Source organism: Kineosporia sp. A_224, from assembly GCF_002198655.1.
GTDB lineage: Bacteria > Actinomycetota > Actinomycetes > Actinomycetales > Kineosporiaceae > R-H-3.
The window spans coordinates 1-45,689 of the sequence record NZ_MWLN01000173.1; the positions used below are offsets into that span (position 1 = coordinate 1).

40 protein-coding genes and 2 pseudogenes are annotated in these 45,689 nt (G+C 75.0%); 20 read left to right on the plus strand and 22 right to left on the minus strand.

The window, feature by feature from the left end; genetic code table 11:
- The 3 genes from EDJALFJO_RS16760 to EDJALFJO_RS16770 form a co-directional block, all read right to left on the minus strand.
- Window positions 1-606, minus strand: a 606-nt coding sequence (locus EDJALFJO_RS16760) for an adenosylcobinamide-GDP ribazoletransferase (RefSeq protein WP_143448622.1), incomplete at its 3' end; no start/stop codon positions are given.
- A gap of 40 nt (window positions 607-646) precedes the next feature.
- On the minus strand, window positions 647-1,522 hold the full coding sequence (locus tag EDJALFJO_RS16765) for a nicotinate-nucleotide--dimethylbenzimidazole phosphoribosyltransferase (protein WP_088287298.1): 876 nt from the start codon (window positions 1,520-1,522) through the stop codon (window positions 647-649).
- Window positions 1,519-2,811, minus strand: a complete 1,293-nt coding sequence (locus tag EDJALFJO_RS16770) for a bifunctional adenosylcobinamide kinase/adenosylcobinamide-phosphate guanylyltransferase (RefSeq protein WP_088287300.1) — start codon at window positions 2,809-2,811, stop codon at window positions 1,519-1,521. Before EDJALFJO_RS16770 ends, EDJALFJO_RS16765 begins: the two co-directional genes overlap by 4 nt.
- Window positions 2,812-2,894: 83 nt before the next feature.
- Here EDJALFJO_RS16770 and EDJALFJO_RS16775 point away from each other — a divergent pair, with 83 nt between their 5' ends.
- Window positions 2,895-3,107, plus strand: a complete 213-nt coding sequence (locus EDJALFJO_RS16775) for a hypothetical protein (protein WP_088287374.1) — start codon at window positions 2,895-2,897, stop codon at window positions 3,105-3,107.
- Window positions 3,108-3,123: 16 nt separating this feature from the next.
- Here EDJALFJO_RS16775 and EDJALFJO_RS16780 read toward each other — a convergent pair whose 3' ends face one another.
- The 3 genes from EDJALFJO_RS16780 to EDJALFJO_RS16790 form a co-directional block, all read right to left on the minus strand.
- Window positions 3,124-6,552, minus strand: a complete 3,429-nt coding sequence (locus EDJALFJO_RS16780; RefSeq protein ID WP_198950380.1) for a S41 family peptidase — start codon at window positions 6,550-6,552, stop codon at window positions 3,124-3,126.
- 109 nt (window positions 6,553-6,661) lie between these two features.
- Window positions 6,662-7,672 (minus strand): aldo/keto reductase family protein, encoded by a 1,011-nt coding sequence (locus EDJALFJO_RS16785; protein WP_088287304.1) that lies wholly within the window; start codon window positions 7,670-7,672, stop codon window positions 6,662-6,664.
- A gap of 45 nt (window positions 7,673-7,717) precedes the next feature.
- Window positions 7,718-8,341, minus strand: a complete 624-nt coding sequence (locus EDJALFJO_RS16790) for a DUF3043 domain-containing protein (protein WP_198950381.1) — start codon at window positions 8,339-8,341, stop codon at window positions 7,718-7,720.
- 43 nt (window positions 8,342-8,384) lie between these two features.
- Here EDJALFJO_RS16790 and EDJALFJO_RS16795 point away from each other — a divergent pair, with 43 nt between their 5' ends.
- Window positions 8,385-9,800, plus strand: a complete 1,416-nt coding sequence (locus EDJALFJO_RS16795) for a dipeptidase (RefSeq protein WP_088287308.1) — start codon at window positions 8,385-8,387, stop codon at window positions 9,798-9,800.
- Window positions 9,801-9,836: 36 nt separating this feature from the next.
- Here EDJALFJO_RS16795 and EDJALFJO_RS16800 read toward each other — a convergent pair whose 3' ends face one another.
- Window positions 9,837-11,309, minus strand: a complete 1,473-nt coding sequence (locus tag EDJALFJO_RS16800; protein WP_143448619.1) for a bifunctional diguanylate cyclase/phosphodiesterase — start codon at window positions 11,307-11,309, stop codon at window positions 9,837-9,839.
- Window positions 11,306-12,382, minus strand: coding sequence for a hypothetical protein (locus tag EDJALFJO_RS16805; RefSeq protein ID WP_088287312.1), 1,077 nt, complete (start codon window positions 12,380-12,382; stop codon window positions 11,306-11,308). Before EDJALFJO_RS16805 ends, EDJALFJO_RS16800 begins: the two co-directional genes overlap by 4 nt.
- Window positions 12,383-12,611: 229 nt before the next feature.
- On the opposite strand from EDJALFJO_RS16805, the gene EDJALFJO_RS16810 reads away from it, so the two are divergent.
- The 4 genes from EDJALFJO_RS16810 to EDJALFJO_RS16825 all read left to right on the plus strand — a co-directional run bounded on the left by EDJALFJO_RS16810 (window position 12,612) and on the right by EDJALFJO_RS16825 (window position 16,388).
- Window positions 12,612-13,781 (plus strand): glycerate kinase, encoded by a 1,170-nt coding sequence (locus tag EDJALFJO_RS16810; RefSeq protein WP_088287314.1) that lies wholly within the window; start codon window positions 12,612-12,614, stop codon window positions 13,779-13,781.
- A gap of 127 nt (window positions 13,782-13,908) precedes the next feature.
- Window positions 13,909-14,454, plus strand: coding sequence for a SigE family RNA polymerase sigma factor (locus EDJALFJO_RS16815; RefSeq protein ID WP_088287316.1), 546 nt, complete (start codon window positions 13,909-13,911; stop codon window positions 14,452-14,454).
- Entirely contained in the window at window positions 14,451-15,872 is a 1,422-nt protein-coding gene (locus EDJALFJO_RS16820; RefSeq protein ID WP_088287318.1) for a hypothetical protein, read from the plus strand. Before EDJALFJO_RS16815 ends, EDJALFJO_RS16820 begins: the two co-directional genes overlap by 4 nt.
- A 141-nt stretch (window positions 15,873-16,013) precedes the next feature.
- Window positions 16,014-16,388 carry an iron-sulfur cluster assembly accessory protein gene (locus EDJALFJO_RS16825; RefSeq protein ID WP_088287320.1) on the plus strand — a complete coding sequence of 125 codons (375 nt, stop codon included), beginning with the start codon at window positions 16,014-16,016 and terminating at the stop codon, window positions 16,386-16,388.
- A gap of 80 nt (window positions 16,389-16,468) precedes the next feature.
- Here EDJALFJO_RS16825 and EDJALFJO_RS16830 read toward each other — a convergent pair whose 3' ends face one another.
- Window positions 16,469-16,993, minus strand: a complete 525-nt coding sequence (locus EDJALFJO_RS16830) for a GNAT family N-acetyltransferase (protein ID WP_088287322.1) — start codon at window positions 16,991-16,993, stop codon at window positions 16,469-16,471.
- A gap of 50 nt (window positions 16,994-17,043) precedes the next feature.
- Between EDJALFJO_RS16830 and EDJALFJO_RS16835 the strand changes: the two genes are divergently transcribed.
- From EDJALFJO_RS16835 to EDJALFJO_RS16860, 6 genes are all read left to right on the plus strand, one after another.
- Complete coding sequence (locus EDJALFJO_RS16835) at window positions 17,044-18,027, plus strand: carbohydrate kinase family protein (RefSeq protein ID WP_088287323.1); 984 nt, start codon at window positions 17,044-17,046, stop codon at window positions 18,025-18,027.
- A gap of 3 nt (window positions 18,028-18,030) precedes the next feature.
- Complete coding sequence (aat, locus tag EDJALFJO_RS16840; RefSeq protein ID WP_088287325.1) at window positions 18,031-18,753, plus strand: leucyl/phenylalanyl-tRNA--protein transferase; 723 nt, start codon at window positions 18,031-18,033, stop codon at window positions 18,751-18,753.
- 277 nt (window positions 18,754-19,030) lie between these two features.
- Window positions 19,031-19,849, plus strand: a complete 819-nt coding sequence (gene coxB / locus EDJALFJO_RS16845; protein WP_233149899.1) for a cytochrome c oxidase subunit II — start codon at window positions 19,031-19,033, stop codon at window positions 19,847-19,849.
- On the plus strand, window positions 19,846-21,570 hold the full coding sequence (gene ctaD, locus EDJALFJO_RS16850) for a cytochrome c oxidase subunit I (protein ID WP_088287329.1): 1,725 nt from the start codon (window positions 19,846-19,848) through the stop codon (window positions 21,568-21,570). Before coxB ends, ctaD begins: the two co-directional genes overlap by 4 nt.
- A 13-nt stretch (window positions 21,571-21,583) precedes the next feature.
- Window positions 21,584-21,985: a cytochrome c oxidase subunit 4 gene (locus tag EDJALFJO_RS16855; protein WP_088287331.1), complete on the plus strand. Its 402-nt coding sequence runs from the start codon at window positions 21,584-21,586 to the stop codon at window positions 21,983-21,985.
- Window positions 21,986-22,157: 172 nt separating this feature from the next.
- The gene (locus EDJALFJO_RS16860) at window positions 22,158-23,354 is read left to right on the plus strand and encodes an Ig-like domain-containing protein (RefSeq protein WP_233149900.1); all 1,197 of its coding nucleotides are present in this window, start codon (window positions 22,158-22,160) and stop codon (window positions 23,352-23,354) included.
- A gap of 27 nt (window positions 23,355-23,381) precedes the next feature.
- On the opposite strand, the gene EDJALFJO_RS16865 is transcribed toward EDJALFJO_RS16860, so the two are convergent.
- The 5 genes from EDJALFJO_RS16865 to EDJALFJO_RS16885 all read right to left on the minus strand — a co-directional run bounded on the left by EDJALFJO_RS16865 (window position 23,382) and on the right by EDJALFJO_RS16885 (window position 28,456).
- Window positions 23,382-24,137 (minus strand): 50S ribosomal protein L11 methyltransferase, encoded by a 756-nt coding sequence (locus tag EDJALFJO_RS16865; protein ID WP_088287335.1) that lies wholly within the window; start codon window positions 24,135-24,137, stop codon window positions 23,382-23,384.
- Between the two features lie 10 nt (window positions 24,138-24,147).
- Window positions 24,148-25,815 (minus strand): ubiquinol-cytochrome c reductase cytochrome b subunit, encoded by a 1,668-nt coding sequence (locus EDJALFJO_RS16870; RefSeq protein ID WP_088287338.1) that lies wholly within the window; start codon window positions 25,813-25,815, stop codon window positions 24,148-24,150.
- On the minus strand, window positions 25,812-26,876 hold the full coding sequence (locus EDJALFJO_RS16875; RefSeq protein ID WP_088287340.1) for a ubiquinol-cytochrome c reductase iron-sulfur subunit: 1,065 nt from the start codon (window positions 26,874-26,876) through the stop codon (window positions 25,812-25,814). The genes EDJALFJO_RS16870 and EDJALFJO_RS16875 overlap by 4 nt, the downstream gene beginning before the upstream one ends.
- A 76-nt stretch (window positions 26,877-26,952) precedes the next feature.
- Window positions 26,953-27,735: a c-type cytochrome gene (locus EDJALFJO_RS16880; RefSeq protein ID WP_088287342.1), complete on the minus strand. Its 783-nt coding sequence runs from the start codon at window positions 27,733-27,735 to the stop codon at window positions 26,953-26,955.
- A 76-nt stretch (window positions 27,736-27,811) separates the two neighbouring features.
- Window positions 27,812-28,456 carry a heme-copper oxidase subunit III gene (locus EDJALFJO_RS16885; RefSeq protein ID WP_255392568.1) on the minus strand — a complete coding sequence of 215 codons (645 nt, stop codon included), beginning with the start codon at window positions 28,454-28,456 and terminating at the stop codon, window positions 27,812-27,814.
- Window positions 28,457-28,772: 316 nt separating this feature from the next.
- Between EDJALFJO_RS16885 and EDJALFJO_RS16890 the strand changes: the two genes are divergently transcribed.
- Together EDJALFJO_RS16890 and trpD are read left to right on the plus strand one after the other, a co-directional pair.
- Window positions 28,773-29,204 (plus strand): hypothetical protein, encoded by a 432-nt coding sequence (locus EDJALFJO_RS16890; protein WP_088287347.1) that lies wholly within the window; start codon window positions 28,773-28,775, stop codon window positions 29,202-29,204.
- The gene (gene trpD, locus EDJALFJO_RS16895) at window positions 29,201-30,280 is read left to right on the plus strand and encodes an anthranilate phosphoribosyltransferase (RefSeq protein ID WP_369812546.1); all 1,080 of its coding nucleotides are present in this window, start codon (window positions 29,201-29,203) and stop codon (window positions 30,278-30,280) included. The genes EDJALFJO_RS16890 and trpD overlap by 4 nt, the downstream gene beginning before the upstream one ends.
- Before the next feature lie 19 nt (window positions 30,281-30,299).
- Here trpD and EDJALFJO_RS16900 read toward each other — a convergent pair whose 3' ends face one another.
- Together EDJALFJO_RS16900 and EDJALFJO_RS16905 are read right to left on the minus strand one after the other, a co-directional pair.
- Window positions 30,300-30,581 (minus strand): Lrp/AsnC family transcriptional regulator, encoded by a 282-nt coding sequence (locus EDJALFJO_RS16900; protein ID WP_088287351.1) that lies wholly within the window; start codon window positions 30,579-30,581, stop codon window positions 30,300-30,302.
- Window positions 30,578-32,428 carry a DEDD exonuclease domain-containing protein gene (locus EDJALFJO_RS16905; protein WP_088287353.1) on the minus strand — a complete coding sequence of 617 codons (1,851 nt, stop codon included), beginning with the start codon at window positions 32,426-32,428 and terminating at the stop codon, window positions 30,578-30,580. Before EDJALFJO_RS16905 ends, EDJALFJO_RS16900 begins: the two co-directional genes overlap by 4 nt.
- Before the next feature lie 98 nt (window positions 32,429-32,526).
- Between EDJALFJO_RS16905 and EDJALFJO_RS16910 the strand changes: the two are divergent.
- From EDJALFJO_RS16910 to EDJALFJO_RS16935, 6 genes and pseudogenes are all read left to right on the plus strand, one after another.
- Window positions 32,527-32,748, plus strand: a pseudogene (locus EDJALFJO_RS16910) (hypothetical protein); the annotation flags it as partial.
- A gap of 113 nt (window positions 32,749-32,861) precedes the next feature.
- Window positions 32,862-34,199 carry an NYN domain-containing protein gene (locus EDJALFJO_RS16915; RefSeq protein WP_088287355.1) on the plus strand — a complete coding sequence of 446 codons (1,338 nt, stop codon included), beginning with the start codon at window positions 32,862-32,864 and terminating at the stop codon, window positions 34,197-34,199.
- A 168-nt stretch (window positions 34,200-34,367) separates the two neighbouring features.
- Window positions 34,368-34,685 carry a hypothetical protein gene (locus EDJALFJO_RS16920; protein ID WP_198950383.1) on the plus strand — a complete coding sequence of 106 codons (318 nt, stop codon included), beginning with the start codon at window positions 34,368-34,370 and terminating at the stop codon, window positions 34,683-34,685.
- Between the two features lie 416 nt (window positions 34,686-35,101).
- Entirely contained in the window at window positions 35,102-36,148 is a 1,047-nt protein-coding gene (locus EDJALFJO_RS16925; RefSeq protein ID WP_143448621.1) for a C40 family peptidase, read from the plus strand.
- Between the two features lie 80 nt (window positions 36,149-36,228).
- The gene (locus EDJALFJO_RS16930) at window positions 36,229-37,791 is read left to right on the plus strand and encodes a hypothetical protein (RefSeq protein ID WP_088287359.1); all 1,563 of its coding nucleotides are present in this window, start codon (window positions 36,229-36,231) and stop codon (window positions 37,789-37,791) included.
- Window positions 37,791-38,933, plus strand: coding sequence for a glycosyltransferase family 4 protein (locus tag EDJALFJO_RS16935; RefSeq protein ID WP_088287361.1), 1,143 nt, complete (start codon window positions 37,791-37,793; stop codon window positions 38,931-38,933). The genes EDJALFJO_RS16930 and EDJALFJO_RS16935 overlap by 1 nt, the downstream gene beginning before the upstream one ends.
- Here the strand turns inward: EDJALFJO_RS16935 and EDJALFJO_RS16940 are convergent.
- The 6 genes and pseudogenes from EDJALFJO_RS16940 to EDJALFJO_RS34405 form a co-directional block, all read right to left on the minus strand.
- Window positions 38,897-40,306 (minus strand): glycosyltransferase 87 family protein, encoded by a 1,410-nt coding sequence (locus EDJALFJO_RS16940; protein WP_088287363.1) that lies wholly within the window; start codon window positions 40,304-40,306, stop codon window positions 38,897-38,899. The genes EDJALFJO_RS16935 and EDJALFJO_RS16940 overlap by 37 nt on opposite strands.
- A 71-nt stretch (window positions 40,307-40,377) precedes the next feature.
- Complete coding sequence (locus EDJALFJO_RS16945; protein ID WP_088287365.1) at window positions 40,378-40,557, minus strand: Flp family type IVb pilin; 180 nt, start codon at window positions 40,555-40,557, stop codon at window positions 40,378-40,380.
- A 5-nt stretch (window positions 40,558-40,562) separates the two neighbouring features.
- Entirely contained in the window at window positions 40,563-40,787 is a 225-nt protein-coding gene (locus EDJALFJO_RS16950; RefSeq protein ID WP_088287367.1) for a Flp family type IVb pilin, read from the minus strand.
- A gap of 470 nt (window positions 40,788-41,257) precedes the next feature.
- On the minus strand, window positions 41,258-41,914 hold the full coding sequence (locus tag EDJALFJO_RS16955) for a response regulator transcription factor (protein ID WP_088287369.1): 657 nt from the start codon (window positions 41,912-41,914) through the stop codon (window positions 41,258-41,260).
- Window positions 41,904-43,652: a sensor histidine kinase gene (locus tag EDJALFJO_RS16960; protein WP_088287371.1), complete on the minus strand. Its 1,749-nt coding sequence runs from the start codon at window positions 43,650-43,652 to the stop codon at window positions 41,904-41,906. Before EDJALFJO_RS16960 ends, EDJALFJO_RS16955 begins: the two co-directional genes overlap by 11 nt.
- Before the next feature lie 103 nt (window positions 43,653-43,755).
- Window positions 43,756-45,689 (minus strand): annotated as a pseudogene (locus EDJALFJO_RS34405) (hypothetical protein); the annotation flags it as partial.

The window sequence follows — 45,689 nt, forward strand, 5'->3', positions numbered from 1 at the left end:
GACGAGGACCGTGCCGGGCACCGGGACGCTGCCCGCGACGGCGGCACCGAGCCCGCCCGGCCGGGCCGCCCGCACGCCCCGGCTGCAGGCGAGCGGCAGGGTGACCCGGCCGGCGCCGAGCCCGACGAGGACGACGACCCCGAGCGCGACGGCGGCCCTGACCGTGCCCGGTCCGCCCGCGTGCGCGACGACCTGGGCGGCGGCCTGGGCGAGTGCGGCGGCCTGGACACCGACGACGAGCACGAGCGTCACCGCGCCGGCCGGGCCGACGTCGCCGCGGCGCATGACGTCGAGCGCCTTCGTCCGGTCGTAGGCGGCGGCCAGGCCGTCGGCGGTGTCGGCCAGGCCGTCGAGGTGCAGGCCGCGGGTGAGCAGGGCGGCCGCGCCCAGCGCCAGCAGGGCGGCGACGAGCAGGGAGATCCCGAGGGCCTGCACCGCCGCGACGACGACCGCCGCGCCGGTGGCCGGGAGCAGACCGGCGAGCGGGGCGAGCAGCATCGCGGTCCGGGCCGAGCGGGCGTCGACGACGCCGGGGGCCGGGACCCGGAGCACGGTGAGCGTGCCGACCGCGAGCCGGGCACCGTCGAACCGGCCGCGCTGCGGCAGCGGCGTCGGCTGCACCGGCCGCGACGGCGGCCCGGCCGGGTCAGTCACGGGCGAGCAGCGTCGCCGCGATCCCGAGCAGCCCGAGCGCCCCGGCGGACGCCGTGCCGTCCTCGACGCGCAGGCCGAGCCGGGTCACGGCGGTGAGGTTGAGCGAGCCGAGGCTGCGCTCGTGCAGGGGCGCGTCGCCGACCTCGGCGGGCAGCCACCAGCGCGACGCGAGCCGGGAGCAGCGGGCGGCGAGCAGCGCGGTCGTCACCGCGCCCGGGCCGTCGAGGACGACCGGGGTGCGCCGGACGGCGCTGCGCAGGAGGAACGCGGTCGCGGCGGCGAGCCGGGGGTCGGCGAGCACCCGGACCATGGCGATCGGCCGCCCGCGCAGCCCGCGCAGCGCCCACTGGGTGTCGCGGACGAGGGCCACCTCGTCCATCCAGCGCTCGTCGTCGAGGTCGGTGGTCTGCCACCCGTTCGTCTCGACCGGGTCCAGCCCCATGAGGTAGCCGGTGAGCGCCCGCCCCGCGATGCCGAGCTCGAGCGGCAGCAGCACGAGGTCGGTGCCTGCGTCGGCGAGCTCGTCGGCGAGGGCGGTGCCCCGGGCGACGGCCGCGTCGACGGCGGTCGGGACGCCGTCCGGTGCGGGGTCGAGGGCGCGGCGGGTGACGGTCGGCGGCAGCGGTGCGTCGTCGCCGGCGCCGAGCGCGACGACCCGGGCCGGTGCACCGGCCCGGGCGTCGCCGCGGACCTCGGCCCACCACACCGCGAGCGCCGCGAGCCGGCCGAGCGCCTCGTCGGCCCCGGACGCCGCGAACCGCTCCCGGACCTCGTCGCCGGGCTCGATCGCCGGTGCGACGACCTCCGTGCCGATCGCCTCGAGGGGGTCGTCGTCGGTGTCGTCGAAGTCGAGCGGTGCGGCGCTCATCGGGGGCCTCCTGCGGCGGGGTCCGGGGACACAGCGGGTTCGGCGGGCGCGTCGAGGTCGACGACACGGCCCGCGACGACGAGGAGCGTGCGCTCGGTCTGGTCGGCGAGGCGCCGGGAGAGGTCGCCGAGGGTCTCGGCGAAGAGCCGGCCCGACCGGGTCGCCGGGACGACGCCCCAGCCGACCTCCTCACCGACGGCGACGACGACGCGGCGGGTGCCGCGCCACGCGTCGAGGAGGTCGGCGACCTCGGCGTCGGCGGCGGCACGCCAGTCGTGCGGGTCGCCGTCCGGGCCGTCCGTCGCGTCGTCCGTCGCGTCCCAGGCGCCGGCGCGGCCGAGGACGGCCGCGACCCAGGTGCCGAGGCTGTCGAGGAGCACGGGCGGTCCGGGGGAGCGCAGCAGCGCCGCGAGCGCACCGGGCCCCGAGGCCTCGACCGTCGTCCAGCCGCGCGGCCGGCGGGCGCGGTGCGCGGCGACCTTCGCGGTCCAGTCGGCGTCGGTGGCGTCCGGCTCCGGGCCGGTCGCCGCGTACTCGACGGCGGGCTCCGCCGCGAGCAGGTCCTCGGCGGCGGCCGACTTGCCGGAGGAGGCCGGCCCGAGGACGAGTGTGCGGCGGTCCGGCGGGACGGCGCCGGGCAGCGGCAGCGCGGCGGGCCGGTCGCCGGCCGCTGCGAGCGTCACGCCGTGCCGGGCGAGGCCGGCCCGGACCCGGTGCGCCGCGGGGCCGGTGTGGTCGAGGCCGACCGCGACGACCCGGGCCTGCGGCCCGAGCGCGCCGCTGCGGCGCAGGTCCGCGAGCCGGTGCGCCGCGGAGGTCGCCGACGCGGTGCCGGTCGTGTCGCGGACGTCGACGACGGCGACCGCGAGGCCGGCGTCGCCGAGGACGTCGAGGGTCTCGTCGGGCAGCGGCCCGCAGCCGGGCGACCAGAGCAGCGTCGACGTCCCGTCGGAGACGACGACCGCGACGGCCCCGGGCGAGCCGACCGGGCCGGGCAGCGCGACGGCGCGGACCGGGCCGGCGACGACCTGGTCGCCGACCTCGAGGGGGCGCGCGGTGGCCGCCGGTGCGCCGAGGGCGCCGCTCGCGAGGTGCACCGCGCCCTCCGGCGCAGGCGGGCCGCCGTCCAGCACGAGGGACCGGCCGAGGGCCAGACCGAGCAGGTCACCGGCGGCGTCCGGCCCGGCCGCGCAGGTGACGCAGCCGCAGCCGTCGACGGGCCAGGCCGCGGCCGCACCGCCGAGCAGCGCGGCTCCGGCGAGCAGCGGGCCGGGCGTCGCGGGGGTCACCGGGCGAGGGTATCGGCGCGTCCCGTGCGCGGCGGGAGGGCTCGGCGGCGGGCGTCGTCCGGGGGCGTGTGTACGGTGACGCCATGAGCGGGTGGACCTGGCGGTACGAGGCGGTCGACGGCAGCGTCATGCAGGGCGAGGGGCTGGCCGACACGGCGTTCCCGAGCCAGGCGGACGCCGAGACCTGGGTCGGCGAGGCCTGGCGCGACCTGCTCGCCGCCGGGGTGGAGAGCGTCTCCCTCCTCGAGGACGGCCGGCCGGTCTACGAGCACATGAGCCTGCGCCCGGTCGAGTAGCCGGTCGAGTAGCCGGTCAGCCCGCGGGCCGCGGCGGCAGGGCGGGCGCCGACCGGTCGGGCCGGGTCGCCGGGTCCGGCTCCGGCACCGGGGCGGCGGCCGCGAGCGCCTCGAGGGCGAGCCGCACGCCGGTGTCGAGCTGCGGGTCCTCGCCGCGGCCCCAGGCGTCCGGCGGGATCGCCACCTCGACGTCCGGGTCGACGCCGTGGTTCTCGATGCCCCAGCCCTCCTCGAGCATCCAGAAGGCGTACCGCGGCTGGGTGACGCCCGTCCCGTCGACGAGCGAGTAGCGGCCGTCGATGCCGATGACCCCGCCCCAGGTCCGGGTGCCCACGACGGGCCCGAGCCCCAGGGCACGGAACATCGACGTGCCGATGTCGCCGTCCGAGCCGGCCCACTGGTTCGTCAGCGCGACGAGCGGCCCGCGGGGCGCCGCGTTCGGCCACGTCTCCGCCGGGGCGTGCCGGTTCACCGAGGTGGCCCGGATCCGCCGGGCGAGCTTCTCCAGGACGAGTTCGGACAGGTGCCCGCCGCCGTTCTGCCGCAGGTCGACGACGAGCGCGTCCCGGGCGAGCTCCGCGTGCAGGTCGCGGTGCAGCTGGGCCCAGCCGCTGGCCATCATGTCGGGCACGTGCAGGTAGCCGACCCGGCCGCCGGACGCGGCGTGGGTCGCGGCCCGCCGGCCGGCGACCCAGTCGTGGTACCTCAGCGCCCGCTCGTCGCGCAGCGGGACGACGGTGACCCGGCGCGGCGGCGCGTCCGCGGCGGCCCCCACGGGGCGCACGGTGAGCTCGACCGGCCGGCCCGCCGTCCCGACGAGCAGCGGCCACGGACCGGCCACCGGGTCGACGGGGCGGCCGTCGACGGCGAGGAGCGCGTCCCCGGCACCGATCCCGACCCCCGGCGCGAGCAACGGGGACCGGGCCGCGAGCACGCTCGGCTCGCCCGGCACGACCCGGGCGACGACCCAGGAGCCGTCGTCGGCGCGGTCGAGGTCGGCGCCGAGGTGCCCGACCCGCAGCGCCGCGTCGACCGGGCGTCGCGGCGGCACCTCGTAGGCGTGCGAGCTGCCGAGCTCGCCGACGACCTCCCAGATCACCTCGGAGAGGTCGTCCCGGGAGCCGACGCGGTCGACGAGCGGCGCGTACTTCGCGAGCGCGGCGTCCCAGTCGACGCCGCCCATGTCCTCGATCCAGAAGTGGTCGCGCATGAGGCGGCCCTGCTCGGCGTACATCTGCCGCCACATCGCGCCGGGGTCGACGACGACCCGGACCCGGTCGAGGTCGACGTGCACCGCGTCGCCGGCGTCGTCGTCCTCGTCGACCTTGCGGTCGGCCGGGACGACGCGCAGCCCGTCGTCGTCGCGCAGCACGAGACGGCGGGCGTCGCCGCTCGGCCACACGTCCTGGACGCCGGTGGCGAGCGTCGTCGCGCGGCGGCGGCGCAGGTCGAAGCGGCGCAGCGTCGCGGCCGGCTCGTCGTCCCCGGCCCGCGCGTCGCCGAGCTCGCCGGTCAGCGGGACGTCGAGCCACAGCAGCGCGCCCTTCGCGGCGAGCAGGCTGCGGAAGCGGCCGGCCGGCACCGGGACGGCGACCGCGCGGGCGTCGAGGCCCTCGGCGTCGACGACGACCGCGGGCGGGTGGTCCTTGTCCTTGGCCTCGTGGTCCTTGCCGTCCGCGTCGGCGGCGTCGTCCGCCGGGGCGTCGTGGTCTCCGTGGTCGTGCCCGCCGTGCCCGTCGTCGTCCTTGTCGTCGTCCGCCTCGACGGGCCGGCCGTCGTTCTCCGGCGCGAACGGGGACGGCGTCGCCGCGGCGAGCGGCAGCAGGTACGGCCGCTGGGCCGCGAGGAACGACAGGTCGAAGACCTGGGCGTCGTAGACCGGGTCGAAGGTGCGGACCGAGAGGAAGGCGAGGTACCTGCCGTCCGGGGTGAAGACGGGGTCGCTGTCCTGGAAGCGCAGCGGGGTCGCGTCGAGGACCAGCGGCCCGGCGGCCGGGCCCGACGCGCCGTCGCCGGGGCGCAGGTCGGCGAGCCGGATGTTCCGCAGCGGCGGCAGCCCCGGGTGCGACCACGCGAGCCAGCGCGAGTCGGGGGAGAAGACCGGCCCGGTGACGTCGCCCGGGGCGTCGTCGACGACGGTCGTCACGGGGTCGGCGTCGTCCCCCGCGGCGAGGTCGACGACGAGGAGCCGGCCGTCGTGCGTCGCGACGGCGGCGAGCCGCCCGTCCGGGGAGCCGACGAGCTCGAGCACCCGCCCGAGCCGGCCGCCCGCGAGGCGACGGGGCGGCGTGGCCCCGTCGGCGGGCCCGACCTCGAGCGCGTCGTCGCCGTCCGCGTCGGTGACCCGCAGGACCACCGGGCGGGCGGGGTCGCCGGCGCTGCCGGGGGCACCCGCCGCCGGGACGACCCGCGGCAGCCGGGCCCGCACCCCGGGGGTCTCGGCGAGCGCCCGCGCGGGGCCGTCGGCGTGGGTGAGCCAGTGCACGGTGCCGCGGACCTCGACGGCGCTGGCCCGGCCGGTCCGGTCCGGGGCGAGGTCGGCGAGGGCGTCCTCGGCGTCGACCGGGGCCGGGCGGCGGGCCGAGCGCGGGCCGCCGAGGGTGACGTCGAGGCGCCGCGGCGTGCTGCCGGCGGTCACGTCGTCGAGCAGGTAGAGGTCGCCGAGGCACTGGTAGACGAGGCGTGCGCCGTCCCCGGACAGGGCCCGGGCGTAGGCGTCGCCGTGGTCGGTGTGCCGGCGCAGGTCGACGGGCGCGGCGAGCGAGGCCGGGTCGGCGTCCCGCGGCAGCAGCACCGAGTAGACGTTGCCCCAGCCCTCGTGGTCGGACAGGAGCACGAGCCGGTCGCCGACCCACGTCGGGTCCTCGAGCTGGCCGCCGAGGGCGGTGAGCAGCGGGGCGAACGTGCCGGTGCCGGCCGGGTCGGCCCACAGCTTGCCGCCGTCGCCGCCCCGGTACCGCTTCCAGGACGCGGCGCCGCGGCGGCTCTGGTCGGCGCCCAGGACGAGCGCGCCGTCCGGGCCGGGGGCGAAACCCGTCACCGGCCCGTAGGGCAGCCGCTCGGGGACGCCGCCGTCGACGGGCACGACCCAGGCCCAGGTCATCGCCCGGTCGGCCGCGCGGACCGCGGAGACGGCGACGACCCGGGAGTCGTCGAGCCAGCCGAGGACCCGGGTCGTGTCCTCGCCCCAGAAGGTGAGCCGGCGCGCCCCGCCGCCGTCGAGATCGGCGACGCAGGCCTCGGGCGGCCCGTCGCGGCGGCTCGTGAAGGCGACCCGGCCGCCGTCGGGCGACAGCCGCACGTGCGCGACGGGGGCGTCGTCCGCCGTGATCCGCCAGGCCCGGCCGCCGTCCGCGGGGGCGAGCCAGACGTCGTCCTCGGCGGCGAAGGCGACCTGCGTGCCGCGGATCGACGGGAACCTCAGGTACGCGCTCGATGCACTCATCGCGAGCGACTCTAGGACCATTCCCGTGATCCGTCCTCTGGCGGGTCCAGCACCTCAAGAACACGTTTTGGGGTGCGTGAGCCGCCAGAGGACGGGCCCGGGAGCAGGGTCAGACCGCGCGACCCGCGGGGGCGGAGCGTGCCGTCATGCCCGGGTCGGTGACCGGGACGTCGCCGAGGACCTCGTCGATCCGCTTCATGAGCTCGGCCGGGATCTTCACGCCCGCGGCCCTGACGTTCTCCGTGACCTGCTCCGGCCGGGACGCGCCGACGAGCGCGGCCGCCACGTTGTCGTTCTGGAGCACCCACGCCACGGCGAGCTGGGCGAGGGTGAGCCCGAGCTCGTCGGCGACGGGCCGCAGGTTCTGGACCCGCTCGAGGATCTCGTCGGTCATGAGCCGCTTGATGAAGGTCGCGCCGCCCTTCTCGTCGGTCGCGCGCGAGCCGGCGGGCGGCGCCTGACCGGGCAGGTACTTGCCGGTGAGCACGCCCTGGGCGATCGGCGACCAGACGATCTGGCTGATCCCGAGCTCCTGGCACGTCGGCACGACCTCGCCCTCGATGACCCGCCACAGCATCGAGTACTGCGGCTGGCTCGAGACGAACGGGATCCGCAGCTCCTGGGCGAGCGCGTGCCCCGCGCGGATCTGGTCGGCGGTCCACTCGCTGACGCCGATGTAGAGCGCCTTGCCCTGCCGGACGATGTCGGCGAACGCGACCATCGTCTCCTCGAGCGGCGTCTCGGTGTCGTACCGGTGCGCCTGGTAGAGGTCGACGTAGTCGGTCCTCAGCCGCCTCAGCGAACCGTTGACCGACTCCATGATGTGCTTGCGCGACAGGCCCGTGTCGTTAGGGCCGCCGGGGCCGGTCGGCCAGTAGACCTTGGTGAAGATCTCGACGCTCTCGCGTCGCTCACCGGCGAGCGCGTCGCCGAGCACGGTCTCGGCCGCGGTGTTCGCGTAGACGTCGGCCGTGTCGAAGCTCGTGATCCCCGCGTCGAGCGCCGCGCGCACGCACTGCGTCGCGACCTCGTTCTCGACCTGGGAGCCGTGGGTGAGCCAGTTGCCGTAGGTGATCTCCGAGATCTTGAGCCCGGAGTTGCCGAGGTAGCGGAAGTCCATGGGGCCGACCTTACGTGCGCCGTCCCCGCCCTTCAGATGCAGACGTCAGACCGGGAACTCGCCGCGCTTCACCTGCGGCTTGGGCAGCCGGGTCCGGCGGATCTGCAGGGCGCGCATCATGCCGTAGGTCGCGCAGCCGGTCGCCTTGTCGCCGAACCGGTCGACGGTGATCCGGTTGAGCTTGCGGCGCAGCAGGAAGCTGTCGACGATCACCCACAGCACGAGCGCGTAGAGCGCCACGAGCGAGGCCCGGACGACGACCGCGACCGGGATGAGGCTCGACAGCAGGATGACCATGGCGACCGGGATGAACAGCTCGCCCGCGTTGCGGCGGGCGTCGACGTAGTCGCGGGTGAACCGCTTGGCGACGCCCTTGTCCCGCACGGGCAGGTAGCGCTCGTCGCCGGTGACGAGGGCCTGCCGCTGGAGGGCGCGCTCCTCGGCGAAGACCTTGCGCTCGGCCTCGCGTGCGGCCTTCTTCTCCTCCTTCGAGGCGCCCGGGCGGACGGCGGCGGCCCGGGCGGGGGAGCCGAGCGGGCGCCGGTTGCGCTGCTCCGCCTCCCGGCGCTTGGGCGTGGGCCGGCCCTTGGCGCCCTCGCGGACCTCGTGGTCCGTCGTGGCGGCAGCGGTGGTGGAGGTCTTGCCTGAGGTCTTCGTCCGTCCGAACACGGCACCAGGGTACGCAGCCGCGGCCCCGGATACGGTGTCGGCCATGACCGCACCGTCCTTCCGTGCTCCCCAGGTCGACGTCGAAGGGCTCCGGGCCCGGGTGGAGGCCGCCCTGCCGGCGCTGCGGGCCGACCTCGAGGACCTCGTCCGCATCCCGAGCGTCTCGGCCGCGGCCTTCGACCGGGCGCACCTGAGGGCGAGCGCGGCCCGGGTCGCCGACCTGCTGCGCGGGGCCGGGTTCGACGACGTCGAGGTGCTCCGCGTCGACGTGCCGGCCGGTCCCGGCTCCGAGGGGGCCGTCGACGGCGTCGTCCGCGGGGCGCCCGCGGTCGTCGCGCGCCGCCCCGGCCCGGACGGCGCCCCGACCGTCCTGCTCTACGCCCACCACGACGTCCAGCCGCCCGGGGACCCGGCGCTGTGGGACACCCCCGCGTTCGAGCCGGTCGAGCGGGACGGCCGGCTGTACGGCCGCGGCGCCGCCGACGACAAGGCCGGGATCGCCGTCCACCTCGCGGCGCTGCGGGCGCTCGGCGACGACCTGCCCGTCGGGGTCACCGTCTTCGTCGAGGGCGAGGAGGAGATCGGCTCGCCGACCTTCGAGGCGTTCCTCGCCGCCCACCGGGACCGGCTCGCCGCCGACGTCATCGTCGTCGCGGACTCCACCAACTGGCGCGTCGGGGAGCCGGCCCTCACGTCCAGCCTGCGCGGCCTCGTCGACGGCGTCGTCGAGGTCCGCACGCTCGACCACGCGATCCACTCCGGGATGTACGGCGGCGCCGTCGTCGACGCGATGACCGCGACGCTCAGGCTCCTCGCGGGCCTGTGGGACGCCAACGGCGACGTCGCCGTCCCCGGCCTCGTGAGCGGCGAGGCCGACGACCTCGGGTACTCGGACGCCGCCCTGCGCTCCGACGCCGGCGTCCTGGACGGGGTCGCCCTCGTCGGTACCGGCAGCCTCGAGACCCGGCTGTGGACCCGCCCCGCGATCACCGTCACCGGGATCGACGCGCCGTCCGTCGCGACGGCGTCCAACACGCTGCTCCCGGCGGTCCGCGCCAAGTTCACGATGCGGATCGCCCCCGGGCAGGACCCGGCGCAGGCGTTCGCCGCGCTCGAGAAGCACCTGCTGGCCGCCGCGCCCTGGGGCGCCCACGTCACGGTGACGCTCGGGGAGGCCGGCCACCCGTGGGCCGGGGACCTCGGGAACGACGTCTACGACACCGCCCGCTGGGCGCTCGAGCAGGCCTGGGGCCGGGCGCCGGTGCACATGGGCGTCGGCGGCTCGATCCCGTTCATCGCGGCGCTCGGCGAGGTCTACCCGGACGCGACCGTCCTCGTCACCGGCGTCGAGGACCCGGACACGCGGGCGCACGGGACGAACGAGTCCCTGCACCTCGCCGAGTTCGCCCGGGCCTGCGTCGCCGAGACCCTGCTGCTCGCCGCGCTCGGCGGCCGCTGACCGTCGTCCGGGCGGGCGCCGTCCGGGAGAGCGCGGTCAGGGCGTCTCGCGGTCCTCGGCCCGGGACCGCTGCGCCGGCAGCGCGGCCGCGGACGACGGGAGCTCCTTCACGTCGGCGGGCCGGTCGGCGGGCCGGTCGGCGGGCCGGTCAGCAGGCCCCAGCACGCCCCAGCGGAGCATCTCGCTGATCGCGGGCGCGGTCTGCGGCGTCGCCCAGAGGAAGCCCTGGCCCATCCGGCAGCCGGCCGACGCGATCCGGCGGCGCTGCTCGACGGTCTCGACGCCCTCGCAGATGAGCTCGATGCCCAGCCCGGCACCGAGCTCGACGATGCCCTTCATCATGGCCGCGCCGGGGCCGTCGTCCTCGAGGTCCACGACGAACGAGCGGTCGATCTTGAGGATGTCCACCGGCAGCGTCTTGAGGTAGCTCAGCGACGAGTAGCCGGTGCCGAAGTCGTCGAGCGCGAGCCGCACGCCCATCGCCTTGATCTGGCGCAGCCGGCGCAGCGCGGCGTCGAGGTCCTGGACGAGGGCCGACTCGGTGATCTCCAGGACGAGGCGGCCGGGGTCGATCCCCGTCTCGTCGATGAGGGAGAGCACCTCTCCGACGAGCGCCGGGTCCTCGAGCTGCTCGGCGGAGATGTTCACGTCGAGGGTCAGCGGGTAGCCGTCGGGGAACTCCGTGCGCCATGCGGCGAGCTGGCGGACCGCCTCGCCGAGGATCCAGCGGCCCAGCGGCACGATGAGCCCGGTCGCCTCCGCGAGGGGGATGAAGACGACCGGCGAGATCGGCCCGCGGGTCGGGTGCTGCCAGCGGACGAGCGCCTCGACGCCGAGGATGCGGCCCGAGGCGATGTCGACGATCGGCTGGTAGGCCAGCGACATCTGGTCCCCGGCGGTGAGCGCCGTGACGAGGTCGCCGGAGAGCTCGGTGCGCTCCTGGGTCGCCTCGCGCATCGCCGGCTCGAACGCCGTCACGGCCCCCTTGCCCGCGGCCTTCGCGGCGTTGAGGGCGACGTCGACGTCCCGCATGAGCTCGACGACGGTCGCCGTCCCCGGCGCGGCGAGCGCGAACCCGGCGCTCGCGGCGACGTGCAGGTTGCGGCCCCGGATGTCGACGTTGCGGGCCACGTTCGTCATGAGCGCGTCGATCCGCTGCCGGGCCTCGGCCTGGGTGCCGACGTCCTGGAGGAGGACGGCGAACTCGTCGCCGGCGAGCCGGCAGACGACGTCCCCGCGGCCGGCGGCACGGTGCAGCCGGGCACCGACCGTGCGCAGCAGCCGGTCGCCGATCTCGTGGCCGAAGCTGTCGTTGACGTCCTTGAAGCCGTCGAGGTCGACGAGGACGACGGCGAGCGGCGGCTCGCCCTCGGCGAGGGCCTCGGTGAGCTTCTCGATGAACTGCGCCCGGTTGCCCAGGGCGGTCAGCTCGTCGTGGGTCGCCTGGTAGCGCAGCTCCCCGAGCAGGGCGGTGAGCCGGTCCCGGGCGTAGACCATCGCGCTGCTCATCTGGGCGAACTCGTCCGACCCGGTGAGGGGCACCTCTGGTTGAGGGCGCCGGTCGTCACCGTCGAGATGTCCTCGAGGACGGTCCGGACGTCCTGGGACGTCGCCCGCCACAGCGCGCCGAGCAGGTAGACGGTGATCGCGAGGATCCCCAGGGTGAGGAGCACGGGCCGGTTCCGCTCGCCCGCGAGCCGGTCCTGGCGCTGGGCCAGGAGGGTGTCCATGGTCCCGATGAGGGCGCTGGACAGGGCCGTCGACGACGCGGTCACCGAGCCCAGGTCCGCCCGGGTGCCACCGCCGGCCGTGGCCTGGTCACCGACCGCCAGGTACTGCCGGACGGCGATGAACAGAGCGTTGACCTGCGGCGAGACGTTGTCCGAGAAGCCGGTCCACGACGTCGCGGCCTGCGCCGTCCGGACGTCCTCGACGAGCCGGTCGAGCGTCGTCCGCAGGTCCGCCACGGCGAGCTGCCAGCGGATGTCCTCGCGGATGTCGGGCGTGGCGTCGGCCGTGTAGCGCTCCTGCGCCGTGCCTGCGGCGATGAGCAGGCGCGGCAGCCGGTCCGCGAGCGCGATGAGCACGTGGTAGGTGTCGAGCTCGGGGTCGAGGATGAGCTTGCTCGCGTCGGTGACCGAGTCGATGAGGTCGAGCGCCGTCTCCTGGGCCGTCGCGGCGGCGACCGCCTGCTGGGCCGGGGTGAGGCTGCCGTCGGTGATGCGGGTGAGCTGGTCGCGCAGCCGCAGCCACTGCGGGTGGACGTTGAAGACGTCCCCGAGCCGGGCGTCGATCTCCTCGACGTCGCGGCGTGCGGGCAGGTCCGCCGCTGTCGTCGGCCGGCCGGCCGCGGCCTGCTGGCGCACCTCGGACAGCTCGGCGACGATCCGGACGAGCGGCTCGACGTACGTCAGGCCGTCGCGCTCGAGCCCCGCATCGGTGATCTGGCCCGTCGCCCGGGCCCCGCTGAGCGCCAGGCTCACCGTGAGCGGGACGAGCAGCAGCAGGAGGACCGCCGCGAACTTCGTCGCGACCCGCAGCCGACGGATGAGGAGCATGCCGGGCCACAGGAGGGCGTCCATGCCGTCTCCTTCCCGTCGGGCGCGCGCGCCGCCGGGCCGGGCGGGTGCCCGGCCTCCCCGGGTGCGTCGGCGCGACCGCCCGGGACCTTGACCCCCGGCGCGGCGGCCGTGGGCCGACCCGGTGACGCGCTCACCCGGCAGGACGCAGCCGGGAGACCCGGCGTCGCGGTCGGCGCCGCGGCCGCCGGCCCGCCCGGCCGGGCCCGGGCCGGCGTGCCAGGATCGGCGGATGCGTGTCCTCCTCGCCCCCGACTGCTTCACCGGCACGCTGTCCGCGCCGCAGGCCGCTGACGCGCTCGCCGAGGGCTGGCGCCGGCACGCCCCGGACGACGTCCTCGACCTCTGCCCGCTCTCGGACGGCGGCCCCGGCTTCCTCGAGGTGCTCGCCGCGGCGCTGCCCGCCGGCCGGCTCGAGGCGCTCACCGTGGCCGGGCCGCTCGGGGAGCCGGTGCCCGCCGGGCTGCTCGTCGTCCCCGGCGAGGACGGCGCCGTCACCGCCTACGTCGAGTCCGCCCAGGCGTGCGGGCTGCACCTCGTGCCCGCCGACCGCCGCGACCCGGGCCGGACGACGACCCGCGGCGTCGGCGACCTGCTGCGGGCGGCCCGGGACGCCGGGGCCCGCCGCGTCGTCGTGGGCCTCGGCGGCTCGGGGACCAACGACGGCGGCGCCGGGGTGCTCGCGGCGCTCGCCCCGCCGCACGTCGCCGCCGACCCGGTGACCGGCGCCGTCGTCGAGCGGCTCGCCGCCGGCGGGGCGGCGCTGCGCGACCTCACGGCGGCCGACCTCGGCTGGCTCGCCGACGTCCGGACGGACTGGTCGGGCGTCGACCTCGTCGTCGCGAGCGACGTCGACATCGCCCTGCTCGGGTTCCACGGCGCGAGCGCCGGGTTCGCCGCCCAGAAAGGGGCCGGCCCGGAGCAGGCGCAGTCCCTGGAGCGCTGCCTCGGCGACCTCGCGGCCGCCGCGACGACCGCGCTGGGGCTCGACCCGAAGCTCACCGCGACGCCCGGCGCCGGCGCGGCCGGCGGCCTCGGCTTCGGTCTCATGCTCCTCGGCGCGACCCGGGTGCCCGGCTCGACGGCCGTCCTCGACGCGGTCGGCCTGCCGGCGCGGCTGCGCGGCAGCGACCTCGTCGTCACCGGGGAGGGCTGCTTCGACTGGCAGTCGCTGCGCGGCAAGGTCGTCGCCGGGGTCGCCCGGGCGGCGACGGACGTCGGAGTGCCCGTCGTCGTCGTCGCCGGCCAGGTGCTCGTCGGCCGGCGCGAGGCGCAGACGATCGGGGTCGACGCCGCGTACCCGGTCGCGAGCAGCCCGGCCGAGGTCGACGCCGCGATGGCGGACCCGCACGGAACTCTCGCGGCCCGCGCCGAGCGGGTCGCCCGCACCTGGTCGCGCTGACGTCGCCGCCGGTGCGGCAGCGGTGATCGTCGTCCGTCCCGGGTGTCAACCTGGAGGCCCCGCCCCCGCGTAGAAGGGGCATGGGGAACAGCAGCGGCGGCCGGGCGGCCGCCCCGGGGGTGACGACGTGAGCGACGCCGACGACACGTTCCGGGTGTTCGTCGACGCCCGCTGGCCGGCGCTGGTCCGGTTCGCGTGGACGCTCACGGGCGACCGGGGCCATGCGGAGGACGTCGTCCAGAGCGCGCTGGAGAAGACCTGGAGGCGCTGGCGGCACGTCCGCCTCGACGGCGCGGAGGCGTACGTCCGGGCGGCCGTCGTCAACACGGTCATCAGCCGGGCCCGGCGCCGCCGGGTGCGCGAGACGTTCCTGCCGGCCGGGACGCAGGAGGGCGGCGCCCCGGCCGGCGGTGCGTGGGACGTCGACCTCGCCGAGGAGCGGGCGCTCGCCGACGCCGTCTGGGTCGAGCTCGCGCTGCTGCCGGCGCGGATGCGCGCGGTCGTCGTCCTGCGGTTCCTCGAGGACCAGTCCGAGGCGTCGACCGCGCAGCTGCTCGGCTGCTCGGTCGGCACCGTGAAGAGCCAGACCAACCGGGCGATGGCCCGGCTGCGGGAGCGGACGGCGCTGCGTGACCTCGTCGGGGTCCCGGCGGCCGGTGAGGGGGAGCGATGACCGGGAACGGACGACGCGCGGGGTTCGCGGAGCCGGAGCAGGCGTGGAGCGCGGTCGAGGCGGAGACGGTGCGGCGGGCCCTCGCCGCGCGGCAGGACCGGATGGACCCCGGCCCGGCGCCGTGGCCCGCGCTGGTCCGGCGGCGTGCTGCGGCGGTCCGCCGACGGCGGGCCACGTGGACGGCGGGTCTGGTCGCCGGGGCGCTCGCCGTGACCGGCGTCGCGTCCGGGGTGGCCGGTCTGGGCGGTCTGCGCGGCGACCCGGTCGCGGTGCCGGCGGCCCCGGCCTGGGCGCCGCGGCTCGACGGGCCGACGGTCGGCAGCCTCGCCCGCGACGAGGCGTTCCTCGCGGCGGTCCGGGCCCGTGCGGCCGACGAGGACGACCTCGGTGACGTCCGGGGCCCGCGGGTGCTCGTCGCGACGGACGTCGAGGGCAGCCGGCTCGTCCTCGTCGCGTGGTCCCGCTCGCGCGGGGTGCAGTGGCTCGTCGGCCCGGCAGGGGCGCCGGCCGCGGACCTGCGCCTCGCCGACGGCTGCGCCGCCACGGACGTCTGCCTGCAGAGGTACGGGCTGTCCTGGACGGTGAGCTCGGCCGACACCGGCGGGGCCGGTGCCCCGTCCGGGCTCGTCGTGTGGGCCGGTGCGGGGGCGACCACCGTCGTCACGGCCGGCAACGACGTCGCGGCCGACGGCACGGTCCGGCCGCACGAGGTACCGGCCGCCGAGCGCTGGCCCGGGGTCTACGTGGCCCCGCTCGCCTCGGTGGCCGGTCGGCTCGACGTGTCGGTGCGGCCGGCGGACGGGAGCAGGCCGCTGTCGACGGGCTCCTACACGGGCTCGTCGCTCGACGTCGACGCGTGGTGGGCGCAGGCAGCGGCGCCGGACGGGGCGGCGGCGGCCCGCGGGACGGGGATCTCCGACCCAGCAGCGCGCGGCGACCTCGTGACGCTCGCCGCCCGGGTCACCGGGATCGAGCCGGCACCCGGCGACGGCTCCCGGGTCGTCCTCGCGGACACCGCGGGGGACCGGGCGACCGCCGTCCTCGTCCTGCGCGCCCCGGGCGGCGGGTGGGCGCGGGTGGTCGCCGTCCGGGACGGCGGCGGGGCGACGGTGACCGCCTACGCCGTCGAGGCGTTCCCGGCGGAGCTCGACCCTGGCGCGGTCCCCGTGGCGTGGCTGGAGGACGGCGTCGTCCGTGCGGTCGGGGGGACCGGCGCGACGACCGTCGAGGTCGGCACCCGGCAGCGGAACCTCGGGCCCGTCCCGCTCGAGCGGGTGGTCACCGAGGTCGAGGTCGACCAGGACCCGATCTTCGCGCACTTCAGTGACGCCGGGGACCACGAGCGCGGCATGGTCGACGTGGCCCGCCCGTGGCCCGAGTCGCAGATCCTCGCCGGCCCGGTCGCCGGGACCCGATGACCCGGGGCCGGGCCGGGCGGGAGAACCTGCGCCCGCCGACGTACCCTGGTCGGGAATGCAGCGCGGAGAACCTGCGCTGAGTCCACCGACGGGCCCCGCGCCCGAGCCAGCGTGACCTCCCGAACCCATGGAGACGATCAGATGACCGTCCAGGACCCCACGACCCAGACGACCGAGCAGGCCACGAAGGAGCACGGCGTGCTCCTCACCGAGGTCGCGGCCACGAAGGTCAAGAGCCTGCTCGAGCAGGAGGGTCGCGACGACCTGCGCCTGCGGGTCGCCGTCCAGCCCGGTGGCTGCTCGGGGCTCATCTACCAGCTCTACTTCGACGAGCGTCAGCTCGACGGCGACGCCGTCCGTGACTTCGGCGGCGTCGAGGTCATCGTCGACCGGATGAGCACGCCGTACCTCGACGGCGCGACCATCGACTTCGCGGACACGATCGAGAAGCAGGGCTTCACGATCGACAACCCGAACGCCGGCGGGTCCTGCGCCTGCGGCGACAGCTTCCACTGACCGACCGCTCCGGTCCGCCGGAGCCCACGGTCCGCGCGACGGCCGCGGTCACCCCGAGCGGGTGACCGCGGCCGTCGTCGTCACCCGGGCCGACCGGCAGGCCCGCCGGAGGTGGGGGAGAGGTACACCCACAGGTCGAGGACCGTCGTGCCGAGGTCCAGCTCGAGCGGCTCCAACCGGACCCATCCGAGGGCCTCGTAGAACGCGACCGCCCCGGTGAAGCCCTGCACGACGTCGAGCACCACGCGCCGTCCCTCGGCGTCGGCGTGCCGGGTCGCGGTGTCGACGAGCCGGGCACCGACCCCGTCACGGCGTGTCGCGGGCGACACGAAGAGCCGCGCCAGCACCGCCAGCCGGTCGGCGCCCAGGCCGGTCGCCCGGTGCGCCGGGCCGAACGTCGGGTCGCCCTGCGCCTCGTGGAGCGCGACGTGCCCGACGACCCGCCCGTGCTGCTCCGCGACCCAGGCGACGCGCTCGTACGGCGGCGCCACGAACGACGTGACGTCGGCGGGCAGGTGGCCCGGGTAGCCGTCCGTCCGGTGCACCTCGAGGGCCAGCGACACGCACGCGGCGACGTCGTCCGCCGTGCGCGGGCGCACGATCATGGGGTCCTCCGTCCTCGCGCGGGTCCGCCGTACCGGTAGCGTGACGCCCCGTGCGCATCGCTGTGACCGGGTCCATCGCGACGGACCATCTCATGTCGTTCAAGGGCCGGTTCTCGGACAGCCTCGTCGTCGAGCAGCTGCAGAAGATCAGCCTGTCGTTCCTCGTCGAGGACCTCCAGATCCGGCGTGGCGGCGTGGCGGCGAACATCGCCTTCGGCCTCGCCCGGCTCGGGACCGGGCCGCTGCTCGTCGGGGCGGTGGGGGAGGACTTCACCGACTACCGCTCCTGGTTGGAACGGCACGGGGTGGACTGCTCCGGCGTCCACGTCTCCGACGTGCACCACACCGCGCGGTTCATCTGCACGACGGACGACGACCAGGCGCAGATCGCGTCGTTCTACCCCGGCGCGATGAGCGAGGCCCGGCAGATCGAGCTCGGCCCGCTGGCCCGCGACACCGCGTTCGACCTCGTCGTCGTCAGCCCGAACGACCCCGACGCGATGCTGCGGCACACCGACGAGTGCCGCACGCGCGGCTACCCGTTCGCGGCCGACCCCTCCCAGCAGCTCGCGTGGTCGGACGGCGCGATGATCCGCCGGCTCGTCGACGGTGCCGCGTACCTGTTCAGCAACGACTACGAGGCCGCCCTCATCCAGCAGAAGACCGGGTGGGACGACGCGGAGATCCTGCGCCGCGTCGGCGTCCGGGTCACCACCCACGGCGAGCACGGCGTCGTCATCGACAGCGTCGACGGCGAGACCCTCAAGGTCCCGGCCGTGCCGCCGGTGCGGATCGCCGACCCGACGGGCGTCGGCGACGCCTTCCGGGCGGGCTTCCTCGCCGGGCTGGTCTGGGGGCTCGGGCCCGAGCGCTGCGCGCAGACCGGCGCCACCCTGGCGACCCTCGTCCTGGAGACCGTCGGGCCGCAGGAGTACGACCTCGCCTCGGCCGGCTTCCTCGCCCGCCTCGCCGCGGCCTACGGCGACGACGCCGCGGCCGAGGTCGCCCCGCACCTGACGGCCGCCCTCGGCTGACCCGTGCCGCAGCCCGTCGAGCCGGCCCCCAGCCGGTTCGTCTTCGACCTCGCCGGGGCCGAGCCGGGCGAGGACCTCGTCGGGGCCGGCGCCGACCTCGAACCGGGCACGCTGCTGCAGGCCTACAGGACGGGCCTGTTCCCGATGGGGCTCGGCCGGCACGGCACCGGGACGCTCGGCTGGTGGTCCCCGGACCCCCGCGGCGTCCTGCTGCCCGCAGGCCTACGGGTGTCCCGTTCGCTGCGCCGCTCGCTGCAGCGGTTCGAGGTGCGGCTCGACACGGCCTTCGACGCCGTCGTCGCCGCGTGCGGCGACCCCGGCCGTCCGGGCGCGTGGATCACCGCGGAGGTCGCGGCCGCGTACGGCCGGCTGCACCGCCTGGGGTGGGCGCACTCCGTCGAGTGCTGGGCCGACGAGCGGCTCGTCGGCGGCCTGTACGGCGTCGCCGTCGGAGGCCTGTTCGCGGGGGAGTCGATGTTCCACACCGAGCGGGACGCGAGCAAGGCCGCGCTCGTCGCCCTCGCGCGGATGCTCTGGGCGGACGACGACCCGCGCCGCCTGCTCGACGTCCAGTGGCGCACCGAGCACCTCGCGACGCTCGGTGTCGTCGACGTGCCGCGCGAGGAGTACCTCGCACGGCTGCCCGCGGCGCTCGCGGCGCCGCTGCCGGCCGCGTTCACCGCCGCCCCGCCACCTCCGTTGCCGTCCAGGGGCTTTGGTCCCTGACCTGCACCGGAACCGTTCCCGGGCGGTGTGCGGTGCGCCACGCCGAGCAAGGGCATCCCCGCACGGAACTGTCCGGTGGCAGGGAGTAGTGTGCTCACGTCGAGGACCGTCCCCCCGGTGAGGCTGCCGGGCGAGATCCGCTGGAAGGCCACTCTTGCGACTCCACGAGGAGGCCCGCGTCACGCGCGGGCGATCGCGCCGGGCTGGGCTGGCGCTGCTGGCTGTTCCCGGCGTCATGCTGCTCTCCGGCTGCTCCGAAGCAGCCCAGCGGGGCTGGATGCCGTCCACCAAGGACACGACGAACCAGACCGGCCGGATCATGGAGCTGTGGAACGGCTCCTGGATCGCCGCCCTGCTCGTCGGTGCCCTCACCTGGGGCCTGATGCTCTGGTGCATCGTCGCTTACCGGCGGCGGCGCGACGAGACGGGCTACCCGGCTCAGATCCGGTACAACATCCCGCTCGAGATCCTGTACACCGTCCTGCCGCTGATGATGGTGTCGGTCCTGTTCTACTTCACGGCGCGGGACCAGGCGGCGATCAACAGCATCACCGCGAAGCCCGACATCACGATCAACGTGGTCGGCAAGCAGTGGGCCTGGGACTTCAACTACCTCGGTCCGGACGCGAAGGACCCCGCGGACGACGTGTACGAGGTCGGCCTGCAGGGTCAGCTCGACGGCACGAACGGTGCCGAGGCCGACCTGCCGACGCTCTACCTGCCGGTCAACCAGCGGGTCGAGTTCGTGCTCACCGCGCGCGACGTCATCCACTCGTTCTGGGTGCCGGCGTTCCTCTACAAGATGGACGTCATCCCCGGCATCGAGAACCGCTTCCAGGTGGTGCCGCAGCGCGAGGGCCTCTACAAGGGCAAGTGCGCCGAGCTGTGCGGCGAGTACCACTCGGAGATGCTGTTCAACGTGCGCGTGGTCTCGGCCGAGGAGTACCAGCAGCACCTCGCGGACCTCAAGGCCAAGGGCCAGACCGGAACGCTCGACGCGAACCTCGGCCGGAGCGACACTCCGGACGGCGGCCGCGGGGCGATCCCGGGCGGCGGCAGGAACGGCGGCGCGAACGACCTGGGGAGCAACTCATGACGACTCTCGACAGCGGTGGCCAGGCGGCGACCTTCGGTGTCCCGGTCCGCCGCGCGACCAAGGGCCAGATCGTCGTCAAGTGGCTCACGACGACCGACCACAAGGTCATCGGCAACCTCTACCTGATCACCTCGATGGCGTTCTTCGCCATCGGCGGTCTCATGGCGCTGGCGATCCGGGCCGAGCTGTTCCAGCCCGGCATGCAGGTCTTCCAGACCAAGGAGCAGTACAACCAGTTCTTCACGATGCACGGCCTGATCATGCTGCTGCTCTTCGCGACGCCGGCCTTCGCGGGCTGGGCGAACGCGATCATGCCGCTGCAGATCGGCGCGCCGGACGTCGCCTTCCCGCGGCTCAACATGTTCGCGTACTGGCTGTACCTGTTCGGCGGGCTCATCGCGGCCTCGTCGTTCCTCACGCCGCAGGGCGCTCCCGGCTTCGGCTGGTTCCTCTACGCGCCGCTGTCGAACGCGACGTACACCCCGGGCCTGGGCGCCGACCTCGGCATCTTCGGCCTCGCGCTCGGCGGTTTCGGCACGATCCTCGGTGCCGTCAACTTCATCACGACCATCGTGTGCATGCGTGCACCGGGCATGACGATGTTCCGGATGCCGATCTTCACCTGGAACATCCTCATCACGAGCGTGCTCGTGCTCATGGCCTTCCCGCCGCTCGCCGCCGCGCTCCTCGCGCTCGGCGCGGACCGCAGGCTGGGCGCCACGGTCTTCGAACCCGAGAACGGCGGGGCGATCCTGTGGCAGCACCTCTTCTGGTTCTTCGGGCACCCTGAGGTCTACATCCTCGCGCTGCCGTTCTTCGGCATCGTCTCGGAGATCCTGCCGGTGTTCAGCCGCAAGCCGATCTTCGGCTACAAGGGCCTCATCTTCGCGACGATCTCGATCGCGGGCCTGTCCGTCGCGGTGTGGGCGCACCACATGTACGTGACCGGCCAGGTGGCGCTGCCGTTCTTCGCCTTCATGACGATGCTCATCGCCGTCCCGACGGGCGTGAAGTTCTTCAACTGGATCGGCACGATGTGGCGCGGGTCGCTGACCTTCGAGACACCGATGCTGTGGTCGCTGGGCTTCCTCGCGACGTTCCTCTTCGGCGGTCTGACGGGCATCATCCTGTCGACGCCGGCGCTGGACTTCCACATGTCCGACAGCTACTTCGTCGTGGCGCACTTCCACTACGTCATCTTCGGCACCGTCGTGTTCGCGATGTACGCGGGCTTCTACTTCTGGTGGCCGAAGCTCACGGGCCAGATGCTCGACGAGCGGCTCGGCAAGATCCACTTCTGGCTGACGTTCATCGGGTTCCACACGACGTTCCTCATCCAGCACTGGCTCGGCGTCGAGGGCATGGCGCGCCGCTACGCGGACTACCTCCCCGAGGACGGCTTCACCCTCGAGAACCAGGTGTCCACGGCCGGTGCGGCGATCCTCGCGATCAGCTTCCTGCCGTTCCTCTGGAACATCTACACGACGACGAAGAACGCGCCGAAGGTGACCGTCGACGACCCGTGGGGCTACGGCGGCTCGCTCGAGTGGGCGACGTCCTGCCCGCCGCCACGGCACAACTTCTCGTCGCTGCCCCGGATCCGTTCGGAGCGGCCCGCGTTCGACCTGCACCACCCGGAGGTCGCGGCCGCTGCGGCGACCCCGCCGGACAACTCGCTGCTCGCCGGTGTGTACGGCGGCGCCGACGTGAAGAACGACTGAGAGGCCTGCTGCGGTGAAGGTCGAGACCCTGCTCTTCTCCTCGGGCGTGCTGTTCTTCACGCCGATCGCGATCGTCTACGGCATCGTGACCCAGTGGAACGAGCCGGTGGGTGCTGCTGCCCTGCTGCTCACCGCCGGGCTCGCGCTGCTCATCGGGCTGTACTTCTGGCTCACCGCGCGGCGGATCGACGACCGCCCGGAGGACGACCCGGACGGCGAGATCCGCCAGGGCTTCGGCGAGCAGGGCGTCTTCGCGCCCTACTCGTGGTGGCCGTTCTGGCTCGCCCTCGGCTCGGCGGTCATCTTCGCCGGCATGGCGGTCGGCTGGTGGCTCTTCTACATCGGCCTGGGCCTGGGCGCCGTCGGCCTCGTGGGCTGGGTCTTCGAGTACTACCGCGGCGAGCACGCGCACTGACCGCACGAACGCTGCAGCGTCGTCCGCCCGTCGGCGTCCCTCCGGGACCCGGCGGGCGGTGTCGTTCGCACGTATCCTGAGCCCAGGGCAACCTTTCGTCGGGGGCCGGCGTCATCAGACGTCGGGGCAGCACGTCGAGAGGGTCTTCACGACCCGAGGGAGTCACGGGACCGTGCGTACGAGCGTGAGGATCTGGGGAGCAGGGCTGGTCGCCGTCCTGGCCCTCTCGGGGTGCACGGCCGGGACGTCGTCGCAGGCGGACGCCGCGGGAGGCGGCTCGCCGTCCGCGGGAGGGAGCCAGGGCCAGACCTCGTCGCCGGCCGCGCAGCCGGTCTCCGTCACCGTCACCCCGAAGGACGACGCCACGAAGGTGCGCCCCGACGCCGGGGTCTCCGTGGCCGCCGCGCAGGGCCGGATCACCTCGGTCAAGGTCACCGCCGCCGACGGCACCAAGGTCGCCGGTGACCTCTCCGACGACGGTGCGAGCTGGAAGAACACCGCCCACCTGGCACCGGCCGCGACGTACACGGTCAAGGTCGCCGCGCAGAACGCGGACGGCGTCGCGACGACGGTGACGTCGACCTTCAAGACGCTGCGCCCGGCCGGCTTCGCCGGGGCCTCGCTGCAGCCCTCCGACGGCTGGGTCGTCGGGGTCGGGATGCCCGTCGTCGTCACCTTCGACAGCACGGTGAAGAACCGCGCGAAGGTCGAGAAGGCGCTCAAGGTCACGGCGACGCCGGCGATCGAGGGAGCCTGGCGCTGGACGGGCAGCCGGCAGGTGCAGTGGCGCCCCAAGGAGTTCTGGAAGACCGGCACGAAGGTCAAGGTCGTCGCGGACCTCAAGGGCGTCGAGGTGTCGCCCGGGGTCTGGGGCAAGCGCACCCGCACCGCCGACTTCGAGATCGGCTCGGCGATGGTGAGCACCGTCGACATCGCCGCGCACACGATGACCGTCCGCAAGAACGGCAAGGTCATCAAGGTGATCCCGGTGACGACGGGCAAGCCGGGCCTGGCCACCCGCAACGGCACGAAGGTCATCATCAGCCGGGAGACCACGCACCGGATGGACGCCGCGACGACCGGGGTCTCGCAGGACTCCCCGGAGTACTACAACCTCGTCGTGAAGTACGCGATGCGCCTCACGTGGAGCGGTGAGTTCGTCCACGCCGCGCCGTGGTCCGTCGGGTCCCAGGGCCGGGCCAACGTCTCGCACGGCTGCACGGGCATGAGCACCGCCAACGCCGCGTGGATCTTCGAGCACTCCAAGGTCGGGGACGTCGTCAAGTACGTCCACGGGTCGCGCAAGCTCGAGGACGGCAACGGCTACACCGCCTGGAACATGTCCTTCGACCAGTGGGCGAACGCCTGAGCCCGGGCCCTTCGGCCGGCCGGCCGGTCAGCCGGTCGGGGGCAGGGTGAGGACCCGCGTCCGCCGGACCGGTGCGTCCTCGAGGGCCGCGGCGACCGGGACGTCGAACGCGGCGACGGGCGTGAAGGTGTCCGGAGGCAGGTAGGTCCGGCCCGGGTCCCCGGCGAGGACGACCGCCCCGGCGGCGACCGCACGGCGCAGGACGGTGAGCGTCGCCGCCGCGAGGGACCGCTCGAAGAACAGGTCCCCGGCGAGGACGACGTCCGCGGCGAGCAGCCGGGCGACGAGCGGGTCGCCGTCCGCGGCCTGCGCCATCGCCACGACGTCCGCGACGGCCGTGGCGAGCCGGCCGGCCGGGGGAGCGCCGACGGTGACGCCGTTGAGGCCGGCGTTGAGCGCGGTGGCGGTGAGCGCCAACGGGTCGAGGTCGAGGGCCAGGACGTGCGCCGCCCCGGCGAGCGCGGCCGCGATGCTCACGAGTCCGGAGCCGCACCCGAGGTCGACGACGAGGCGCCCGGCGACGGCGTCCGGCGCTTCGAGCAGGTGGCGGGCCAGGGCGGCCCCGCCGGGCCACGGGAAGGCCCAGAACGGCGGGGGAGCGCCCTGGACGCCGGAACGGTCCTCCGTGGCCTGCCAGAGGCCGTACGGCTCCGCGGCGACGTGGAGGACGACCTCCGGGACGAACGGGGTGGCGCAGGGACGGGTGAGGGCCCGGACGAACGCCGTGGCGTCGTCCGGGCCCTCGTGGTCCGGTGCTGCGGGGTCGTGCGTGCGGTGCGGCAGGGCGTGCCGGTCAGTGACCGGCGAGCGCGGGCCGCTCCGCCTCGTCGGAGCCCTCGACGGCCTCGTGGCCGCCGTGGTGCTCGTGGTGGGCCGCCTCGAGCTCCGCCGGGGTGACGGGCTCGATGCGGTCCTCGAAGTAGAAGCTCGACAGCTTCGCCTTGACCTTGTCGAACCGGGCGCCGGGGCGCTTGACGCCCCGCTCGTCCTCGGTCGGCGCGGGGTCGAGCGGCCGGAAGCTGTCGTGCTGGACGAGCAGCCAGCGGTCGTGCTCGTCGAGGGGCTCGTGCACCTCGAAGAACTCGCCCTCCTCGGTGCGGTAGATGACCCCGGTCTCGCGGCCGTGGAGCACCTTCTCGCGGTCCTTGCGCTGCAGACCGAGGCAGATCCGCTTCGTCACGACGTACGCGAGCGGCGGGACGACGAAGACGAGCAGCCGCAGGCTGTTCGTGATGTCGTTGATCGACAGCCTCAGGTGGGTGGCGATGATGTCGTTGCCGCCGCTGACGAGCAGCAGCAGGTAGAACGTGATCGCCATGACGCCGAGGCCGGTGCGGGTCGGGACGTTGCGCGGGCGGTCCAGCAGGTGGTGCTCGCGCTTGTCACCGGTGGCCCACTGCTCGATCCACGGGTAGAGGATCATCGGCATCGTCACGAGCCCCGGGATGATGAGGGCGGGCAGCAGGATGTTGCCCGAGACGGTGAAGCCGAGAACCTGGAACTCGAGGAAGCCCGGTGTCAGCCGGACGGCGCCGTCGAGCCAGCCCATGTACCAGTCGGGTTGTGAGCCCGCGGTGACCGGCGACGGGTGGTAAGCGCCGTAGGCCCAGATCGGGTTGATCGTGAACAGCGCGCCCATGAGGGCGGTGATGCCGAACACGATGAAGAAGAAGCCGCCGGCCTTGGCCATGTACACCGGGAAGAGCGGGTAGCCGACGACGTTCTCGTTCGTGCGGCCCGGCCCGGGGTACTGGGTGTGCTTCTGGACGATGAGCAGGATGAGGTGCGCCGTGATGAGCGCGAGGAAGATGCCCGGCAGCAGGAGCACGTGGATCGTGTAGAGCCGCGGGATGAACTCCTCGCCGGGGAACTGGCCGCCGAAGAGGAAGAAGCTGATGTACGAGCCCACGACCGGGATCGCGAGGATGATGCTCGACGCGATCCGCAGGCCGGTGCCGGAGAGCAGGTCGTCGGGGAGCGAGTAGCCCGCGAAGCCCTCGACGATCGCGAGCAGCGCGAGCACCGAGCCGATGACCCAGTTGATCTCACGGGGCTTGCGGAACGCGCCCGTGAAGAACACCCGGAACATGTGCGTGACGATGGACGCCACGAAGATCAGCGCCGACCAGTGGTGGATCTGCCGCATGAGCAGGCCGCCGCGGACGTCGAAGGACAGCGACAGCGAGGAGGCGTACGCCTCCGACACGGTCTGCCCGGCGAGCTGCTCGTAGGACCCGGTGTAGACCGTGTGCCCGACGCTCGGGATGTAGAAGAAGGTGAGGAAGACACCCGTCAGCAGCAGGATGATGAAGCTGTAGAGGGCGACCTCCCCGAGCATGAACGACCAGTGGTCGGGGAAGATCTTGCGGGCGAGGAACTTGACGCCCTTGCTGGCGCCGACGCGCTCGTCCGCCCAGTTGCCGAGGTTTCCCGCGGCCTTGGCTGTGGTCGTGGTGCTCATCCGCGCTCCCAGAAGCTCGGGCCTGCGGCCTCGGTGAAGGGGCTCTTCGCGACCAAGTATCCGGCGTCGTCCACGGTGATCGCGAGCTGAGGCAGTGGACGCTTGGCCGGGCCGAAGATGACCTTGCAGTTCTGCTTGAGGTCGAACGTCGACTGGTGGCAGGGGCACAGCAGGTGGTGCGTCTGCTGCTCGTAGAGGGCCACGGGGCAGCCCATGTGGGTGCAGATCTTCGAGTACGCGACGATGCCCTCGTAGGCACCCGCCCGCGAGACCTCGTCGAGGTCGTCCGGGTTGAGCCGGATGAGCAGGACGGCAGCCTTGGCGATCTCGTCGAGCGGGTGCTCGACCTCCTCGGCCTGGATCCCCTCGGGCAGGACGTGCACGACGGAGCCGATCGTCAGGTCCTCGGGCTTGATCTTGCGGCCCAGGCCCTCGGGGTCGGTGATCGGGTCGTGCACCAGGGCCAGGCCCTGCTTCCAGAACGTCGTCGAGAGGTCGTTGCCCGGCAGCGGGCCGGTGTCGCGCAGCAGCACGATCGCGGGGCCGACGGTGAGCGGCACCAGGGCTCCGAGGAGCGAGTTGCGGATGAGCGGACGGCGGCCGATGCCGGCCTCCGCCGAGCCCTCGCGCAGGATGTCCAGCGCGGCGTCTCGGTCCTCGTCGGTGCCCCGCATCGGGTGCCGGAGCTCGATCCGCTCCTCGTCGGGCATGAGGGTCTTGGCCCAGTGCACCGCACCCGCGCCGACGCCGAAGGTCGCGAGCGCCAGCCCGATGCCGAGCAGCGTCGTCGAGATGCGCAGCTGCCGGGCGATCTCGGCCCAGCTGTCGCCCTCGATGCTGACGGCGTAGTACGCGACGACGAACAGGATGGTGCCGAGGGTGGAGAGCCCGAAGAGGGCGGCGACCTGACGCTCCGCACGCTTGGCGGCCTTCGGGTCGACGTCCGCCATCCGGTGCCGGTGCGGCTCGAGGCCGGGGTTCTCGAAGCGCTCCGGGAGCCCGCCCTCGGACGTCGTGGCGACGTCCGAGCCGGGGTGACCGTGCGACTGGTCGATGCTCATCGGATCGGGGCTCCTGATCCACACGACGGACTGAGGACGGACTGCGGGGCCGCGGTGCGCGGTGCGGGACGGCGCGTCACGACGCCTTCGCCCCGAGCCACACGGCGCACCCGACGAGCAGCGACAGGCCGACGGCCCAGGCGACGAGACCCTCGCTCACCGGGCCGATGGCGCCGAGCGAGACGCCGCCGGGGGGCGTGTCGGTCTCGACGGCCTGGAGGTAGGCGATGATGTCGCGCTTCTCCTGCGGGGTGATCGTGCTGTCGTTGAAGACGGGCATCGACTGCGGGCCCGTGACCATGGCCTCGTAGACGTGCGTCGGCGTCACGCCCTCGAGGTTCGGGGCGTACTTGCCCTGCGTCAGTGCGCCGCCCTTGCCGTTGAAGTTGTGGCACATCGCGCAGTTGGTGCGGAAGATCAGGCTGCCCTTGGAGACGTCGCCCTTCGAGGCGTCGACGTCCTCGGCGCTCGGGACGGCCGGGCCGGGGCCGAGGCTGGCGACGTACGCCGCGAGCTGCTTGACCTCCTCCTCGCTGAACTTGTTGACGACCTTGGGCGCCTGCGGCCCGGTGGCCTGCAGCGGCATCCGGCCGGTGCCGACCTGGAAGTCGACCGCGGCGGCGCCGACCCCGATGAGCGAGGGGAACTCGTTGCGCCCCTCGGCGTTGAGCCCGTGGCACGTCGAGCAGTTCGCGAGGAACAGCTTCTTGCCCGCGGCGACGTCGTCGGCGGACGCCGTCGTCGCCTGTGCGCGGCCGGGGGTGACGGCGGCGTACGCGACGCCCGTCACGAGGAGGCCGAGAAGGACGATCGCCGCGGCGGCGAGGGGGTGCCTCCGACGGGCTGCGAGTGCGGTCACAGGGGTTCTCCTGGGCTGCCCGGCGACGGTGCCGGCGGGCTGTGGGTCGGACGTCGGGTCGGTCATGACGCTGCGACTACTTGAGGACGTAGATGACGATGAACAGGCCGATCCACACGACGTCGACGAAGTGCCAGTAGTACGACGTCACGATCGCGCTGGTCGCCTCGGCGTGGCCGAACCGCTTGGCGGCGAAGCCCCTGCCGATGATGAGGAGGAACGCGATGAGGCCGCCGGTCACGTGGAGGCCGTGGAAGCCGGTCGTCAGGTAGAAGACCGAGCCGTAGCCGCTCGACGCGATCGTGAGCCCGTCCTGGACGAGGTGGGCGTACTCGTAGACCTGGCCGGCGACGAAGAGCGCACCGGCGATGTACGTGAGCGTGTACCACTCGCGCATACCCCAGTTGCGCCAGCCGTGCTCACGGGTCCAGGGCGTCCACCAGGCACCGAGGGCGGAGGCCTGGAAGCGCTCGGCGGCGAAGACGCCCATCTGGCACCACACGGACGAGAGCACGAGGTTGATCGTGTTCGCCGTGGAGAAGGGGATGTTCAGCTTCTCCGGCTCGGTGGCCCACAGGTCGGGCAGCACCGCCCGGAGCGTGAAGTACATCGCGAAGAGCCCTGCGAAGAACATGAGCTCGCTGGAGAGCCACACGATCGTGCCGACCTGGACCATGTTCGGCCGGTTGACAGTCGTGTGCGCGTGAGGGGCCTCAGCCACGGATGCGGTCGCCACGGCGTCATTATTGCGGCACGCGGGTCGTGTCGCGTGCGGGGGTAGGGCGCTCGGCGTGCCGTCCTGGTCACATTCCGGTGACGAAGGTCCCCTGAGCGGCTCCGCGGGGTCCTCCGGCGGGTCGGCGTCGACCTCCGGAAGGGACGAACGTCCCGGGCCCCCGGTGTGTTCCGGGCGGTGCTCCACCCGGGGCGCGCCCGTGCCGTGCGCGGTCGGGAAGGTGCTCACCGGTAGCATCGGCGCCGGAACGCGACACTCCCCTCGGCGGTCCGGCGACCGCTCCCACGACGGAGAGCAACCGATGACGAGCACCCCCGCCCCGGCCGGGCACGACGCCGCGGGCACCCGCACGCTGTCCGTCCTCGTCTACAGCGACGACGTGAACACCCGCGAGGCGGTGAAGCTGGCCGTAGGCCGTCGCCCGGCCGCGGACCTGCCCCGGGTCGCGTGGACCGAGATCGCGACCAAGCCCGCCCTCCTCGAGGCCGTCGACGCCGGCGGCATCGACGTCCTCGTCCTCGACGGCGAGGCGGTCCCGGCCGGCGGCCTCGGGATGTGCAAGCAGCTCAAGGACGAGATCTACGACTGCCCGCCGATCCTCGTCCTCACGGGCCGCCCGCAGGACGCGTGGCTCGCGACGTGGTCCCGGGCGGACGCCGCCGTCCCGCACCCGCTCGACCCGGTCGCCGTCGCGGAGACCGTCGCCGAGCTCGCGCGCCGCCGGCTCGGCTGAGCCCCGTGAGCGCGACGACGCCCGGGGCCGCCGCCGCACCCACGTGGAGCGGGCTCATCACCTCGCTGCTCGGCCGCGAGGACCTCCCGCGCGACGCCGCGGCGTGGGCCATGGAGCAGGTCATGACGGCCGAGGCGACGCCGGTGCAGCTCGCCGGCTTCCTCGTCGCGCTGCGCGCCAAGGGCGAGACGGTCGACGAGATCGGCGCCTTCGCCGACGTCATGCTGCGGCACGCCGTCCGGATCGAGGTGCCCGGCCGGTGCGTCGACGTCGTCGGCACCGGTGGCGACCGCCAGCACACCGTCAACATCTCGACGACCGCGGCGCTCGTCGTCGCGGGCGCGGGACGCCGCGTCGTCAAGCACGGCAACCGGGCGGCGTCCTCGTCGTCCGGCGCGGCCGACGTCCTCGAGGCGCTCGGGGTCCGGCTCGACCTGTCGCACGACCGGGTCGCCGCCCTGGCGACCGAGGTCGGGATGACCTTCTGCTTCGCGCAGCACTTCCACCCGTCCTTCCGGCACGCCGGCGTGGCGCGCCGCGAGCTCGGGGTGCCGACGGCCTTCAACTTCCTCGGCCCGCTGACGAACCCCGCGCAGCCGGGGGCCGGCGCGATCGGCGTCGCCGACGCGCGGATGGCGCCCATCGTCGCGGGCGTGCTCGCGGGCCGCGGCTCGTCGTCGCTCGTCTTCCGCGGCGACGACGGCCTCGACGAGCTGTCGACGACGGCGCCGTCCCGGGTCTGGGTCGTCGGCGGCGGCACGGTGCGCGAGCAGGCGCTCGACCCGGCCGACCTCGGCATCCCGCGCGCGACGCTCGAGGACCTGCGCGGCGGCGACGCGGCGCACAACGCGGGCGTCGTCCGCGACCTGCTCGCCGGCAAGACCGGCCCGGTGCGGGACGCGGTGCTGCTCAACGCGGCGGCCGGGGTCGTCGCGGCGGACGGCGTCCCCACCACCGGCGGCGACGACGCGCTCGTCGAGGCGCTGCGGGCGGCCTACGCCGAGGTGAACGAGGCCGTCGACTCCGGTGCGGCCGCTGCCGTGCTCGACCGGTGGGTCGAGGCCACGCAGGCCTGAGCCGGGTTCCGAGCTCCGCTCAGCTCTCGAAGCCGAGGGAGAACGCCGCGTCGAGGTCGTGCTTGGAGTAGGCGCGGAACGCGAGGTAGGTCTTCGTCGAGCGGACGCCCTCGACCTTGCTCACCCGGTCGGCGATGACGTCGGCGAGCTGCTCGTGCTCGTGCACCCGCACGATGGTCACGAGGTCGACGTCGCCGGTGACCGAGTAGACCTCGCTGACCCCTTCGAGGTCGGCGATCTGCGCGGCCACCTCGGGGATGCGGTCGACGTCCGTCTCCACGAGAACGATCGCGGTGATCACGCGGGTCTCCTGTCGCTCGGGCGGCCGCGCCGGGCCGGTCGGCCCGCGGCTGCGCTGCGCCCGAGCGTAGCCGCCTCCCGCTCCGGCGACGGGGCGGCTCGCGACCAGTCCCGCGGCTCGCCGAACGGGGGCGTCCAGGACCGGGCCGCGGCCATCGGGTCCAGCCGGGCCCGGGCCGCCCCGGCACCGTGGATCGGCGAGGCCCACTCGCCGTCCAGGTCGACGATCCGCACCCCCGGCTGCTCGAGCCAGCGCAGCACCTGCTCGGTCTCCTCGGGGTGCGCGGCGGGCAGCGGGGCGGGCCGTGGCCGGACGTGCTCGCCGCTGCTGCGCATCGCGTCGACGTAGGGGCGGGGGTCGGCGCCCGGCGGGCTCGTCGTCGTCGCGGCGAGCCGGCCGTGCCGCACGAGGACGAGCTCCCAGCCGCCGCGCACCGTCCGCAGCGCCGCGACGAGCTCGCGGGTCGCCGCGAGCGGGGCGAGCCGCTGGGACCGGGCGGCGCCACGGGCGAAGGCGAGCAGCCGGTCCCGGGTCACGGCGGCCTCCTCGAAGCGCTGCTGGCCGGCGAGCATCGAGGCGCGGGCGAGCAGCGTCTCCAGGACGCCGCGGACGTCGCCGGTCATCGCCGCCCGGACGGCGTCGACGACGACGGCGTAGTCCTCGACGGGCTGCCGGCCGACGCAGGGCGCCCCGCACCGGCCGAGGTCGGCGAGCAGGCACGTCGAGGCCGTGGGGGAGGCCCGCTTGGGCAGCCGCTTGGTGCACTGCCGCACCGGGTGCGTCTCGTGGAGCGCGGCGATCGCGAGCTCGGCCTGCTGCGTCGAGCCGAACGGGCCCACGTACACCGCGCCGTCCGTCACGTCGTCCCGCACCTCGCGGACGACGGACAGCCGCGGGAAGGGCTCGACGGTGAGCTTGACCCAGGGGGCCCGCTCGGGGAACCGGGAGCGCCGGTTGTAGCGCGGGGCGAGCTCCGCGATGAGCCGCAGCTCGCGCACCCGGGCCTCGAGCGGCGTCGCGCAGACGACGGCGTCGACGCTCGTCGCGACGGCGACCATCTCGGCCATCCGGGTGCGCTGCTCGGCCGCCGTGAAGTACGTCCGGACCCGGGTGCGGATGTCGACCGACGTGCCGACGTAGAGCGGGCGGCCGCTGTGGTCGCGGAAGACGTAGACCCCCGGGGCGCTCGGGAGGCCTTCTGCGAGATGGCGTTTGCGCCGCGTCGTCTCCGGGACGCGCGACGTGTAGGTCGTCAGCTCCTCGAGGGAGTGCACGCCGAGGTTGCCGACACGCTCCATGAGCCCGTGCAGGACGTCGACGGTCGCGCGCGCGTCGTGCAGCGCCCGGTGGTCGGGCTGGGTGCCGGCCCGGAACAGCCGCGCGAGCGTCGAGAGCTTGACGTCGCGCGCCTCCTCCTTCGTGAGGACGTGCCGGGCCAGGCGCACGGTGTCGACGACGGGGAAGCCCGGCCAGGCCCGCTCCGCCCGCGCGCAGGCCGCCTTGAGGAAGCCGACGTCGAAGCCGGCGTTGTGGGCGACGAGGACGGCGCCCGCGGCGAACTCGAGGAAGGCCGGCAGCACGCCCTCGACCCGCGGCGCGGAGGCGACCGTCGCGTCGTCGATGCCCGTGAGGAGCGCGACGAACGGCGGGATCGGCTCGCCGGGGTTAACGAGGGAGTGGAACTCCCCGAGCACCGTGCCGCCGCGGACCTTCACCGCGCCGACCTCGGTGATCCCGCAGTCCGCGGGGGAGCCGCCGGTCGTCTCCAGGTCGACGACGACGAACGTCACCTCGGCGAGCGGGGTGCCGAGCTCGTCGAGGGTCGTCTGGACCGGCCGGGGAGCCATGCCCGGCACCGTAGGCCCCCGGACCGACATACAGGCCGGACGGGCGTCGTGTCGCCCGTCCGTGCCGCCGTCCGTGCCGCCGTCAGTACGCTCGGACCGTGACCGTGCCCCTGCCGACCGCGACGACCCGCTGGCGCTGCACCTCGTGCGGGAACCTCACCCGTTTCGACGTCACGCGCACGAGCCGGGTCACCGAGTTCCTCCACCTCGACCTCGCCGGGACGTCCACGGTCGAGGAGCGCACGGTGCACAGCGACGTCCTCGAGCAGGTGCGCTGCCGGTGGTGCGACGCGGTCGACGCCGTCGAGCTCGTCCCGCGCGCGGACGTCGAGGCCGAGCTGGCGGGGCGCGCGGTCGAGGAGGCGGCGCTCGGCGAGGCCCGCGCCGCCGCCGCGGACCGCCCCGCCGGCCCCGGCGTCTGACGGGGCGCGACGTGGACGACGGGCCGCAGGAGTCCGCCGGCGGGCCGGCGGTCCTCCCGGACGGCGTGCGGCGCCAGCTCGTCGAGCTGGGCGCGGCGGTCCTCGGGGAGCTCGAGGACGCCGAGACGCCGGTCGCGCTGCGGCGGGTGCGCGGGTTCGCCCCGGCCCGCCGGGCGCGGGTCGCGGCGACCCCGATCGGCGTCGCGCTCGAGCGCGAACCCCTCTTCCGGCAACGGGTCGCGGCCGCCTGGCGGGCGCTGCACCCCGAGCTGGCCGCCGTCCTCGAGGCCGGTGAGGTGCCGCCCGCCGCCGACCCGCACACCGTGCTCGCCGGGGCGTACCTGCTGCGGCGCGACGGCTGGGAGGACGTCGCGGCCGCCGCGTCGGCGGCGCTCGCCCACGACGGCGGCGACCGGGCCCGGCACCGCGAGCAGCAGGACGCCGTCCACGAGCTCGAGGCGACGCGGCGCGAGGTCGCCCGGGTGCGCGCCGCCCTCGAGACCGCGACGGCCCGCGCGGCGGCGCTCGACGAGGAGGTCGCCGGGCTGCGCCGTGAGCTGCGCCGGCACCGGTCGGACGCCGACCGGGCGCGGGCCGCGGCGCGCGCCGCCGAGCAGGCGGCGCAGGAGGTCCGGGCGCAGGCGCTCGCCGCGACGGAGCAGGCCCGGGAGCAGGTGGAGGCCGCGGACAAGGCGGTCCGGGCGGCCCGCGAGCGGGAGGAGCACGCCCGCCGGGCGGCCCGGGAGGGCCGCTCGCTCGCGGACGTGCGGGCCCGGCTGCTCCTCGACACGATCGTCGGCGCGGCGTCCGGGCTGCGGCGCGAGCTCGCGCTGCCGCCAACCGCGCTGCGGCCCGCCGACCTCGAGTCGCCCGCCGGTGCGGGTGCCGAGGACGCGGCGGCCGCGGACGCCGTCCGGGCCCGGGCGCTGGCCGGCGACGACCCGGGCGCGCTGGACAACCTCCTCACGCTGCCGCAGGCGCACCTGCTCGTCGACGGCTACAACGTCACGAAGTCCGCCTACCCGGCGCTGCCGCTCGTGGAGCAGCGCCGCCGCCTCGTCGAGGGCCTCGCACCGCTCGCCGCCCGCACGGGCGCCGAGGTCACGTGCGTCTTCGACGGCGCGGACGTCGACGCGCGCCCGACGTCGATCGTGCGCGGCGTCCGGGTGGTCTTCTCCGAGCCCGGGGTGACGGCGGACGAGAAGATCCGCCGGCTCGTCCGGGCCGAGCCGCAGGGCCGGGTCGTGGTCGTCGTCTCCTCGGACGGCGAGGTGGCGTCCGGGGTGCGGGCGTCCGGTGCACGGCCGGTCGCGTCCGCCGCGCTCGTGCGGCTGCTGGCCCGCGGCTGACCGTCCGAGCCGTCCGACCGACCCCTCCGCCCGACCCTCGAGCGACCCTCGACCTGTGGTCGAGGGCTGGTTGTCGGTGGTGGTGCCTAGCGTCGGTCCTGCCGGTCGACGAGGCCGGACGACGGTGCCCGACGGGCGCCCGCGACGGTCCGTCCCAGGGAGTTCGGCATGCTCATCGACTGCGACACGTGCGTGGTGCGCGGCCCGGCGTGCGGGGACTGCGTGGTCACCGTGCTGCTCGGGTTCCCGGTCTTCGGCCGGCAGGGCCCGGACGACGGTCCGGGTCTGCCGGAGGGCGTCGACGTCGCCGGCGCGGTCGCCGGCACCGAGGCGCTCGACCTCGACCAGGCGGAGCAGGCCGCGATCGCCGTGCTCGCCGGCTCGGGGCTCGTGCCGCCGCTGCGGCTCGTGCCCGGTGCGGCCGCCGGGGAGGCCGCGGCGCCGCAGCGCGGGGCGCCCGAGCGGCGCACGGCCGAGGCCGGCTGAGTGGTCCCGGCACACCGGTCCCGGGCCCACCAGGGTGTCCCGCGTCACACCGTGTGACCGGTCACCTGGGAGAACAGGCCGTGACGTCACAGAACGGAGTCGAAATCGGACAAGGGGTCATTTAACGTGCCGTTAGGGCGGCGGAACTTGGACCGCATCGGCCGTTCGGGCTAGTGTCTGGGTCGCTACATCACGACGAGGTCACGTACCTGGTATCTCAGGACCTCGGAGTACCCGTCCGGGCTCGTCGGTTCCCCGACGACCTTCCCCGCTCGGACGCGCAGCGACCGCCCTGCTTCGCGGGGTCAGAGGCGTCAAGGCGTCGCTGCGTGACGGCAGACCCGCTCGGGCGGGTCCGACGAACGGAGCGAAGGCACGTGTCGTTGAGCAAGGCCGACCCCAGATCGTCCACGTCCGTGAGGCTCGTCCGCCTCGCTGTGGCTGTGTCCCTCGTCGTCCCCCTGATGGGCCTGGCGAGCGCCGCGCAGGCGTCGCCCGCCGCCGACATCCGGGCGGTGCAGAAGAAGGTCGACACGCTGCAGCACCAGGCCGAGGTGGCCTCGGAGGAGTACAACGACACCCGCGAGGAGCTCAAGGGCCTCGAGGTGCGCGTCAAGGCGGCGCAGACCCGCCTCGAGCAGCAGCGCGCCCGGGTCCAGGAGTCCCGCCGGATGGTCGGCCGCCTCGCGGCCGAGTCCTACCGCAACGGCGACCTCGGCACCCTCGAGCTCTACCTCGGTGACAACCCCGACGCGCTCCTCGCGCAGTCCGGCGTCGTCGAGACCCTCGCCGACCGGCAGGTCTCCGCGATCGCGCGGCTCAAGGAGTCGCAGCGCAAGCTCGCGGCCGACACCGCCGACCTCGGGCGGCAGGAGGCCAAGGTCAAGGCCGGCCAGACCAAGCTCGCGGCGAAGAAGAAGGAAGTCGAGCGCAAGCTCTCGGAGGCCAAGGCCCTGCTGTCCCGGCTCACCGCGGCGCAGCGGGCGGCCCTCGAGCGGGCGAGCCGTGACGCGGCCCGCCAGGCGCTCGAGAACGCCGGCGGTGGTGGCGGCGACTCCGGTGACGGCGGCGGCGCCGGTGGCGGCCTCGACTGCGGCTCGGTCGGCATCGACGCCCCGACCGCGCGGGTCAAGAAGGTCCTCGACTTCGCGTGCGCCCAGCTCGGCAAGCCGTACGTGTGGGCGGCCGACGGCCCCGGCAGCTACGACTGCAGCGGGTTCACGATGCGCGCGTGGCAGCAGGGCGGCGTCTCGCTCCCGCACAGCTCGCGGCTCCAGGCGGGCTACGGCACGCGGGTCTCGCGGGCCAACCTGCGCCCCGGCGACCTCGTGTTCTTCTACAGCCCGATCAGCCACGTCGGCATCTACGTCGGCAACGGCCTCATGATCCACGCACCGCACAGCGGCGACGTCGTCAAGATCGCGCCGCTGCACAGCAACCTCACCGCGGCCACCCGGCTCTGACCCGGGCCCGACCGCACGACCTCACGGAGGGCGTCCCCGCGCGAGCGGGGGCGCCCTCCGTGCGTCGTACGCTGAGCGGCGTGCCCGGGCCGGAGGATCTCGCGGCCGGGGCCGCGCGGCCGTCCCGCCGCGGTCCCCGGCGGCTCCGGGCCGCCGCCGTGCTCGCCGGTTCCGTGCTCGTCGTCGGCCTGGCCGCCGTGCCGGCCGGGGCCGCGCCCGACCGGGTCACCTGCGTGCCGGCCCTCGCGCTGCGCGGCACCGCGCGGGTGCCGGTCGACCCGGCCGGGGTCCCGCAGCCGGGGGAGCGGGCCGCCCTCGGCCCCGTCGCGGCGCTGCTCGCGGGTCGTGACCGTGCCGTCGGCGGGGGTGTCCCCGCCCAGGGGCTGACCGGGACCGCGGCGCAGGTCGTCGCGCGGTTGCGGGACGTCCCCGTCACGGCGTGGTCGTCCCGGGTCGTCGCGGTCGCGGAACCGTCGGTGCCGGACGGGTCGGCCGCGGCGCCCGGGCCGGGCCGGGGGGCCGACGTGCGGGTCGCCGTCCGGGTCGAGGTGCGGTACCGGCTCGAGGGGGACGTGCACGACACCGTCCGCGACCGGCTCGTGGTCGCCACCGCGTCGGCCGGCTGCTGGCGCCTGGCGGCCGACGGACCGGACCGGGCGACCGGTACGGTGCCGGACCTGTGGGACCTCGGGCCGGTCCGGGTCGAGCGGTCCGGACGGGTCGTCGCGGTCGCGTCGGCCGGGCTCGACGACGGGCTCGTCCGGCAGGTCGCCGAGGACACCGAGGCCGCCGCTGCCGGTGTCGACGCCGTCTGGGGGACCGGCTGGCGCCGGAACACCGTCCTCCTGCTGCCCGGGAGCCTCGAGGACGCCGCGGCGCTCTCCCGGGGCGACGCGACCGCGATGGCCCAGCTCGCGGCCGTGACCTACGGGCCGTCGTCCGCCCACGGCCAGGACGGCTCCGCGTTCGGCGACCAGCGGGTGCTCTTCGTGCCCGGGGCGCTGACCTCGCTCACCGCGACGGGGCGCCGGTTCGTCCTCGCGCACGAGCTGACCCACGAGGCGACCGCGAGCGGCGCCCGCTACTCGGTGCCGATCTGGCTCTCGGAGTGCTTCGCGGACGTCGTCGGGTTCTCGGCGATCGGCGCCTCCGCGGCGGACGTCGACCGGTACGTCGAGGCCGACCTGCGCGCCGCGGCCCTCGACCGGCTGCCGGCGTCGCTGCCGGACGTCGCGTCCTTCGACCCCGCGCTCGGCGAGGTGGCGGCCGCCTACGCGCTCTCGGACGCCGCGTGCCTGGCCCTCGGCGACGGCCACCGGCCGGGACGGCTCGCCCGGGTGTACCGGACCGCAGCCGGCACGGTGGACCCGGCGGCCGCGGGAACGCCGGGCCCCGGCGCGGCCGCGCCGTGGGCGGCGCCGGTCCTCGCGGGGCTGCGCAGGGCCGTCGAGGGCGCTGCCGCCGGGCCAGGACCCGGGCCCGGGCCCGGCGAACCGCCGCCTCCGGGCCAGGACCCGAACGCCGCGGATGCCGCGGCACTGCGGGCCGCGCTGGCCTCGGTGGGGACCGACGAGGCGCGGCTCGTCGCGGCATGGCATCGTCGGGTCGTCGACCTCGTCGGACCACTACCCGGGAGCCCCTGATGGCCCGCACTCTCGTCGTGACGAACGACTTCCCGCCCCGCACGGGCGGCATCGAGTCGTTCGTGCTCGCGATGGCGCGCCGGTTCCCGCCGGACGAGGTCGTCGTCCACACCGCCCGGCAGCGCGGCGACGCCGCGTTCGACGCGACCCTCGACTTCCCCGTCGTCCGCGACCCGTCGCCGCTCATGGTGCCGACGCCGCAGATCGCCCGCCGCGCCGCGCAGATCGCGCGCAGCGAGGGCTGCGACCGGGTGTGGTTCGGGGCCGCCGCACCCCTCGGGCTCATGGCACCGACCCTGCGCGCGGCCGGCGTCGGGCGGACCGTCGCGACGACCCACGGCCACGAGGTGTGGTGGTCGACGGTCCCGGTGACCCGGCCGCTCATGCGGCGCATCGGCGAGGTCAACGACGTCGTCACGTACCTCGGCGAGTACTGCCGGGGCCGGATCGCACCCGCGCTGAGCCCGGCCGCCCGGGAGCGGATGGTCCAGTTCACCCCGGGCGTCGACGACTCGACGTTCCGGCCCGGCTGCGGCGGCGACGAGGTGCGCCGCCGGCTCGGCCTGGCCGATCGGCCCGTCGTCGTCTGCATCTCGCGGATGGTGGCCCGCAAGGGGCAGGACGTGCTCGTCCGGGCGCTGCCGCTGCTGCGCCGCCGGGTGCCGGACGCCGCGCTGCTCCTCGTCGGGGACGGCCCCGCCCGCCGCAGGGTCGAGTCCCTCGTCGACGCGCTCGGGCTGCGTGAGCACGTCGTCCTCACCGGCCGGGTGCCGTGGGACGAGACGCCCGCGTACTACGACGCCGGCGACGTCTTCTGCATGCCGACCCGGACCAGGCTCATGGGGCTCGAGCCCGAGGCGCTCGGGATCTGCTACCTCGAGGCCGCAGCGACCGGCATCCCCGTCGTCGCCGGGGACTCGGGCGGGGCCCCTGACGCCGTCCTCGACGGGCGCAACGGGCTCGTCGTCGGCGGCCGGGACGCCCAGGCCGTCGCCGACGCGTGCGCGACCTTCCTCGAGGACCGGGAGCTGTCCGCGGCCTTCGGGATGCGCGGGCGGGAGTGGGTCGCCCGGCAGTGGCGGTGGGACGACCTCGCGCTGCGGCTTCAGGGGCTGCTGGCGGGGGAGCCGGTCGCCGGCTGACGGGTGGTCTCGTCGTCCGCCGGGTCGCCCGCCGGGTCGTCTGCCGCGTCGTCCTGGGGGAGCGCCCAGGAGAGGACGACGAGGGCGACGACGAGCCAGTACTGGTTGTAGAACGCCTGCTTGTTGACGAGGTTCGCCGCCGCGAGGACGAGCGCGCACCAGCGCAGCAGCTCGGCGACCCCGGGCCGGCGCCGGCGCACCGTGAGCGCGACCGCGGCGACGGTGCCGACGACGACGAGCCCGGTGAGCCAGAACGGCGGGCTCCAGCCGAGGTCGTTGACCGCGGCGAGGTAGAGGGTGTTCGAGAACTTCAGCGCCGGGAAGGTCACGAGGTAGGTCACCGTGTCGTGCCACATGTCGGCGGGCGCGGTGAGGAACCAGGGGGCGACGAGCCCGGCCGCGACGAGCCCGGCGAGGACCGTGCGGCGCAGCCCGAACCGGTGCCAGAGGGCCAGCACCGGCAGCAGGACGGCGATGTGCTGCTTGCTCGCGAGCGCGAGGCCGACGAGGAGCACGGCGAGCCAGGTCCGGCGCCGGAGCAGCGCGACCGCGGCACCGGCGAGGCAGGCGAGCAGCAGCGGCTCGGTCCAGGCCTGCTCGGCCTGGGTCGCCGTCCCGGGCAGCACGAGCAGGACGGCGCCGGCGACCGGGCCGGCGGCGGACGTGGCGGCGTCCGCGACTGGTGTCCGCGACGCGGCGCGCAGTGCCAGGGCGGCGAGGAGCATCGCGGCGAGCAACGCCCAGCGGACGTCGCCGAGCAGCCAGCGGCCGGGGGAGACGAGCGCTCCGGTCCACGGCAGGTAGGTGAACGCCCGCATGATCCCCGGCGGCCCGACCCAGACCTCGGAGTAGGCGTTGTGCCCCGAGCCGAGCGCGTCGGCGAACCCCTGGAGGGTGTACCAGACGTCGATCCGCGGGGCCGGGTCGAGCCGGACCAGCGCCGCCACCACGGCGGTGTGGCCGAGCGCCGCGACGAGCAGCGCGGCGTCCGCCGCCCGCCGCCACGGCACGAGGAGCACCCCGGCCGCGACGAACGCCGTCCCGGCCATCGCGACCCGGACGCCGACCGCGGCGTCCGGCGGGACGTAGGAGTAGCCGCGGACCCCGGCCGTGACGACGCCGCACACGGCGAGCGCGAGCGCGCCGGTCGCCCGGGTCAGCCGGACCGGGGCGCCGTCCCGGCCAAGCCGCACCGCCAGCAGGACCGCGGCCGCGACGTAGACGGCGACGATCCAGAGCCGGTACCGGACGACGCTGTGCGTCATCGCCGCGGTGACGGCGCCGAGGACGACGACCGCGACGACGGCGTGCATGCTGCCGGTCGACGGTTCGCGGGCGGGTGCCGCGGGCTCGGTGCGGGTCAGCAGGGGCACCGGGTGAGCCTAGCGAGGCAAAACGCGACGGCCCCGTGGGGATCCCACGGGGCCGTCGACGCTGGTCTGGTTCAGCCTCTGCAAGGGATAGCCGCCGCGTCTCCGGCGTTCAAGCAAGCCGATGTCTGCTCGAACATGCCCGAGATCTGCTGGCCGATCCCGAAGGCAGCACCGATGACGAGCGCAGCGATCGCGGCCAGCATCAGCCCGTACTCGACCGCTGAAGCGCCTCGGTCCAGCCCTTTGTTCATGTCGGTTACGGCGTCGCGCAGGTGGTGCCGCCGCCGGTCCCGTTGTTGGCAGACTGGCCCGTCTCGAGACGGCTGCAGGTGTCCTGGAAGGCGCCCTGGATCAGGGTACCGATCCCGAAGACGAGACCGACGATGATGGCGGCGATGGCGGCGACCATGAGCCCGTACTCGACGGCGGTCGCACCGCGGTCCGCGGTCTTCCGGCCGAGCTTCCGGATGTTCGCAAGCATGGGATGGTGTCCTTTCAGGGCCCCCGTGGCGGTATGCACCACTGAAACCCTCTCACTCCGACAGGGGATATCCGACCCCCGGGCGGGGAAATCGGGAGAACGGCCGATCGCTGCTGGAGGTCTGACCGAACGTGAAGGGCGCGCACGTTCAGACTCCGGGGGCGGCTGAAGCAACTTGCGTGACGAGTGATCGACGGACCGTGCTCGACTACGAAACTAGCACCGGGCGTGACGGTGAGTGGTCGGTTCATGAATGTCCTGCGAAGTCTCAACCGTTCACCCGAGGCGTCCGGATACAGCACTTTCAGGCGCCCGATGGACGCATTCGTTGAACGATAACGCGTGGTAGCGGCGACCAGGTAATTCTCACGATGCGTAGTCATAGCCTGTCGCCCAGGCAGGGAGAGCGCAGGACATGGAACGAGGCGGCGCCCACATGGACGCCGCCTCGGATCACTCGACCGCCGGGGTCAGCCGGCGCTGTCGTGCGGAGGGACGAGCCCGAGCCGCACCGCCGCCATGACGGCCTGCGCGCGGTTGCCCGCACCGAGCTTGTCGTAGATGTTCGCGACGTGAGTCTTCGCCGTCGACTCGCTGATGTAGAGCCGGCGCGCGATCTGGGAGATGACGAGCCCGTCGACGAGCAGCTCGAGCACCTCCTTCTCGCGCGGCGACAGCCGCGGCCCGGCCGGCGCGTGCATCCGACGCTGGAGCGCCTCGCTGAGGTCGCGGGCGGTGAAGGTCCGCGGGCTGGCGGCGGCGTGCCGCGCGGCGGCGACGACCTCCTCCGCGGGGGAGTCCTTGCCGACGAACGCCGAGGCACCTGCGTCGAGGGCGGCGAAGAGCTTCTCGTCGCCCGCGTGCATGGTGAGGACGACGATGCCGAGGTCGGGCACGCTGGCCCGGGCGCGCTGGGCCAGGGCGACACCGTCGCCGTCCGGCAGCGAGATGTCGGTGACGAGCACGTCGGGGTTCAGCGTGCGCAGCGCCTCGGTCGCCTCGCCGACGGAGGCCGCCTCGCCGACGACCTCGAGGTCGCCCGCGCGGTCGAACGCACGGCGCAGACCTTCCCTGATGAGCTGGTGGTCGTCGACCAGCAGCACCGTGATGCGGTGCTCACCGCCCACGGTTCACCTCCCCGTTCCTCGGCAGGTTGCGCAGCAGGCGGGCGAGGGACGACTCTCCCCGTGCACCCGCGTCCGCCGTCACCACGACCTGGTCTGTGGCTTGTGAGTCTGTCACGGTTCGTGCCTCGTTCGGAATCTTGCCCCGGGCGCGCGCACGGCGCAGGGCGATCTCCGGGTCGATGATCAGCTCGACGACGGTGCCCGAGCCCTCGGTCCGGTCGCCGACGCTGAGCCGGGCCCCGATCCGCCGGGCCCGCTCGTGCATGCCGGTGACGCCCATGCCGCCCATCCGGATGCCCTGCACCGGGGTGAAGCCGGTGTGCCGGTCCTGGAAGCCGCAGCCGTCGTCCGTCACGGTGATCTTCGCCCGCGGCGGGTCGACGACGACCGACAGCCACAGGTTCGTGGCCTGCGCATGCTTGCGGACGTTCGTCACCGCCTCCTGGACGATCCGGAGGATCTCGACCTCGACGGCGACGGGGAGCCGGCTCGACGACTCGTCGGTCGAGACGTGGACGACGAGCCCGGCCTGGCCGCCGACCCGCTGCACGTAGTCGGCGAGGGTGCGGGAGAGGCCGACCTTCTCGTCGACGCCGGCCCGCAGGTCGAAGATCGACAGCCGGAGCTCGCCGACGAGGCCGCCGATGTGCTCGCGGAGCTTGACGAGACGGGAGGCGACGTCGGGGGTCGCGTCCCGGGCGATGTCGTCGACGAGGTAGCCGACGGACGCCATGTCCTGCGCGATGCCGTCGTGGATCTCGCGCGCCAGCCGGACCCGCTCGTCGTCCGTCGCGAGCCGCCGGACGTCGTCGAAGAGGAGGGCGGACGCGAGCCGCGGCCCGGCCGCGGCGACCCTGCGCCGGGCGCTCTCGAGCTGGCCGTCGTGGAAGGTCTCCCGGCCGGAGAGCACGAGGACGGCGACGACCCGTTCGCCCATGAGGACCGGCAGGGCCGCGCAGCAGACGCCGTCCCGGGCCCGGCGCACCGCGTCGGCGGCGACCCAGGCGTCGAGGACGACGGCCTCGGCGAACGACGTCGGGTGCTCCCCGAGGATCGGCACGAACCGGCCGGCCGGGGACTTCACGAGCACGGTCCCGCTGGAGCCCGGGACCTCGCGGGCGGTCTCGTCGACGAGCGCGGCGGCGAGCGTCTGCGGGTCGAGGCCGAGGCTGAGCTGTCGGGCCACGACGTGCAGCTCGGACAGCAGCCGGTGGGCGTCGGCGTAGGCGGGCTCGGGCGAGTCGGTGTACGGGAAGACGACGCGGCGCACCCAGGCCGAGACGAGCCCGACCGCGAGGAAGAGCGGGATCCACCAGACGAGGAGCGACGGCGTGAGCGCGGTGCGCGTCTCCACGGGCGTCGTCGCGAGCTGGGAGACGAGCAGGAGGACGAGCGAGGCGGAGACGGCGACCCCGAGCGCGGCGAACACCCCCGCGCCGAGGCCGGCGATGACGAGCGGCACGAGGAGGTACGGCAGGAACAGGTCGGCCTTGCCGGCGAGGGCGCCGACGATGATCGCCGCGCCGATCCCCTCGGCGAGCGCCTGGACGGCGCGCGGCAGCCCCTCGGGCAGCGGGATCGACGCGAGCCCCGCGATGAGCAGCAGCAGCAACGTCGGGACGATCGCGCCGCGCGGCCCGAGCCCGTCGACGAACGTCGTCGCGAGCCCGCACAGGCCGATGAGCGCAGCGCGGACGAACAGCGGGACGTACACGCTGTCGACCCTGAGCCGCGGCATCACCCGGACAATCTCCCACACCGGGAGCCGTCCGGGCCGGACCCTTGCCGTTTTGTCCCCGTCGTTCGGCCCATACCGTGATGGGCCGAGCGGCGGACGCCGATCAGGTCTCGTCGTCCTCCGTGAGCGGCGCGAGGACGCGAGCGAGGCGGCGGGTGGCCATCGCCGCGGAGAGCAGCCCCGCGGCCTCGTGGACCGGGCCGACGACGGCGGCGAGGTCGTCCTGCGTGAACGGCCGCCCGGTCCGGGACCGGGCGACGACGACGGCGGCCATGACGTCCGGCACCGGGACGGCGAGCAGGTGCTCCCAGCCGGCGAGCGGTGCGCCCGCCAGCCGCGGCCGGACGCTCGCCGAGTCACCGACGACGAGCGCGCGGCCGCCCATCGCGACCTCGGTGACGAGCCAGTGCCGGGCGTCGAGGACGAGGCGGCGCTCGATGGGCCGCAGCCCGACCCCGCCGTTGACGCGCCAGACCGACCCGTCGGGCACGACGATCGCGGCGGCGTCCGCCCCGGCCCGCTCGACGACCTCCTGGGCGAGCACCTGGCAGGTGTCGGCGACACCGAAGAGCTCCATGCTCCGCTCGTTGAGCGCGCGGACGAGCTCGCGGACGGAGGGTGCGGAGCGGCGCTCGACGGCGGCGTCGACGACGAGGAGCTCGTCGACCCGGGGCTGTGCGTCTGCGGGGGCCGCATCCGGTCCCGCGACGTCGAGCGGCGTGGCGTGGAAGCCGTTCCCGTTCAGGCCGTGCCCGTTGAGGTCCTGCCCGTTGCGACCGTGCCCGTTGAGCTCCGTGTCAGGGCGCTCCGTGCCGTTCCTCGTGCTGCCGTTCACCCCGGTCCCGTACGGCGTCCCGGCGGTGGTCGCAGGCGGTGCGTCGGCGTCCCGGTCCGGCTCCGCCCCGGTCGGTGCCGCGGGGGGCGGCGCGAGCATCTGGCCGGGAACGGCGAGCGTCGGTGCGAGCGGCCCGGTCGGCCCGGCGAGCCCGGCGGGGGGCTCGAGGCGCTGCAGCGGCTGCAGCGGGGGAGCCGGGAGCCGGTCGAGCGGTCCCGCAGCGCGGTCGACCGCGGGCAGCGGAGGCGCCAGGGTCGCCGCGGGGACGGCGAACGGCGCCTGCGCCGCGGCCGGTGCGGAGGCCGGCGGTGGCAGGGCGACCGGGGCACCCGACGGCGGCGCGGACTGCAGATCCGGGGCCGGCGGTGCCCACGCCGGAGGCGCGGGCTGCTGGAAGGCGGCCGGTCGCGGCCACGGCGACGTGTCGACGACCGGCGTGAACGGTGCACCCGGTGCCGGCGGCGCGGGCGGGACGGAGCCCCACAGGCCGGGAGCGCTGTCCGCCTCGGTCGTCGCCTCGGTCGTCGCGGCGTCGGTGAGGTCGCCGCTGTCGGTGGCGTCCGGCAGATCGGGGTGGTCCGTGCCGCCGGGCGGGCCGGCGGGCGGCGGAACGTCGTCGCCCTGCTTGCCCCAGAGGCTGCGCCGCGTCGGCGGGACGGTGCGGTCCTCGACGGTCCGGCTCAGGGCCACGAGCTCCGGGGAGGCGCCGCCGGTGGAGAGCCCGGTGCTCAGGCGGCGGTCACCGAGCCTGCGCTGGAGCGCCGACGGCTGCTGCGCCGGTGCCTCCCGGCCGAGGATGGCCCGGCGACGGGCCACCATCGCCTCGGTGTCCTCGCGCGACCAGTGGTCGTCCTCCTCGGGCCGTTCCCGGGTCCAGCCGGTCGTGCCCGCGGCGTGGTCGGTGCGGACGTCGATGACGGTGCCGTCCTCGTCCGCCGTGGTCGGGGCGGTCCCTTCGGCCGGGGCATCCGTCAGATCGACGGACGTGTCGGTGCTGCCGTCGGCCGCGGACCGCACGTCGACCATGCCGTCGGTGACCGCGACGGACACGAGGTCGCTCTCGCCGGCGATCACGAGGGGTGCGGCGGCGACGTCGGGCGCCGGCTCCGGTGCGGCCTCGGGGGTCGCACGCTCGGGGTCGCGCTGCGCCTGCGGCCGCCCGGCACCGGGCAGCACCTCGGCCAGGATGTCGGCCCGCAGGC

Coding starts and splice junctions, on each gene's coding strand:
- EDJALFJO_RS16765 (WP_088287298.1), bottom strand. CDS start 1,522: ATGAGCGCCGCACCGCTCGACTTCGACGACACCGACGACGACCCCCTC.
- EDJALFJO_RS16775 (WP_088287374.1), top strand. CDS start 2,895: ATGAGCGGGTGGACCTGGCGGTACGAGGCGGTCGACGGCAGCGTCATG.
- EDJALFJO_RS16780 (WP_198950380.1), bottom strand. CDS start 6,552: ATGAGTGCATCGAGCGCGTACCTGAGGTTCCCGTCGATCCGCGGCACG.
- EDJALFJO_RS16785 (WP_088287304.1), bottom strand. CDS start 7,672: ATGGACTTCCGCTACCTCGGCAACTCCGGGCTCAAGATCTCGGAGATC.
- EDJALFJO_RS16795 (WP_088287308.1), top strand. CDS start 8,385: ATGACCGCACCGTCCTTCCGTGCTCCCCAGGTCGACGTCGAAGGGCTC.
- EDJALFJO_RS16800 (WP_143448619.1), bottom strand. CDS start 11,309: ATGAGCAGCGCGATGGTCTACGCCCGGGACCGGCTCACCGCCCTGCTC.
- EDJALFJO_RS16805 (WP_088287312.1), bottom strand. CDS start 12,382: ATGGACGCCCTCCTGTGGCCCGGCATGCTCCTCATCCGTCGGCTGCGG.
- EDJALFJO_RS16810 (WP_088287314.1), top strand. CDS start 12,612: ATGCGTGTCCTCCTCGCCCCCGACTGCTTCACCGGCACGCTGTCCGCG.
- EDJALFJO_RS16820 (WP_088287318.1), top strand. CDS start 14,451: ATGACCGGGAACGGACGACGCGCGGGGTTCGCGGAGCCGGAGCAGGCG.
- EDJALFJO_RS16825 (WP_088287320.1), top strand. CDS start 16,014: ATGACCGTCCAGGACCCCACGACCCAGACGACCGAGCAGGCCACGAAG.
- EDJALFJO_RS16830 (WP_088287322.1), bottom strand. CDS start 16,993: ATGATCGTGCGCCCGCGCACGGCGGACGACGTCGCCGCGTGCGTGTCG.
- coxB (WP_233149899.1), top strand. CDS start 19,031: ATGCCGTCCACCAAGGACACGACGAACCAGACCGGCCGGATCATGGAG.
- ctaD (WP_088287329.1), top strand. CDS start 19,846: ATGACGACTCTCGACAGCGGTGGCCAGGCGGCGACCTTCGGTGTCCCG.
- EDJALFJO_RS16870 (WP_088287338.1), bottom strand. CDS start 25,815: ATGAGCACCACGACCACAGCCAAGGCCGCGGGAAACCTCGGCAACTGG.
- EDJALFJO_RS16875 (WP_088287340.1), bottom strand. CDS start 26,876: ATGAGCATCGACCAGTCGCACGGTCACCCCGGCTCGGACGTCGCCACG.
- EDJALFJO_RS16890 (WP_088287347.1), top strand. CDS start 28,773: ATGACGAGCACCCCCGCCCCGGCCGGGCACGACGCCGCGGGCACCCGC.
- EDJALFJO_RS16905 (WP_088287353.1), bottom strand. CDS start 32,428: ATGGCTCCCCGGCCGGTCCAGACGACCCTCGACGAGCTCGGCACCCCG.
- EDJALFJO_RS16920 (WP_198950383.1), top strand. CDS start 34,368: ATGCTCATCGACTGCGACACGTGCGTGGTGCGCGGCCCGGCGTGCGGG.
- EDJALFJO_RS16935 (WP_088287361.1), top strand. CDS start 37,791: ATGGCCCGCACTCTCGTCGTGACGAACGACTTCCCGCCCCGCACGGGC.
- EDJALFJO_RS16945 (WP_088287365.1), bottom strand. CDS start 40,557: ATGAACAAAGGGCTGGACCGAGGCGCTTCAGCGGTCGAGTACGGGCTG.
- EDJALFJO_RS16950 (WP_088287367.1), bottom strand. CDS start 40,787: ATGCTTGCGAACATCCGGAAGCTCGGCCGGAAGACCGCGGACCGCGGT.
- EDJALFJO_RS16960 (WP_088287371.1), bottom strand. CDS start 43,652: ATGCCGCGGCTCAGGGTCGACAGCGTGTACGTCCCGCTGTTCGTCCGC.